The 53,398-nt window shown below is 65.8% G+C and carries 66 protein-coding genes and 1 tRNA gene; 29 read left to right on the forward strand and 38 right to left on the reverse strand.

Annotated elements, in window-relative coordinates; genetic code table 11:
- Positions 1-148: 148 nt before the first annotated feature.
- From CQ040_RS16320 to CQ040_RS16335, 4 genes are all read left to right on the forward strand, one after another.
- Positions 149-841, forward strand: a complete 693-nt coding sequence (locus tag CQ040_RS16320; protein WP_146114741.1) for a hypothetical protein — start codon at positions 149-151, stop codon at positions 839-841.
- Positions 838-1,065, forward strand: coding sequence for a hypothetical protein (locus CQ040_RS16325; RefSeq protein ID WP_105527909.1), 228 nt, complete (start codon positions 838-840; stop codon positions 1,063-1,065). The genes CQ040_RS16320 and CQ040_RS16325 overlap by 4 nt, the downstream gene beginning before the upstream one ends.
- A 126-nt stretch (positions 1,066-1,191) precedes the next feature.
- Complete coding sequence (locus tag CQ040_RS16330) at positions 1,192-1,596, forward strand: hypothetical protein (protein WP_146113932.1); 405 nt, start codon at positions 1,192-1,194, stop codon at positions 1,594-1,596.
- A gap of 17 nt (positions 1,597-1,613) precedes the next feature.
- A complete protein-coding gene (locus CQ040_RS16335; RefSeq protein WP_258132760.1) occupies positions 1,614-2,264 on the forward strand; it encodes an N-6 DNA methylase in 651 nt (216 codons plus the stop codon).
- A gap of 40 nt (positions 2,265-2,304) precedes the next feature.
- Here the strand turns inward: CQ040_RS16335 and CQ040_RS16340 are convergent, their stop codons facing one another.
- Together CQ040_RS16340 and CQ040_RS16345 are read right to left on the reverse strand one after the other, a co-directional pair.
- Positions 2,305-2,658: a hypothetical protein gene (locus CQ040_RS16340; protein ID WP_105527912.1), complete on the reverse strand. Its 354-nt coding sequence runs from the start codon at positions 2,656-2,658 to the stop codon at positions 2,305-2,307.
- Positions 2,655-3,206 (reverse strand): hypothetical protein, encoded by a 552-nt coding sequence (locus CQ040_RS16345; protein WP_105527913.1) that lies wholly within the window; start codon positions 3,204-3,206, stop codon positions 2,655-2,657. The genes CQ040_RS16340 and CQ040_RS16345 overlap by 4 nt, the downstream gene beginning before the upstream one ends.
- Before the next feature lie 216 nt (positions 3,207-3,422).
- On the opposite strand from CQ040_RS16345, the gene dprA reads away from it, so the two are divergent.
- Complete coding sequence (gene dprA / locus CQ040_RS16350) at positions 3,423-4,340, forward strand: DNA-processing protein DprA (RefSeq protein WP_105527914.1); 918 nt, start codon at positions 3,423-3,425, stop codon at positions 4,338-4,340.
- Positions 4,341-4,442: 102 nt separating this feature from the next.
- Complete coding sequence (locus CQ040_RS16355; RefSeq protein ID WP_146113933.1) at positions 4,443-5,228, forward strand: DUF4145 domain-containing protein; 786 nt, start codon at positions 4,443-4,445, stop codon at positions 5,226-5,228.
- Between the two features lie 40 nt (positions 5,229-5,268).
- Here CQ040_RS16355 and CQ040_RS16360 read toward each other — a convergent pair whose 3' ends face one another.
- A complete protein-coding gene (locus tag CQ040_RS16360; RefSeq protein WP_105527916.1) occupies positions 5,269-5,874 on the reverse strand; it encodes a hypothetical protein in 606 nt (201 codons plus the stop codon).
- Between the two features lie 193 nt (positions 5,875-6,067).
- Here CQ040_RS16360 and CQ040_RS16365 point away from each other — a divergent pair.
- The 3 genes from CQ040_RS16365 to CQ040_RS16375 all read left to right on the forward strand — a co-directional run bounded on the left by CQ040_RS16365 (position 6,068) and on the right by CQ040_RS16375 (position 7,783).
- A tRNA-Val gene (locus CQ040_RS16365) sits at positions 6,068-6,143 on the forward strand.
- A 63-nt stretch (positions 6,144-6,206) separates the two neighbouring features.
- A complete protein-coding gene (locus CQ040_RS16370) occupies positions 6,207-6,926 on the forward strand; it encodes a hypothetical protein (RefSeq protein ID WP_105527917.1) in 720 nt (239 codons plus the stop codon).
- Between the two features lie 209 nt (positions 6,927-7,135).
- Positions 7,136-7,783, forward strand: a complete 648-nt coding sequence (locus CQ040_RS16375; protein WP_146113934.1) for a hypothetical protein — start codon at positions 7,136-7,138, stop codon at positions 7,781-7,783.
- Positions 7,784-7,796: 13 nt separating this feature from the next.
- Here the strand turns inward: CQ040_RS16375 and CQ040_RS16380 are convergent, their stop codons facing one another.
- Complete coding sequence (locus tag CQ040_RS16380; RefSeq protein WP_105527919.1) at positions 7,797-8,615, reverse strand: hypothetical protein; 819 nt, start codon at positions 8,613-8,615, stop codon at positions 7,797-7,799.
- Complete coding sequence (locus CQ040_RS20515) at positions 8,615-8,869, reverse strand: hypothetical protein (protein WP_146113935.1); 255 nt, start codon at positions 8,867-8,869, stop codon at positions 8,615-8,617. Before CQ040_RS20515 ends, CQ040_RS16380 begins: the two co-directional genes overlap by 1 nt.
- Before the next feature lie 103 nt (positions 8,870-8,972).
- On the opposite strand from CQ040_RS20515, the gene CQ040_RS16385 reads away from it, so the two are divergent.
- From CQ040_RS16385 to CQ040_RS16395, 3 genes are all read left to right on the forward strand, one after another.
- Entirely contained in the window at positions 8,973-9,485 is a 513-nt protein-coding gene (locus CQ040_RS16385; RefSeq protein WP_105527920.1) for a hypothetical protein, read from the forward strand.
- Positions 9,486-9,548: 63 nt separating this feature from the next.
- A complete protein-coding gene (locus CQ040_RS16390; RefSeq protein ID WP_105527921.1) occupies positions 9,549-10,022 on the forward strand; it encodes a hypothetical protein in 474 nt (157 codons plus the stop codon).
- Entirely contained in the window at positions 10,019-10,270 is a 252-nt protein-coding gene (locus CQ040_RS16395; RefSeq protein ID WP_105527922.1) for a hypothetical protein, read from the forward strand. Before CQ040_RS16390 ends, CQ040_RS16395 begins: the two co-directional genes overlap by 4 nt.
- 92 nt (positions 10,271-10,362) lie before the next feature.
- Here CQ040_RS16395 and CQ040_RS20785 read toward each other — a convergent pair whose 3' ends face one another.
- The 4 genes from CQ040_RS20785 to CQ040_RS16415 form a co-directional block, all read right to left on the reverse strand.
- On the reverse strand, positions 10,363-10,503 hold the full coding sequence (locus CQ040_RS20785) for a hypothetical protein (protein ID WP_181156987.1): 141 nt from the start codon (positions 10,501-10,503) through the stop codon (positions 10,363-10,365).
- Positions 10,504-10,672: 169 nt separating this feature from the next.
- Positions 10,673-10,963, reverse strand: a complete 291-nt coding sequence (locus CQ040_RS16405; RefSeq protein ID WP_105527924.1) for a hypothetical protein — start codon at positions 10,961-10,963, stop codon at positions 10,673-10,675.
- Positions 10,964-11,010: 47 nt separating this feature from the next.
- Positions 11,011-11,292, reverse strand: coding sequence for a hypothetical protein (locus CQ040_RS16410; RefSeq protein ID WP_105527925.1), 282 nt, complete (start codon positions 11,290-11,292; stop codon positions 11,011-11,013).
- A gap of 28 nt (positions 11,293-11,320) precedes the next feature.
- A complete protein-coding gene (locus CQ040_RS16415; RefSeq protein WP_105527926.1) occupies positions 11,321-11,641 on the reverse strand; it encodes an Lsr2 family protein in 321 nt (106 codons plus the stop codon).
- Positions 11,642-11,693: 52 nt separating this feature from the next.
- Here CQ040_RS16415 and CQ040_RS16420 point away from each other — a divergent pair, with 52 nt between their 5' ends.
- Positions 11,694-12,119 (forward strand): DUF2087 domain-containing protein, encoded by a 426-nt coding sequence (locus CQ040_RS16420; protein WP_181157664.1) that lies wholly within the window; start codon positions 11,694-11,696, stop codon positions 12,117-12,119.
- 69 nt (positions 12,120-12,188) lie between these two features.
- Here CQ040_RS16420 and CQ040_RS16425 read toward each other — a convergent pair whose 3' ends face one another.
- The gene (locus CQ040_RS16425; RefSeq protein ID WP_105527928.1) at positions 12,189-12,674 is read right to left on the reverse strand and encodes a DNA-binding protein; all 486 of its coding nucleotides are present in this window, start codon (positions 12,672-12,674) and stop codon (positions 12,189-12,191) included.
- Between the two features lie 117 nt (positions 12,675-12,791).
- On the opposite strand from CQ040_RS16425, the gene CQ040_RS16430 reads away from it, so the two are divergent.
- The 4 genes from CQ040_RS16430 (at position 12,792) to CQ040_RS16445 (ending at position 15,950) form a co-directional block, all read left to right on the forward strand.
- Positions 12,792-13,019, forward strand: coding sequence for a hypothetical protein (locus CQ040_RS16430; RefSeq protein ID WP_105527929.1), 228 nt, complete (start codon positions 12,792-12,794; stop codon positions 13,017-13,019).
- A 100-nt stretch (positions 13,020-13,119) separates the two neighbouring features.
- On the forward strand, positions 13,120-14,748 hold the full coding sequence (locus CQ040_RS16435; RefSeq protein ID WP_181156991.1) for a hypothetical protein: 1,629 nt from the start codon (positions 13,120-13,122) through the stop codon (positions 14,746-14,748).
- A complete protein-coding gene (locus CQ040_RS16440; protein WP_181156992.1) occupies positions 14,748-15,575 on the forward strand; it encodes a hypothetical protein in 828 nt (275 codons plus the stop codon). Before CQ040_RS16435 ends, CQ040_RS16440 begins: the two co-directional genes overlap by 1 nt.
- A gap of 27 nt (positions 15,576-15,602) precedes the next feature.
- Positions 15,603-15,950 (forward strand): hypothetical protein, encoded by a 348-nt coding sequence (locus CQ040_RS16445; RefSeq protein WP_105527930.1) that lies wholly within the window; start codon positions 15,603-15,605, stop codon positions 15,948-15,950.
- A 448-nt stretch (positions 15,951-16,398) separates the two neighbouring features.
- Here CQ040_RS16445 and CQ040_RS16450 read toward each other — a convergent pair whose 3' ends face one another.
- From CQ040_RS16450 to CQ040_RS16520, 15 genes are all read right to left on the reverse strand, one after another.
- On the reverse strand, positions 16,399-17,247 hold the full coding sequence (locus CQ040_RS16450) for a hypothetical protein (protein WP_105527931.1): 849 nt from the start codon (positions 17,245-17,247) through the stop codon (positions 16,399-16,401).
- 291 nt (positions 17,248-17,538) lie between these two features.
- Positions 17,539-19,422: a DNA cytosine methyltransferase gene (locus CQ040_RS16460; RefSeq protein WP_105527933.1), complete on the reverse strand. Its 1,884-nt coding sequence runs from the start codon at positions 19,420-19,422 to the stop codon at positions 17,539-17,541.
- Positions 19,422-19,559 (reverse strand): hypothetical protein, encoded by a 138-nt coding sequence (locus CQ040_RS20790; RefSeq protein ID WP_181156993.1) that lies wholly within the window; start codon positions 19,557-19,559, stop codon positions 19,422-19,424. Before CQ040_RS20790 ends, CQ040_RS16460 begins: the two co-directional genes overlap by 1 nt.
- Positions 19,532-20,101: a hypothetical protein gene (locus CQ040_RS16465; protein WP_105712419.1), complete on the reverse strand. Its 570-nt coding sequence runs from the start codon at positions 20,099-20,101 to the stop codon at positions 19,532-19,534. The genes CQ040_RS20790 and CQ040_RS16465 overlap by 28 nt, the downstream gene beginning before the upstream one ends.
- A gap of 74 nt (positions 20,102-20,175) precedes the next feature.
- Positions 20,176-20,709: a hypothetical protein gene (locus CQ040_RS16470; RefSeq protein WP_105527935.1), complete on the reverse strand. Its 534-nt coding sequence runs from the start codon at positions 20,707-20,709 to the stop codon at positions 20,176-20,178.
- A gap of 62 nt (positions 20,710-20,771) precedes the next feature.
- Positions 20,772-21,239 (reverse strand): hypothetical protein, encoded by a 468-nt coding sequence (locus tag CQ040_RS16475; RefSeq protein ID WP_105527936.1) that lies wholly within the window; start codon positions 21,237-21,239, stop codon positions 20,772-20,774.
- Positions 21,236-21,637, reverse strand: a complete 402-nt coding sequence (locus tag CQ040_RS16480; RefSeq protein WP_105527937.1) for a hypothetical protein — start codon at positions 21,635-21,637, stop codon at positions 21,236-21,238. The genes CQ040_RS16475 and CQ040_RS16480 overlap by 4 nt, the downstream gene beginning before the upstream one ends.
- A 36-nt stretch (positions 21,638-21,673) precedes the next feature.
- Positions 21,674-22,216: a hypothetical protein gene (locus CQ040_RS16485; protein WP_105527938.1), complete on the reverse strand. Its 543-nt coding sequence runs from the start codon at positions 22,214-22,216 to the stop codon at positions 21,674-21,676.
- A gap of 23 nt (positions 22,217-22,239) precedes the next feature.
- Positions 22,240-22,986 carry an HNH endonuclease family protein gene (locus CQ040_RS16490; RefSeq protein ID WP_181156995.1) on the reverse strand — a complete coding sequence of 249 codons (747 nt, stop codon included), beginning with the start codon at positions 22,984-22,986 and terminating at the stop codon, positions 22,240-22,242.
- Complete coding sequence (locus CQ040_RS16495; protein WP_105527940.1) at positions 22,976-23,263, reverse strand: hypothetical protein; 288 nt, start codon at positions 23,261-23,263, stop codon at positions 22,976-22,978. Before CQ040_RS16495 ends, CQ040_RS16490 begins: the two co-directional genes overlap by 11 nt.
- Positions 23,263-23,574 carry a hypothetical protein gene (locus CQ040_RS16500; protein ID WP_105527941.1) on the reverse strand — a complete coding sequence of 104 codons (312 nt, stop codon included), beginning with the start codon at positions 23,572-23,574 and terminating at the stop codon, positions 23,263-23,265. The genes CQ040_RS16495 and CQ040_RS16500 overlap by 1 nt, the downstream gene beginning before the upstream one ends.
- Positions 23,574-23,798, reverse strand: coding sequence for a hypothetical protein (locus CQ040_RS16505; protein WP_047520624.1), 225 nt, complete (start codon positions 23,796-23,798; stop codon positions 23,574-23,576). The genes CQ040_RS16500 and CQ040_RS16505 overlap by 1 nt, the downstream gene beginning before the upstream one ends.
- A complete protein-coding gene (locus CQ040_RS16510; RefSeq protein ID WP_105527942.1) occupies positions 23,795-24,676 on the reverse strand; it encodes a hypothetical protein in 882 nt (293 codons plus the stop codon). The genes CQ040_RS16505 and CQ040_RS16510 overlap by 4 nt, the downstream gene beginning before the upstream one ends.
- Before the next feature lie 205 nt (positions 24,677-24,881).
- Positions 24,882-26,051, reverse strand: coding sequence for a hypothetical protein (locus tag CQ040_RS16515; protein ID WP_105527943.1), 1,170 nt, complete (start codon positions 26,049-26,051; stop codon positions 24,882-24,884).
- Positions 26,052-26,110: 59 nt separating this feature from the next.
- Positions 26,111-28,591, reverse strand: a complete 2,481-nt coding sequence (locus CQ040_RS16520) for a hypothetical protein (RefSeq protein WP_105527944.1) — start codon at positions 28,589-28,591, stop codon at positions 26,111-26,113.
- A gap of 290 nt (positions 28,592-28,881) precedes the next feature.
- On the opposite strand from CQ040_RS16520, the gene CQ040_RS16525 reads away from it, so the two are divergent.
- Positions 28,882-29,199 (forward strand): hypothetical protein, encoded by a 318-nt coding sequence (locus CQ040_RS16525; RefSeq protein ID WP_105527945.1) that lies wholly within the window; start codon positions 28,882-28,884, stop codon positions 29,197-29,199.
- 177 nt (positions 29,200-29,376) lie between these two features.
- Here CQ040_RS16525 and CQ040_RS16530 read toward each other — a convergent pair whose 3' ends face one another.
- The 12 genes from CQ040_RS16530 to CQ040_RS16585 form a co-directional block, all read right to left on the reverse strand.
- On the reverse strand, positions 29,377-29,949 hold the full coding sequence (locus CQ040_RS16530; protein ID WP_105527946.1) for a prepilin peptidase: 573 nt from the start codon (positions 29,947-29,949) through the stop codon (positions 29,377-29,379).
- A gap of 1 nt (position 29,950) precedes the next feature.
- A complete protein-coding gene (locus CQ040_RS16535; RefSeq protein WP_105527947.1) occupies positions 29,951-32,866 on the reverse strand; it encodes a LysM peptidoglycan-binding domain-containing protein in 2,916 nt (971 codons plus the stop codon).
- A 19-nt stretch (positions 32,867-32,885) separates the two neighbouring features.
- The gene (locus CQ040_RS16540; protein WP_105527948.1) at positions 32,886-33,410 is read right to left on the reverse strand and encodes a hypothetical protein; all 525 of its coding nucleotides are present in this window, start codon (positions 33,408-33,410) and stop codon (positions 32,886-32,888) included.
- Positions 33,411-33,895: 485 nt separating this feature from the next.
- A complete protein-coding gene (locus CQ040_RS20900) occupies positions 33,896-34,537 on the reverse strand; it encodes a hypothetical protein (protein ID WP_219844743.1) in 642 nt (213 codons plus the stop codon).
- A 5-nt stretch (positions 34,538-34,542) separates the two neighbouring features.
- Positions 34,543-34,920, reverse strand: a complete 378-nt coding sequence (locus CQ040_RS16550) for a pilus assembly protein TadG-related protein (RefSeq protein ID WP_052193314.1) — start codon at positions 34,918-34,920, stop codon at positions 34,543-34,545.
- A gap of 3 nt (positions 34,921-34,923) precedes the next feature.
- Complete coding sequence (locus CQ040_RS16555; RefSeq protein WP_047520675.1) at positions 34,924-35,370, reverse strand: hypothetical protein; 447 nt, start codon at positions 35,368-35,370, stop codon at positions 34,924-34,926.
- A complete protein-coding gene (locus tag CQ040_RS16560) occupies positions 35,367-35,795 on the reverse strand; it encodes a hypothetical protein (RefSeq protein ID WP_105527949.1) in 429 nt (142 codons plus the stop codon). The genes CQ040_RS16555 and CQ040_RS16560 overlap by 4 nt, the downstream gene beginning before the upstream one ends.
- Before the next feature lie 144 nt (positions 35,796-35,939).
- On the reverse strand, positions 35,940-36,827 hold the full coding sequence (locus CQ040_RS16565; protein WP_105527950.1) for a hypothetical protein: 888 nt from the start codon (positions 36,825-36,827) through the stop codon (positions 35,940-35,942).
- The gene (locus CQ040_RS16570) at positions 36,824-37,687 is read right to left on the reverse strand and encodes a type II secretion system F family protein (RefSeq protein WP_047520608.1); all 864 of its coding nucleotides are present in this window, start codon (positions 37,685-37,687) and stop codon (positions 36,824-36,826) included. The genes CQ040_RS16565 and CQ040_RS16570 overlap by 4 nt, the downstream gene beginning before the upstream one ends.
- Positions 37,684-39,270: an ATPase, T2SS/T4P/T4SS family gene (locus CQ040_RS16575; RefSeq protein WP_105527951.1), complete on the reverse strand. Its 1,587-nt coding sequence runs from the start codon at positions 39,268-39,270 to the stop codon at positions 37,684-37,686. The genes CQ040_RS16570 and CQ040_RS16575 overlap by 4 nt, the downstream gene beginning before the upstream one ends.
- Positions 39,270-40,103 (reverse strand): hypothetical protein, encoded by an 834-nt coding sequence (locus CQ040_RS16580; RefSeq protein WP_105527952.1) that lies wholly within the window; start codon positions 40,101-40,103, stop codon positions 39,270-39,272. The genes CQ040_RS16575 and CQ040_RS16580 overlap by 1 nt, the downstream gene beginning before the upstream one ends.
- A complete protein-coding gene (locus tag CQ040_RS16585; RefSeq protein ID WP_047520602.1) occupies positions 40,103-40,798 on the reverse strand; it encodes an SAF domain-containing protein in 696 nt (231 codons plus the stop codon). The genes CQ040_RS16580 and CQ040_RS16585 overlap by 1 nt, the downstream gene beginning before the upstream one ends.
- Positions 40,799-41,057: 259 nt before the next feature.
- On the opposite strand from CQ040_RS16585, the gene CQ040_RS16590 reads away from it, so the two are divergent.
- Positions 41,058-41,375, forward strand: coding sequence for a winged helix-turn-helix domain-containing protein (locus tag CQ040_RS16590; RefSeq protein ID WP_047520600.1), 318 nt, complete (start codon positions 41,058-41,060; stop codon positions 41,373-41,375).
- 7 nt (positions 41,376-41,382) lie between these two features.
- Here CQ040_RS16590 and CQ040_RS16595 read toward each other — a convergent pair whose 3' ends face one another.
- Positions 41,383-42,153, reverse strand: a complete 771-nt coding sequence (locus CQ040_RS16595) for a hypothetical protein (protein WP_105527953.1) — start codon at positions 42,151-42,153, stop codon at positions 41,383-41,385.
- A gap of 262 nt (positions 42,154-42,415) precedes the next feature.
- Here CQ040_RS16595 and CQ040_RS16600 point away from each other — a divergent pair, with 262 nt between their 5' ends.
- From CQ040_RS16600 to CQ040_RS16645, 10 genes are all read left to right on the forward strand, one after another.
- Positions 42,416-42,685 (forward strand): hypothetical protein, encoded by a 270-nt coding sequence (locus tag CQ040_RS16600; RefSeq protein WP_047520597.1) that lies wholly within the window; start codon positions 42,416-42,418, stop codon positions 42,683-42,685.
- Positions 42,682-43,686 (forward strand): conjugal transfer protein, encoded by a 1,005-nt coding sequence (locus tag CQ040_RS16605; RefSeq protein ID WP_105527954.1) that lies wholly within the window; start codon positions 42,682-42,684, stop codon positions 43,684-43,686. Before CQ040_RS16600 ends, CQ040_RS16605 begins: the two co-directional genes overlap by 4 nt.
- A complete protein-coding gene (locus CQ040_RS16610; RefSeq protein ID WP_105527955.1) occupies positions 43,683-43,976 on the forward strand; it encodes a hypothetical protein in 294 nt (97 codons plus the stop codon). Before CQ040_RS16605 ends, CQ040_RS16610 begins: the two co-directional genes overlap by 4 nt.
- A 9-nt stretch (positions 43,977-43,985) precedes the next feature.
- A complete protein-coding gene (locus CQ040_RS16615; RefSeq protein ID WP_146113937.1) occupies positions 43,986-44,579 on the forward strand; it encodes a hypothetical protein in 594 nt (197 codons plus the stop codon).
- A 1-nt stretch (position 44,580) separates the two neighbouring features.
- Positions 44,581-47,142 carry an ATP-binding protein gene (locus tag CQ040_RS21090; protein WP_258131535.1) on the forward strand — a complete coding sequence of 854 codons (2,562 nt, stop codon included), beginning with the start codon at positions 44,581-44,583 and terminating at the stop codon, positions 47,140-47,142.
- The gene (locus CQ040_RS16625; RefSeq protein ID WP_105527957.1) at positions 47,139-49,262 is read left to right on the forward strand and encodes a sulfite exporter TauE/SafE family protein; all 2,124 of its coding nucleotides are present in this window, start codon (positions 47,139-47,141) and stop codon (positions 49,260-49,262) included. The genes CQ040_RS21090 and CQ040_RS16625 overlap by 4 nt, the downstream gene beginning before the upstream one ends.
- Entirely contained in the window at positions 49,259-50,377 is a 1,119-nt protein-coding gene (locus CQ040_RS16630; RefSeq protein ID WP_105527958.1) for a M15 family metallopeptidase, read from the forward strand. Before CQ040_RS16625 ends, CQ040_RS16630 begins: the two co-directional genes overlap by 4 nt.
- Positions 50,374-50,889 (forward strand): hypothetical protein, encoded by a 516-nt coding sequence (locus CQ040_RS16635; RefSeq protein WP_105527959.1) that lies wholly within the window; start codon positions 50,374-50,376, stop codon positions 50,887-50,889. The genes CQ040_RS16630 and CQ040_RS16635 overlap by 4 nt, the downstream gene beginning before the upstream one ends.
- A gap of 67 nt (positions 50,890-50,956) precedes the next feature.
- Positions 50,957-51,229, forward strand: a complete 273-nt coding sequence (locus CQ040_RS16640) for a hypothetical protein (RefSeq protein WP_105527960.1) — start codon at positions 50,957-50,959, stop codon at positions 51,227-51,229.
- Positions 51,226-53,382, forward strand: a complete 2,157-nt coding sequence (locus tag CQ040_RS16645; RefSeq protein ID WP_105527961.1) for a cell division protein FtsK — start codon at positions 51,226-51,228, stop codon at positions 53,380-53,382. The genes CQ040_RS16640 and CQ040_RS16645 overlap by 4 nt, the downstream gene beginning before the upstream one ends.
- The last annotated feature ends 16 nt before the right edge of the window (positions 53,383-53,398 follow it).

The raw sequence follows: 53,398 nt of genomic DNA on the forward strand, positions 1-53,398 counted from the left end.
CCCGACACCACCACGCCGCCACCACGATCCCGAAAAATGCTTGCAAAATTCAAGCAAAATTCGCGCCCGTAGTCCCCCACCCCCACCAATGTCCGACCCCCTCCCTAGTTTGTAAACGTCAGGTTCACAACACATTGGAGGTTTCAGAATGGCTATGAACACGGAACAGCTTCGCGAGGCAGTGGCCCACTCTCGCCCCTTCTCGAGCACGCTCGCGCACGGAGAATCGATCGCTGTGCTCGGCACGGTGCGCCCCGATGCGCATGGCCCACTCGCGGAGTTGGTGCGGGCGGCGCAGCGCGACTACACGGAGCAGTACCTCACCGGTGGCAGCCGCAAGCGCTACCGCCGTCAGGTCGCCTACTACGTGACCACCGCAGACGGGTACGTGCTCGGATACACCGCCGCAGACGGAACGGCAGTCTCGTGCACCGCGGCGACCACCTCGGTGCCGGTGCTCACCGCGGTGCGTGAAGGGCTCGCGGACACCAAAGCGCGAGGGATCTATCACGAGGCCCGCGAGTTCGGCATGCACCCTCCCGGGTACATCGACGGCGAAGAGGCGATCTTCACGCTGTGGGAGCGTGACCCCTCCACGCCGGTCCAGGAGGCCACCGTCACGCGCCAGATCGCTGGGGGCACCCTGGAGGCCCGCAGGGAGGCATACGAGGCGATGCGTGCCGCAGATCGGCTGGGGCAACACATCCCAGCCTCCGAGCGCAATCACGCATGGGTGACCCGCGAACCCGTAGGGACCGAACCGCCCGCGACATGGGGCGAACACCAGCGGCGCGAGGCGGCAGCGCTGTCCGCCGCACGCGAAGCGGAGGCCTCAGCATGAGCACTCTCACTCCGGAGCAGATCGCAGACCATGCGGTCCTCAGCATCCTCGGCCCGACCGCCGACGCGGATCTATACGCGATGGCGGTGAGCGACGTGAACGGCGGGGTGCCGACCTCTGACGACCTGCTCAACGCCGCCGCCTGGTATCGCGACCTCGACGGGCGAGGCGTCCACAAGCTGATGGCTGCTGCCGTCGCTATCGACCGGGCACAGCGGGCCTGACTCGGGGGCCGCCGATTCCAATGTCGGTGGCCCCTCATAGTCTGTAAATGTCAGGTTCACAACAACGGATTGAAAGGACACACCATGGGTGCAGATATGTTGATGGCAATCGCGAAGGAAGCCCGGATGAGCGCGGCCGCGAAGGCCTGGTGCGACTCCCTCGAGCTGGCCCCTGAGGTACTCGTGAAGATCGAACAGCACATACTGCTCGGCAGGGTGCAGCGGTTGGAGATCTCCGAGACCGATCTTGGAGATCTGGAGCATCTGCTCGAGGAGGACGACGACGGGGAGGAAGCCGCGCTGCGGAATCTCCTCGAGCTCGCCGTGGTGACACTCGCTGCGGGTCGGAGGGACGTGACGACCCTCTTCCTCCACAACACCTGGTGGATGGTCAGCGGTGGCATGTCGTGGGGAGACGCCCCGACAGATGCCTATGACTTACTCACCGCCGTCGACGCGATGGGCGTCACGGATCGGGCAATGTCGGTGCGCGAGGTGAAGGCGGCTCACGCCGGGATGGTGAGCGCCTGATGTCGTCGAAAGAGATCGTGAAGCTGCTGCGCGCGAACACGGGTGAGCGAGATCTCCATACCGTCTTCGGCGACTTCTGTTCGATGAGCGCATCGGCCCTGCGCAACCGCTTCGACCCCAACGGCCACGACGAGCGGGAGGAGCAGTACGAGCGGACGCGTGAGCGGTACTCGGAGGCCCAGTGGATGAGGTTCGCCGAGGCGCTGGGCGCCGTGACGATCGAGCTGGCCTCGGAGCCGCGCGACGTGCTCGGCGAGGTCTACATGCAGTTGGAGATCGCAAGCCGCGACCAGGGACAGTTCTTCACCCCGTACAGCGTCTGTCGACTGATGGCCGCCCTGCAGGTGCCGGATGCCGCCGAGCGGCTGCAAACGCGCCCTTTCCTGACCGTGTACGAGCCCGCCTGCGGCGCGGGTGCCATGGTGATCGCCGTCGCCCAGGAACTCGCCTCCCAAGGCTTCGACTGCTCTACACAGCTGCACGTCACAGCCGATGACATTAGCCTCAACGCGGTGCACATGTCCTACATCCAGCTCTCGTTGCTGCAGATCCCGGCAATCGTGAATCACCGGAACTCTCTGACGCTGGAGCATTTCGATACCTGGCCGACCGTGACGCACGCTCTCGGAGGATGGGACCGGACGCTCTCAACGCCCCTAGCCGGCTGACGCATGGACAGGGCTCCCGCCGGATATGACGGGAGCCCTGCTAGGCGGGTAAGAGCGCGGGAGACGACCCTCGGCTGAGCATCTCGAAGACTGCCGAGGCCAAGGGAGGAACGCCGAGTACTCCAACCGTTGCGAAGACCATGAGAACGCTCGCGGAGAGCTTCTCTGAGGTGCTGCGTGGCATGGAGTACCAGCCCACAATCGCGACGAGATAGACGGTCTGAACCACGATGCCGACGAGGTCTGAGCCCGATTGCACCCAGCCTCTTTCCGCCCACTGAACGACGGCAAGAACCGCCGTCGCTGCCGCCATGACGTAGATCGCCACCATCAACCACCGAGCTGCACGGCTGGGCTTTGCCTCTCGCTCTGAGTACACGGCTTCGATGCTCACCGCGTCGACCGATCAGTCTCGGTACCCCGGCGCACTTCCACGGCTGGCAGCTTCGCCGCGTCGGCCTCGTGGAGCCGCTTAGCGCGACGCGCCTCCGCGACGCGTTCGTCTTCGGCGGCCACCGCGAGCTGCATGTCGGTGAACTTGTTGACGAGCTGGATTCGCTTCTCCAGATCCTCGGGCGGGAGCAGCTTCGGCCCATGGGTGGCGAGGAGATAGAACGCCCCTGCCGAGACGCCGCCGACGACCAGGGCCAGCATCACGCCTCCCGGGTAGCACAGCACACCGACGCACCAGCCGACGAGCACAGTCAGCAGCAGACGGACGAGAACGAAACTGCGTGCGTCATGCCTCCGCATCGGCCAAGGAAGCCCCGCGACGGCGTAGGGAAGCATGTGCTCCGTGTCGAAGAACTGCGCTTCGACACGACCGATCTGGTGATCGATGAGGTAGTACAGCTCCTCGTGCTCAACAGCCTTGGCGCGCTTCGACTGATGAAAGTTCTCGTATCGCTCGATGCGTCTCGTCAGTGTCAGTTCATCGGCCACAGCGGCCTCCTCTCGGCTCGGATGGCCCGGTGTGGACCCCCTCACCTACAAGGGGCGGGCAGAAGGGGCCGAGGTCGACAAACTGCACGCCACGGCCGACCGGGAGAGGCGCGACTCATCGGCGGGCGGGCGAGTGCGCTGAGTGGCGATCCGAATGTCGGTGGCCCCTCGTAGAGGGTAAATGTCAGGTTCACAACTACGAAGTAAGGATCTCCGATGAGCACGAGCACACTCCCCCAGACAGACGCCCTCCACGCCCGCGCGGCCATCAGCACGATCATCGAACCAGGCGACGCCGTCGCAGGAACACTGATCGACGCCCTCGGCCCGGTCGCCGCATACGACGCGATCACCGGGAACGGCCTCCGCGCCGCCCTGCAGGACGCAGGAGTCGACGAGCGCACCGCCACCGCCTCCGCCGCCCAATGGGCACCCCGCATCAGCTCGTCAGCGATCGCCGAGAACCTCGCCTCCCTCGAGCGAGCGGGCACGACCCTGATCGATCCCGACACGATCCCCGCGCTGGCCGACCTCGGCACCCAGCGCCCCGTCGCCCTGTACGTCCGAGGCGACGCCTCCCTCCTCACCACGCCGCGACCGATCACCGTCGTGGGAGCCAGAGCCAGCACCGGATATGGCGAAGCCATCACGGCCGAGATCGTCTCAGACCTGGCCGCACACAAGGTCACCATCCTCAGCGGCGCCGCCTACGGGATCGACGGAACCGCGCACCGCGCCGCGCTCGCCGCGGGGATCCCCACCGTGGCCGTGGTGGCATGCGGGGTCGAACGGCGCTACCCGGCTGGCCACTCCGAGCTGATCAACCGGATCTCCGAGCACGGCGCAGTGATCTCCGAAGTGCCCATGGGAACCGCACCCACACGGTGGAGGTTCCTGGCTCGGAACAGGGTGTTGGCGGCTCTGTCTCGGGTGACCGTGGTCACCGAGGCCGGGTATCGGTCGGGGTCGATCAGCACGGCTGATCACGCGGTGTTGTTGGGGCGTCGTCTCGGTGCGGTACCTGGTCCTCTGACATCGGTGGCATCGAGTGGGTGCCACCGCCTCATCCGTGACCACAAGGCCACGTTGATCACCAGCGCGCAGGACATCATGGCTCTCGTCGACGGCGAGTAGCCGCAGGGGGAGCCGGGCCTTCCCGGCTCCCCCTGCGCGGGAAGTGGCCCTCACCTGTACGCTCCCGCACCGGGTCCGGGCGCGTACCCCTACGCTCGAAGCGTGTCGAACCGTCTTGTGAAACTCGATAGCTGGGTCAGCTACCTGTCCTGGCCACCTCTGGCCTGCCCGGAATGCGGTGAAGGAACCGTCAGTCTGGACAAGAACTCTCTGATGACCATCCGGGATCCGGCCTCCGATGAGCTCGTGATGCTTATCGACGCGGGCTTGGAAGGCCTTGGCGAGCTGACAGGCACCTGCTCCGGGAAGCTCACTTGCAACAATCCTCAGTGCGGCCGCACCCTTCTCGTGAGCGGGGATTGGTCCCACGATGTAAACGTCGACGATCACAACGGTCGAGAGACGTGGATCGACTACATCCGCGTGCGGTACATCTCCCCACCTCTTCCAATCTTCACCCCGCATGCGAGTACCCCGGCGAAGGTCACCTCAGCTATTCACGCTGCTGCCGAGTTGCTCTGGATCAATCCCAGCGCTGCCGCCAACCAGCTCCGCCAAGCGATCGAAGAACTCCTCACCGTCAAGGGCATTAAGCGCACGTATATCAACGGTTCGCACAAGCGGAAGACGTACCCAGCCCACGCACGCATTGAGATGTTTGGCAGCGCGAACCCTGCAAACGCCGAGGTCGCCGAGACCCTCATGGCCGTCAAGTGGATTGGAAACAGCGGCTCTCATGGCAGCGACCTCACCGTCGCCGAAGTGCTCGAGGGAGCTGAACTACTCCAACACGCCCTCACCGAGCTCTACGACCCCACCAACAGCCTGCGGCGAGCGCGCATCAAGGAGATCAACCGGAAGAAGAGGATCCCCCGGTCCAAGAACTAGTACCCGTTCGGGTCAAGGCGTCCCGGTTCTGATCGCTTGCCTATTCCGCGATGTTCGTGGATACAACCTCGGACGATGATGTCGAGTCGTTGACCTCGGCGGCGGTCCCGATGGTGAGTCCTGCGAACTGGATTGCGGTGTCGGCGAGGGCCTGTGGGTTGATGCAGCACCACACGTCGTCCAGCTGTAGTCGCCCTTGGATGGTGGAGAGCGCGTACCGTCCCGGGTAGCCGTTGCCTGTCAGCGGGGCGATCGTCTCGATGAATGCCTGACACCACTCCCGCCACTCGGGGGTCAGCTTGTCATAGACGCCGCCGTCGAGAGCGCCGGTCATCTTGAGGGTGAGGGAGTGTCTTTTCTTCCCCGTGGTGGGCACGTCGACGCCGTGGAAGTGGTTCGCGACATCGAGTGCGTTCTCGCACAGCTGGTGCGTTGCGAAGAGGATCGGGCGGGTGAGGCTCCACCCGTCTCCGGATTTCTCTGCCGCATCGACGAGCACGCGCAGCGCGGTGGCGTACTGGCCGATGATCGCGATCCGGTCCTGCTGCCGTGTGTCCCCACCGAGCCAGGCGCAGTGCCCTCCGCCGGGGTGGTCGCCGTCGTCATCGACGCGGTAGGCCAGGTTGTCCAGGGAGGGAAGTGTCATCGTGTGCCTCGAATCGTCAGGTGGTTCCTCATGATCCCGCGATTCCGGGCACGCAGGCGGGGAATGAGCCGTGAAGCGGAGCATGCCTCTCGGGCTGTCGCGCAGCTGCCGACGCCGCGGTGCGCTCGGCGCTTGACACCGCTGACGGATTTCTCGTAGGCGACCCGCTCTGCACTAGCATCGCCGATGACCACGACTCCCAGTAGCTCAGCGGATAGAGCACCGTTTTGACGAAGCGGAGGGCGAGGGTTCGAATCCCTCCTGGTCTTGGGGCCCCGACGCCACGCGCTCGGGGCCTCCCCGTCCAACGACCGCTCAGAACCGAGAACACGATGCCGAAGAAGCCCGACGAGATCTCGATCGACCCTGTCTCCCCGGAGTACGTGGTCACGGTTGCTCGCGCAGTCCTCGCCGTCGACCATCAGCACATCCGCACCTCCCCCGTGGGACACACCGTGATCGGGTGGGTGCTTGCCGCGCACGACCAGATCCTCGCCGTCGGTGAGATGACCCGAGACGGCCGGAAAAGCGCCACCGCCCCGAACACGCGTGCAGTGCTGGAAGTCGCCTTACGTCTCATCTGGCTGCACAGCCTCGACGACCGGGCAGCCGGCCTCCGTGCTCAGTTCGACGGGGAAGCCAGCCACGCGAACAAGCACCCCGAGAACCTCCAGAAAATGGGCCTCCCGATCACCGTCATCGAGACCCCGCCCAAGATCGACCTCGACCAATTCGGTACCCTCGACCCGACCCTCAAGAGCGCCGCACGCTCCATCCTCAACCTCTCCGAACAGACCGACGATGCCGGTGGCTTCTACGACATGTGGTGGACGTCAACACAGTTCTCCCACGCCACCAAGGCACTCGCTGACGCCTACGCCCCGAGAGACGCATTCGGGACCATCACCGCGCCGAAAGACCCACGGGACTGGTCCCCTCACCTCAACGCGATCTCCATGGTCATCTGCGCCGTCGCCGGACAGATCCTCATGGAAGAAGGACTCACCCCCGACGACGCCCGAATCTTCTTCACAGCATCCGCGACCGCCTGACCAACCACCGGGCACACTCTCACCAGCGGATGCCCGGCTGGCTGCTCGCGCTCGCCGCATTGCGAGCTGTGGCGGGGGCTCTCGGCGTGGGGGTGGATACGCTGGCGAGGTGAGCGGAGGGGTGTGTGTCTAGGGCGTCGGGGAGGGCGCGGTGTCGTGATCTTCCGGGGCTGGTGTGGACGCATGCTACGGCGTATGGCGGTGCGAGCGTGGACCACTTTCGGGGCGTCAGCGAGGAGATCCGCACCGACGTCGTGACGTGGGGCGTTCGGGTTTCGCGGTGGCTGGCGGCGATCGCAATGATCCCGATGTCGTTCATGATCCTGATGCCGGCTCTTGTCAGAGGGGGCCTATACGGGTCGCGGGATCGGCGGGCGCTTGTTGTCGCGCTGCGTCATTCTCCTGCTCGCGGATTGGGTGCGCTGCTCGGCATCCTGATGGTAGTGGTGGCGGTGGTGTGTGCGGCGTATCTGCTGGTCGTCATGTGGGCGGTCGAGTCGCGATCCGGGGTGCTGCTCTCCGTCGTGACCTCGCTGGGTGTGGCGCTGCCCTGGGTGCTCTTGTTGTGGGGCGTCGCCGGCGGGGTGCTGCTGGTGCTACCAATTCTGCGGAGCGAGTCGGCGTCGAAATCGATCGGCGAGGAGACTCCGGAAGGGGATCGCTGGGTGATCGAGTCGCTCGCAGCGCGCACAGCTGCAGACGGCGCAGCGGCGTTCATGTTGGCTGCCCGGACGCTGAGGGCGTTTCCGCCAGGCCGTGTGCTTGCCGCGGGAGCTCGGACGAAGAATCTCCGGGAGGGGTACGAGCGGCTCGGGTTCGAGGTTGGCGAGGAGAATCGGGTCTATCGGGTGACATGACCCCGGTGCGGGACTATCCGCCGGCTTGGAATTGGAACCAGGCGATCACCGTGGCGGCGATCGTGCAGGCTCCGACCAGGGCGGCACCGATGCGCCGCCCTGTCGTCCAGAACCGTCCTTCGGTCTCGCCTTCTGCCGTGGAGGCCACGCCGCCGCTGGCTGCGTGGGCGACGCTCACGCGGTTGTTCTTGCCGTGGATGACGATGCTGACTGCCTTGCTGGCGTCGACGGGATTCGGTAGTGCGGCGCCGGCGGGTGTGACGGCTCTGAGTTCTCCGAGCATCTGTGCCATGCGTGTGCGCACCTGGTCGAGGAGGCCCGTGATCGCGGAGGTACTCACCGCCCAGTAGATCGCGGTGATCTTCTGGTCGCGGCGGCCGCTGCTGTAGTCGATCAGGTTGGCGATGGCCGTCGCTCCCGGGAGCATGATCTGGACGGTCTTCGATTCGTCGTATGTGATGACCATCGCTTCGAGCTCGCCGACCCCCTGGCGGAATGTCGCGTTGTGTGAGATCTCCTCACGGATCTCTTCGGGGAGCTCGTGCACACCGATGGTCTGGTGCTTGATGAATCCTTGGGGCACTGCGGCGTCGACCTGGATGATGGCGGGCACGATCCTGTACCTCGGCAGCTGATCTTCCGGCACCCCGATGTAGCCCTGCAGTTCGCGTGCCGCCCAGTCCCGCAGCTCACTCGTTCCCGCGTAACCGCCGAGGATGATGAGCTTCCTCAGCACGGTCGACACGGGGACGTCGTCGAGAAGATCCCGCTCGATCTCACTCAACAGAGATGGCGGCGAAGCGTCAGTCTTCGGCGTCTCCGGGCTGTCCATCAGGCGGGATCCTCCGGACTGGACTTGGTGGCGCGGTCATGCTTCTCGCGGTGCTCTTGAATGACGATCTGCACCCCACGCCGGATGACCTCGGACTGGCTCCGGCCGCTTTCGGCCATGACCTTCTGCAACTCGTCGAACTCGGCTGGCGTCACGCGCCCTTTGACGACAGGGGACTCTCCCCGTGAAGCACCGACGCGCGGGCGCCCCCGTCGTAGTTCAGCTGGCCCCTGCGCACCGTGGTCATTGGTCATGACCTCACTGTACCTAATCCGGCCCGATTATTGGGTCTTGTTTTCCCCGACGCCTCAACGTACTCTGTAAACGTCAGGTTCACAACAAAGATGGGATTTCATCATGACAACCACCCCGCAGGCCGACAAGCTCATCGCCACCCGCGTCCGCCAGGGAGCGAACCCCACCGAATGCACCCAACTCCTCAACGACCTCGCCACCGCCCACACCGGCGACAACCTCGCCAGCGCACTGGAACACCACAGCTTCGCCACCGCGGCGAGCGCAGAGCACGCCGCGCACGCCCTGGAGATCGAGCGGATCGACAACCACGTGACCGCGGTCGCCGCCCTCCTCCCCTTCCCCGTCGAAGTGGAAGCCGAGATGGGCGGCATGTTCACCCTCCAGATCCTCCTAGGCACCCGCACCCCTGACACCGCGCCCGACCGCGCCGGCATCAACCCCCACGTTCTCCGCGCCACCTGGTGGATCGAGACCGCCGACGGCGAGGCTTCCGAAGACTCCGGCATCCCCGCCACCGCGGACCCCGCCCTCGTCGCTTACTGGCTCACCCAGCGCGCGATCGCCCTGGGCTCCCCCGCCGCAGCACACTCCCGCGAGCCCCTCTCCGCGTAAGCCTCCCCGGGGCCTGGCGGATCACCCCAGGCCCCCGGGCACCAACCCGTGAAAGGACCAGCCATGAGCATCCGCGCCTCCCGCGTCGTCTACATCGGCCGACGACTCCTCACCGGACAGAAGATTGCCTACTGGTACCGCGAGCTCGACGACACCAACACCCTCGGCGCCGCCAAAGGTGCGTTCCTGCCCTACCAAGCCGGCATCCCGATCGGCGCCATCCTCGAAATCCGACAACCCGGCGACGACCCCACCAAGATCCTCCTGAACGGCCCCAACGCCCCTCGCGTCGTCGACTCCTGGCCCCACCCCACCGACATCGAGACCTGGCGGCTCGACGACCGCGCCGACACGCAAGCCGCCCACACCGCCCAACGCGCCCAGAACGCCCTGCAGGACATCCCCGATACCTTCGAACAGGCCCTCGACACCCTCGCCGCCCATTTCGCCTGCCTCACCGCACCCCAGCGCGCAGCCATGCTCCCCTTCGTCCAAGCCCGCATCCTCAGCCACACCACACGAGAAGAACCAGCGTGACCACACCCGCAGACCCTCGCATCGCCGAACTCCTCGACGCGATCGCCACCACCGCCCCCGGTCACACCACCACCTGGACGCACAACGGCATCGAAGTCACCATCTACGGCCAACGCCGCTACGAACTCCACACCCCCACACCATGGGCCGTCATCACCATCGCCGGACGCATCCGCCCCATCCACACCTGGCAGCAACTCCTCGATAACGTCGACGCGCTCGCCGCATCTGTTGACGACAGTCTGTGAGGGGTTTTGTAGCGGGCGGGTGCCATGGGGCGTGGAACTCGCGTTCGGCGCTTTAGGCGGGCACTGAGGGCGTTGCGCGGCAGGTGTGGGGGTTACTCGGTGCCCTCGAGGGGCGAGCCTTCGAAGAGGGCGGCGGGGATGACTGAGATGTCACCGTCTTCGAGGACGGCAGCCCATTGGTTCAGCTCGAGCTTGATGTCACGGCCGACCCCGGAGAACGTCAGTGTGTTCATCACAGGATTGAAGGCGTAGCTCACGCGCGGGCGGTACTTTCTCACCAGCTCTGCGACTGCCTCAACGCTCTCTGGCCCGGTGAACTGCGCCGATTCTCTGGGGCGCACAGCGAAACGTGGCTTATGGGGAATGGGGGAACGGTCCATCAGGCTCCTCGAGCAGTCATGATTACAGGCCGAGTTTGCGTGCACCGGAGCGTGCATTGTCTGCACGATCTTCTGATGAGTGGGGCATTTTCGACCAGACCACGCCGCTCGCTCGCGATCCGCTCGGTGTCAACCAGCCGAGAGAACGAGCAATGTGGCCGAGGTCCGAAAGGCTGTCCGCGACGATGACGCCGTCCTCGTCGAACACGGCGCCGGCGTCGTTCTGTTGCCAGCCGCTGTGCCCCGCGATCGCCTGGGCGAGCACAGAATCTTGCACATTCAACGTGACCTGGGGCATCTCGATCGGTTGCATATGAACAGCTTCCCGTACGGCCCCTGCGTTCACCAAGGTGCGAAAGTTCAGCGCTGCTCGCGGTCGTCGGACTCGTCAACGGGGCGAGTGACAGCTGCGTCGAATTCGGCTTGCGAGACCACAACCACATCCCCGCCGAACGCGACCACCCAGGAGCCCATCTCGATCGTGATTTCGGGACCTGAGTTGATAAAACGGAGGGTGCCGGCCTTGGGATCACCGAAGGTGGATGCTCCCGGTCGGTACCGTTTCACGAGCTCAGCCACGGCGTCGATGCTTTCCCGCCCAGTGAACTGTTGTGCTTCCGCGTTGATCTCGAAGAACGGCATCGATTACCTCCTGGGTTGTCGAGTCGGCTCAGCGGTTCTGGAATGCCGTTTCGACTTCGACCGGGATCCGGCCGCGGTCGGAGACGGTGAATCCGTTGGCTCTCGCCCAGGTACGGATCTCTTCGACGTTGCGGCGGCCGGTCTTTCGTCGCGCTGTCGGGGTACTTGTTCGCCGTGCTGCAGCGATGTATGGAGCCAACGCCTCGCGCAGCTGCGCCGCATGTTCCGGCTTGAGGTCGATCTCGTACCCTTTGCCGTCGACGGAGAAACTCGTGGTTTCACCCTCTCCCGATTCGAGGACGGTCCCGTCGATGTCGTCGACGAGCTGGTGAATGATCTGTCGTGCCATGACGGTCACGATAGTCGCTGCAATGCGCCTCAACCCGCAAGATATTGCTGGCATGACGTTGCAGACAGCCACGGATCCCGATTCTCGTGACAGCGATACCGCTCATCACCGTCGACCTGAGCGCGAATTGCTCTCGGGAGAGAATGGCCACATGACGGATCCACACCACGCAGATCTCTCGAAATGGATCGACGACAAGGGACGGATCCGCCAGTACCCACGCCGAGCTGCCGATCGCGCGACGCTGCTCAAGTTCATTGCAGACAAGGTCATCGCCACCGGCGAAGTACTCACCGAAGAGCAATTGAACAAGCGGCTCGCGCCTTTCACCGATGACGTCGCAGCGCTACGCCGCTACCTGGTCGTCGCCGAGCACCTCGACCGCACAAGAGACGGATCTGCGTACACCGAGGGATCGCCGCCCCCACGAGGATCGGTCGAACACCCGGCCCAAAATGTCGACTCCGCGTCACCGTGACCACCCCTTATAGGTGTGAGACCAATACAACAGCAATGCAGCGGTCGACCTGCCGCGCACCACTGTCGACTAGCCGCGAGCGCGCGCCTTCGTGACGGCGTCGTTGGCATCGGAGGTGTCGATCCGCAGCAGCTCGGAGATGACGGCGAGCTCGCTGTCCTTCCAGCGGTTGCGTCCGCGCATCCGGTTTCCGAAGGTGACGCTGTTCAGTCCGAGCTTCTCGATGAGCGCGCGTTGGGTGTCGATTTCGGGCTTGCCCTCGCCCGCCATGATGCTCGCTCGGAGGCGCTGCGCGAACGTGTCGGCGTTCTCTCCGTCGACGAGCGCGCGGGGGCGGCGGCCACGCGCCGAGGGGGCACGGTTCGATCGGGCCTTCATGTACTCGAGGATGGCGGTCTCGGAGTACAGCGGCGAGCGCTCTTCGTAGGCGATGGGGGTGGGGAAGGCGGTGTCGGTGGAGCGGAGCTTGTAGATGTAGCTGACGCCGACGTCCATGAGGTCGGCGATCTGCGCACTGGTGAGTGCGGTGTCGTCGTGGGGGGTGCCGGCGCTCATCGGTCTCCTCGCGGGTTGGTCTTTACGAATATAACCAGCGGGGGTGACGAGGGTGATGAGTTCCGACACGCCGAGCGACTACGCCGTGTCGGAACTGAGTTCCGTAACCTCGTTCCTATGGTTGCCAAGAATCCTGATGAGATCCGTGAGGAACTGCGTCACATCGCTGAGGAATTCGCGCGGTTGGAGGAGTTGCGGGAGCACCGCGACAAGGTGATCGCACAGGCGCGTGAGGCCAACCTGACACAGCGTGAAGTGGCGTTGCTGTTGCAGATGACCGAGCGCGGGGTGTCGAAGGCTCTGACGAGCTATCGGCTGCGTACCGGCACGGCGTTGGCTTCATAGCTCGGCGCCGGATGATCTTCTCTTCTGTGAAATTTGCTTGCATTTTTCATGCAACCTTCCCTAATATAACTTTTGTGACGAGCTGGAAGGAGACCACGGAATGATCGACATGAACATCGACTATCGCCCGAAGCCGTGGACCCCAAAGGCAATCCCGACGATCTGGGTCGACCAGACGTCCGGCCAAGGCGTCACGCAGGATGGCGGGCCTGTCAGGCCGGTGATCGGTGATCGTCGGAAGAGTCCGAATCTCACCGATCTCCTCGACACCGCGGCCGGATATGGCGCCAACCGCATCATGCTGACGGGCAAGCGGCCGGAGCCTGCTCCTGGCATCCGTCACTGGCTGTATGTGCAGACGCCCCGATGGAAGCCCGGATCGCACTGGATCAACAACGGCCCTCCGACCGGACGCTTCGAGCACGAGACCACTGGCTTCAAGATCGAAGTTCGTACTGCTGAGGAGTGGTTCGGAGACAGCTCCCTGACGCCCTCTCAGGCGCGACAGGCGTGGGATGCCACCGCGGCGATCCTTCGAGCCGCAGATGAGCGCGCACGGCTGTTCAACAGCCCTGCAGCCACGGGAGCAAACCTGTGGGCGCTCTCGCTCCCCCGCAATATCAACCCGGTGCCCGTCGATCCCGATATCGCCGACGAGATCCACGCCACCAGTGGACAGCACCACTATGACCACCTGGTCGCCGGCACCGACTTCACCGACTACGAGGACTGCGTCCCACTGATCGACCCGACGCAGACGAAGAAGCTCACTGAGTTCACCTACGTCGACGGCCGTTTCATGTACGCCGGCGTCGGCCGCGAGCTCGGGATCGGTCCCGCCCGCCGGCTAAATCGTGAGGCGGCCTACGAGCTGCTCGAGCAAGACCCCTACGCTCGCGCCCGCTTCCACGTGCGCTTCACCGTCCCGAAGGACTGGAACCACGTCGGACTGCTCGGCGTGAAGCACCAGGACCTCGACAAGGGCTGGGTGTACCCGAACCGCCCCGGCGCGACGGCAGACACCTGGGCGGATGGGTCAGAGATCCACGTCGCTCTCGCTCACGGGTGGCAGATCATCCCCCACGAGGCCGTGCTCTTCACCAAGGCACGTCCGCTGGACACGTTCACGGAGCGGATGACCCGCGCTCGTGAGCGTGTGCAGCAGCATCCGGACCTGCACCCGGCGCTACGCAAGGCGATCATGTCGGCGCTGCGCGCGATCGTCCTCCACTCGATTGGTGCGTTCGCCTCCGGCGGCCGCGATGAGACGCGCGTCGCGACAAGCGCCTTCGAAGTGCCGGCGGAGTACCAACGCGGCATGGTTCGCCAGGGGAAGCTGTTCGTCTACCGAGTACCCAGCTCCCGCAACTCCCGCACGGAGAGCTTCTACCACCCGGAGCTCGCCGCTCAGGTCTGGGGGCGGGCTCGCGCTCGTGTTCTCTACGGCCCGAGCGCGCTCGGCAACGGCACCTCCGGGGCTCTCAACGTTCCTCCGTCGACGCTGATCGGCATCCAGGGCGACGCGTTGTTCACGACGTCGCTGCCGTCCTGGTCGCTGCCGGTTGCGAACGGCGGCGGCGATGACGGAAAGACCGGGCGTCTGCGCCTGCAGGGCTACCTCAACGGCTCATACACGACCCCCGAGACCCGTCGTCAGCGTGCCGCCCTGCAGAGTCGCGCGGAACGCGCCGGCACCGCTGCAGCGATCACCTCTGAGGGAGTTGCGTGATGGCGGATCAGCAGAGTGCCCAAGATCTCGTCCGCTTCCTGCGCGGGCGTGGCGTGACGACGTCGGAGATCGCGACCGAGCTTCGCCGATCCCCTCGAATGGTGCGCAAGATCCTCAACGGGGAGACCAGCGGCGCGCTGTATCGCGACACCCTCGAGGAGCTCGCATCGACCGGTCGTGTGACGAAGGTTCCTCCGCGGCGCCGCCTCAAGGACGGCTCCCTGATGCCCGTGCGCACCAAGGCCGGCGCCGAGTCGAAGACGGTGATCCCCGAGGATCCGGGCGGCCGCTACACCGAGGACCGTCAGGGTGGCCGCATGCAGATCTCGACGACGTACATGGCGGAGGGTGGGCGTCAGATCGACGCGAAGATCCCGAAGGGCCGCACTGCGAAGGGCCGCGCGCAGGCGAACGTCGACCTGGTGCAGATGATCCGCAACGCCGCGAAGGGCCAGGCGAAGGACAAGCAGAAGCAGATCACCGCACGCGTGACGTTCGCGAACGGCCGACAGATGGAGGTCAACACCTACAACGCCTCCACGATGCTCAAGCGTGTCAACGAGGCCGGTGGCGACACCCTCGGTTGGCTGGCCCGGGAGTCCGAGCTGCGCTACGTCAATCTCGACGTGTCGGAGGTGCCGATCACCGGCGTCACTCTGAACGTCACTCAGATGCCCAAGACCGAGGCATACGACCGCAACCAGTCGCGGGGCCGCTCCCGCCTGCCCCGCACGCTCACGCCTGCAGAGCGCACGCTCAAGGCGGAGCGCGACGCCGCCGCCGCGAAGCGAGCCTCGCGGCGCGGCGGCAGGGGAGCGAACTCATGACGACGACCGTGAAAGGAGGGCAGGCACATGGCGACTAAGAACAGCGGATCCGCGAAGGATGCGAAGTCGGAGCGGCCAAAGACCCTCAAGCGTGCGCCCCGCCCCGCGGCCGACCAGGACGTCGATCCCGTCGACACTCCTACGACGGCTGCGGCTGCTGCACCAGCCAGTCCTCGCACAGGCAAGAAGCGTGGCCCCTACAACGTGCAGCGCGTCAACAAGGTGCCCGCGTCCTACCGGCTTCCTCCGGATGTCATCGAGTTGATCGACAATGCCCGGAACGAGGCCGCGGAACGCGGCGACCGACTCACCAAAGACGAGGCCATCACCATGGCAGTGCGCTCCTTCTGGGGAAAGCGACGCCAACGGCGATAGGCATACTCGCCGCACGTACCGTCCGTGGCGCAGGCGCCTGATCCGATTGCGATGACCGCGGCGCGGGCTCGGCGAGATGTCAGGCTCCCTCTTCCGAGGAATCCCCGGAAGAGGGAGCCGAGGATTCGGCTCTGCGTTCGGTGATCCCTCTCCACAAGAAGACGACAGCGGCAACCGCTGCGAGGACCGTCGTGACGATCGACCACCAGACGGGCTCAAACTGGAAGATCAGATAGGCCGTAATGGCGGCAAAGATCAGCCCGCCAATGACATCGCCGTGGTGGAACCCGCCTACCCTCCGTAGAGGGAGGGGCCATCGAACTCCGGGGGCATCACGACATCGTCGTGAGGGTGCGTGAGACCGCACTCCGGGCAGACTGAGCCCGCGGGATCATCGCGCATGACGACACCGCATTCAGGGCACCGCGGTTGTGCCCCCGCGTCGGCGTCATCCCACATCAGATGCCCCCGCATTCCTCGGTCGCCGCAGGATCGGGTTGAAGGCGAGGGCCCCACCCTCAACCCGAAGGTGCGCCCTCCCTGAGGTGTCTGAGACCACGTACTTGCCGTAGGCGATGGCGTGCCGGCCGACGAGATCCGTCGATTCGTCGATACCGCGGCGCTTCATGTTCGTCTTATCGACGAGAATCGCGACATCGTCTGCAGCATGGCGAAGCTTGAGGAAGAGGCTGCCGTATGGGCTGAGCACCATCTGCTTCACCTCACCCCAGAGGATGATCGATCGATCCTCGTAGGTCTCTTCATGGGCGTCGGCGGCGGCCACGATGAGATCCGAGGCTGCTTGGGGCGCGAGCGTGCCGATGACGAGCTCCAGGTTCGCGGGAATCGTCCCGGCCAGGATGTCGATCAGGAGAGTGGAGAACTTGCGATCGTCAGCGGTGTCCTCGAAGCCTCGCGCAGCGTCAGCGCGGCGCCGGCGAGTCGTATGGCCGGGCACCATGTCGTCAGGACGGTGGCGACCGTCCGGGCCGTGAGATTCGCCGTCGTCGACGAGGCGCATCTTCCACCGCACAGGCCGGAGGCCCTGGTCGACGTGGGTGCCAGCGTCTCCGGGCTGGTCCTCGGACCGCCCAGAGGCGCCGTCGCACCCTGGTTCGTGACGAGCAGCGAAGTGGGCTGACCGCAGCGTGCTGTGGAGGGCTTTGACCTGGACCTTCGCACCGCACTCTTCCCCGGTGGGTAGTTCGCCAGGACACCACAGGGGCGGCAGTGTCGCCTTCCCGCGGATCATCTCGATGGTGAACAGATCTCCCGCATCGTCACGTGCAAGTTCCATCTCGCCCCCCCTCTGGCGTTCCGACCATGATCCATGACACCTCAGACGCCCGCGCCAGGGGCACGCCGAAGGACTCAGCCGGCGCTGCGACACCGACGAGCTACTGGACCGTGGGTGTGTGCTCCGGGCAGTAGTCGGTCACTCCGATGGGAGATGTCTGCGACACCCACCCACTGACCGCGGCATCTTCTCGGGCGGCGTCCATCGTGGAGCGAGTGGTCACGAGCCTCCCGGGACAGAGCTCGCCACCGGGGCGGCGGTCGCACGTGAGCACAACGACGCGGTGCGCGGTCACGCGGCTTGCTCCAGCCACTCGTATCCGGCTTCGGTGACGGTGAGGTCACCGAGGGCGATGCGGCACATGTAGCCGAGGTAGCAGGCGACATTCACGGCGACGGCGTTGCCTGCGTGCAGCGTGTTGACCGACCCGTTGCCCTTAAAGATGTAGTCGCGGGGGAAGCGCTGCGCGTTCGCGTGCTCGCGCCATTGCAGCATCCGGAAGCGGTAGTCCTCGACGTCGACGGCGTCGATCTGCTCGGGGGTTGCCTCGATGCGCGGTCGCTTCGTTGGGGTTACGAGCGAGACGTTCGGCGAGGTGACGACGGTCGGCATGGGTTCGGTGAGCGGCTTGTTCATGTGGCCGATCGCCTTGTAGTTCAGGCCGCCGTGATGCTTCGAAAAGAAAGCACCGTCAAGCGTGGCGATGCCGTGGTGGTTCCCTCCTGCGGTCATCGTCGGAGCCGGAGCCTCGCTCGAGTCGTACGGGTGCGAGTGCTTCCGCAGCGTGATGCCGACAGGTGGTGTGACGAGGTTGTGGTGTCCCCCTCCCGCCGTGATCGTGCCGAGCGGGATGAGGGCGGGGTCGGTGTTCCGGTGCTCGGAGCCCTTCACCGCACCGTACTGGTGCGAAATGAAGGTGCCCGGAGTCACGAGCGAGTGATTCCGCCCGGTTGTCATCGGCGCGAGCGCATCCGTCTGCGCCGATCGAGGCAGGTTGTGAGCGCGAGCGACATCGATGTACGGGGTGACGACCGCCTCGCCGAGTTTCGTCGATCGTGTCGGCATCGCGGAGGCTGCAGGGTCGAACGCGCGGTGGTCGTCGCCTCCGTGGTTCACCGTGGTGAGGTACGGATGCACGATCGCATCGCCGGGCCCGGAGGTCCTCGCCATGAGCGGATCGGCAGCGGGCCAGACGCGGTGGTAGGCGTTCGGGTCGCCGCTGCGGGGGTGTCGCGGTGAGGTGGCGTCGTAGGTGTGGCCGCTGTGCGAGACGACCTCGGGTTGGCCGCCGAACATGAGCGCGCCGACGCGGATCCGCCGCATGGTTGCAGCCGCGAGAGGTCGCGTGCGATCGCCGATGCGGGTGCCGAGATCACTGAGGTCGAGAGCGTCGAGTGCGGGGAGCACGTAGGGCTCGATCGCCGGATGCCCGGGCACCGGGCACGCGTAGATGTACTGCGCGCGGTACTTCCCGATCTTCCGGCCAGGCTTCTTCCACGACTGGACCAGACGCACGTCGGCGGCGCATTCAGAGCAGTAGCCGTATGGCCGCGGGGAGATGTCTGGGAACGGGATGCCGCGGAGATAGAACACGAAGTAGATGCGGTCGCGCCACTGGGGCGCGGGCGCGTTCTTCTCCGACCAGATGTGAGCGGCTGACACGGAGAGGATCTGGTGCTCGTAGCCGAGGGACGCGAAACCGGCGAGCCACACCTCGAACATCTCCCACTGGGCGACCTCGACGACGTTCTCGACGATGACGATCGGGTAGCGCTTCGCTTCGGCCATGCCGAGCACGGTCATCATCGTTGCGCGTGACCGCTCTCCCGCGGCGTTGGGCACGTAGTCGTCGAACATGTCCAGCATCTCGCAGTGCCTGTGCTTCTTCCGCCCTCCAGCGGGTGAGTGCCACGTGCACTCCGGCGACGCCTGATAGATGTGCGCGCGCGGGCGACGTCGCGGATCCTGGACCAGCAGATCAGTGAGGAGGTGATCCGTGCCGCGATGGTTCGCGGAGTGCGTTTCGATAGCCTTCTCGTCGTGGTTCGCCGCCTGGACGACGGTGATGCCAGCTTCGACGAATCCCTGAGATTCGCCGCCGCCGCCGCAGTAATCGACGACCGCCGTGAGCTCGGAAGCGTCAGCGAGGCGCCCCATCATCGGGAGAGCGAGCATCAGGCGTTCACCTCGACAGCGCCGCGATCATCCAGGATGTTGACGATCGTCCGGCGAAGTTCCTGCTCTCTTTTCTGCAGTTGGGTGAGTTCGATCTCACGGTCATGAGTCAGGTCGCGGTAGCCGCGCAGGCGCACGGCCTCATGGTCGGCCGTGAGGCCTGTTGCTCGAGCTCGGTGGCTTCCCAGATGGCCGTCGAGCTGCGGGTCGTGATGAGGTACCCGGCCAGCACCGTACGGTCACGGAATAGCCCGGAAGAGGCCAACACCCGCTGGGCGGTAGCCGCCTTCTCAGGGAGAGTGATCGACCCCGTCAGGAGCAACCACCCCGTGATCACCCCCAGCATCACGCCGACAACGCTGATCAGGTAGTTGTCAGCCAGCCAACCGGCCAAGACCCCAAGGCCTCCGAGGCCGAAGACACTTGCGGCGAGAGCCACCCGGTAGATGCGCCGGTCTCGTCGGACCGCCTCGTAGTAGTCGAGGAGCAGCTTCGCGGCCTTGTCCTCGTACGCCGGATCGACCACAGTGCCGCTGCTGGGGTCGGCTGCCTCGTAGCGTTCCCACGCACTTCCCGCTCCGGGGTGCGGGGCGAGGTAGCTCGTACGTCGGGCGCGAACCATCCCGACCGGGCAAGTGGGCGAGTAGTGCTCGTCGTACTGGCTGATGGCGTGGGACATGGGACTCTCCGTGTGATCGAATCGGTGCCTTGGGTTGGCGGCGTATCTGGCCGCTCTCGTCGATAGGGCGAACATCAGGACGCCGCCCCCATCTGGGCGCTCCTGGCCATCTCGACCTCAGTTCTCTGCACCGCCCGGGCGACGGAGATCGTGGTGGCAAGAGTTAGCGGGAGGGGATCGTGCCGACGGGGCTTGGTGATGGCCCGGAGGCTCGTGCCGTGCGGGATGAGGAGCCCCCACCCATCGGGGAGGTCGCCGCGCACGATGGATCGATCGCTGACGATCAACCAGAAGTAGTGGCAGTGCTGCGCCCATGCCTCGGCCTTGGTGGGGTCGGAGAGCTCGCTCAGCCAATCGGAGCGCGACACCTTGACCTCAAAACCATGGATCGAGTAACGTTCAAGCCAGTTCCGACGCTCGCGTTCCGTCTCAGTGAGCTCGGCATGGGGGCAGCCCCATGTGTCGAGTACCAGCGCATCGGCGATCCGAGCCGAGCTATGGGAGCCGCCCGGACTGGTCGCGACCTTCTCCGCGATCACGAACTGCCGGCCGACGTAAGGGCCATTCGTGTATGTCCTGCCGTAGCGCACACGGAGACGGTCAAGCATCGTGCGCTCGGTTTCCTTCGGACTCGGCGGAACCGGCGGCGCTTCGAGGCCTGCGAGCGTAGTCATCGGTTCGGTCCCTCTACCTGTTCGGTGACGGCGGCGAGGCACGCGGAGCAATCTGCATACCGCACACCGTCGGTGACGTGTGAGGGGTTCCTCACACCGCATAGCACCCCGCTCTCACCTTTGATGTGCAGGAGGACAGGTCGTGGCGAGGACCGCTCCGTTTCGGACGGTTCGGTCTCTTCCTCGAGCTGGCGAGCGCATGCTGCGGCGAGTGCCGCGGCGGCGTCGAAAATCTCGGCTTCGTTGGGTTTGTCGTCGAGGACCTCGATACGACCGTCGTCGTGGCGCACTACCCACTGGCCGACCTCGACGGTGATCTCGCCGCGTGGGTGGCCGAAGATCATCGACCAGCCGGGTCCGTATCCGTACCCGAATGTCATTCCGTCCTCTGCGAGCAGGAGCTGCACCTCGCCGGGGATGACGTTGAGGGGGTTGCCGTCCGCGCCCCAGTGCACAGCCTTCATCGCTTGCTCTCGGTGGGGGTGAGCGGGGCTTCGTCGCTTGGTGTGCACCGGTTGCCGTTCGCTTCATTTCGGGATGGTCGCGTGCGGTCCGTCGGGCGGGGCCGAGATTCGAGGTCGAATGCCTCGGCGTCGACGTCGGGGGTGATCTGGTTGGGGCTGAGCCGATAGATCCGCTGTACGACGACGCTGATCCGGTCGTGGCGGTGGATGGTGAGGTGGGCGAGTTCTGCGAGGCTGCCGTCGACGTGGACGTTGACGCCGGGGGCTTCCGGGGTCTCGAGGTGGAACGAGACGTGGGGGGTTCGTTCGGGCAGCGACCTGGTGAGGACGGGTGCGGTGCTGACAACGCCGGTGACGGTGACGTCAGTGGAGAGGGAGGTGTGTTCCATCGTGGACATCGGACTGCTCCTTTCGGTTGCCTCGACCGTTGTTGGTCAAGGCCAGATGAACTCGGCGGGCGTCGGCAGCGGCACGTCGGGGTATCGGTTTTCGTACTGAGAGTCCTCGAGCATGCTCGTGTAGTCGTTCGCGAACTGATCGGGGTCTGCCACACCGGCGCTGACCGCGTGAGCATGGGCGTCTTCCCATGCGTCGCGCGGCTCACGCGTGGTGTGGGCCGCTTCTTGCTGTGTGCACGTCGGGCAGTGGTCCTCGTGGCTGAACGGTGGGCGGGTCCAGCCGAGGGCGCCGAGCATGACTCGGAACTGCTCCAGGCCCTCGTCGCCAGAGCTCTCGAACTCCGCGAAGGCCCGGACGAGCTGGCCGCAGCCATCGCACTTGAGCGCCCATGTGTCGATCGGCGTGAATCCGGTATCGGGGATCGTGAACATCTCAGGCCCGGCCGCGGTGTGACAGCTGTGGCTGCACGGTTTTCCGAACAGGTCCGATGCGGGGCAGTCGACGCACGCCGCAGCCGAGCACGCCGGCGAGATCTCTGCGGCCGAGAGCGTCTCGGTGCGAACGTCGTCGGTGGTCATGATCGTCTCCGAATCTCTGGCGGTCAGGCGCTGCAGCTGGTGAGGGTGGACCGCAGCGCTGCAGCATCAGCGGCGGTGATGGTGAGGTCGTAGGTGTCGAGAACGGTCACGTATCGCGCCGAGTACTCGCATGCAGCAGTCACACTGGCTGGCATCCATCGGCTCGGCGTGAACTCGTTCTTCTGCTGATTCGCGGTCGTCGTCTGCAGGTTCAGAGGATCGTTCGCGAACATCTCTCGCTCTTCGGGAGTCCAGGCCTCAGCACCTGAGGACCACACCACGGCAAGGGACACCACGTGATCGACCTGCACGGGCTGATAGCCCTGACTGATACGGACGAACTGGACGGTTTCCTCGGTGTATCGGTCGTAGAGCACGCCGCTCAACACGACGCAGTCGCGGGTGCCCGGCTTGAACGTGAGGTCGGTGAGATCTCGCGCGAGAATGTCGTTGCGGGTGTCGCAGCCGTTACGGTCGACGTCCGCCCATCGCTGCCCGAAGTAGTCGCGCACGTACTTCGTCGTCGAGGACGGCTCGGCGATCGTCAGCTGCTCCAGCTGTGCGAGAGCTTGGCCCGCCTCCGTGCTGATCGGCGCTGCGGGCGCGGGCGACTCCGAGGCAGCCGCGCCAGGTGCTTCGGCAGTAGCTGCGGGAGCCAACGTGGGGCGCTCCACCACGGTGGCATCCTGGGCCAGGTTCGCGCACGCGACGATCGCGACCGCGACCAGCCCCGCCGCGGCAGTGATCGCCGAGCCCGTCCTACGCCTCATCAGCCGCACCCCGCTCCGCAGCATCGAGCCGGAGAGCCGCAGTAGCGACCTGCACCCGGCCCGCGTCGAGAAGATCGAACGCCGCAGGGACGGGATCAGCCTCCTTCACCACGGTGGCCATCACCCGCAGCTCATCAGCGAGGACGAACAGCGCCGAGCTCGCCCGAGTGTCGTCGAGCTGTGCGGCACGCGCCGCCTGGCGGTCAGCGTTGGATGCGAGGTCAATCAGAGTTTCGTACACGAACGTCAGCGAGCTTTCTACGGCGATGGAAGTCATCACAGCCCCAAGGGGAGGCTGCGGTCGGATTCGTCACGCAGAAGGCGCTGGAAGGCCTCCTGCATGCGATCGGTCAACGGGGCGCCGTCCTCGCGGACTGCGGTGATCTGGAACTGCAAGATGCTCCACCCGATCGTGATCACGGTGCCGCACATGGCAGACAATCGCCCCGCCATATCCCTGAACTGATCGACCGACGAAAGATCGACCGCAGCTGTCGGCGCATCGTTCAGCCGGTCGGCAACGATCTGATCGAAATCAACCTTCTTGCCCCTGACCGCCACGGGCGGGACCACACAACTCTGGACCATCAGCTTCTCCTCTTCGCCTGCCGCAGCATCGCGCGGGTGATCGGCACCTCAGGGCCCTGCTCACGCAGCAGGTAGTAGTGCGCGTACGCACGGTGGGCGAGGAAGCACGTCAGCACTTCGCGATCGCGATAGTTCGGGCATCCCCCACGGCTCTTGCAGCCGTCGACGAATCCCGCCGGCGTGCCGTGCGCGGCCGCCTCGAGCACATCCAACGTCTTGCTCACGCCGCGGCCTCCTTCGGCTGACGCAAGCGCTGCACCGTACGACTGCAGCGGTGAACTCGCTCCGCGAGCTCCTCAGCCGACATACCCAGCTCGGTGCCCTTCTCGATCACAACCTGCCGCTCAGCCTCAGACAGGGGCACACGGTGGCCGCGCAGCGCGAGCTCAACGGCAACCTCGTCGATCAGATCCGGATCCGCCTCAACGGCGTCAGGCGCCTCATCCGCGTCGATGTCATCCCACGCCATCGGCGGCGCCCACCCCATCTGCCGCGCTCGCCGGATGGTGCGGTCGCGGACGGCGCATTCGGCGAGGGTGGTTGCGGGCGGTTCGGCGTTCCAGATCTCCTCGTAGAGCGCAGAGAGTGTCTGATGGACCCAGGCCCGTACCCGCTCGACCTTGTAGATGTTCTCGCGTCGCCTATCCGACCACTCCAGTCGGCGGGCGATCTCCTCGAAGCTCCACCCCCGTGCTGCGAGAGCGCGGATGCGGCGCTGGACGCCGCGGGCGGTGACGAAGAGGTGGCCGGGGACGAAGTCGAGATCGGCGTCGACGGCGAGGATCTTGTTTGCCGTGGCCGGGTAGATCTTGTGGGTGGGAGACGCGGATTCGATGTCGAAGAGGGTCTCGGTGGTGACGCGGGCCATCGCAGCGATCGTCGCGCGAGGGATGCCGGCGACCAGCAGGTCGGTGATGTGCTCCTGCACAGGGCGGACGGGCACCTTGCTGGAGGTGGGAAGACCCTGCTCCAGGAGGGCTTGGCGTGCGCGGCCGCGCTCCGTGTTGGCCTCGCAGCACGGGACGCAGGAGCACTTGTGGGCGCGATAGCACGTGGGGGTCTCGCCGTGCTTGTGGTCATCGGGGCAGATCTCGTTTCGCATCTCGCACCGTCCTTCCTTACCGTCTTCCCTAATATAACTAAGTTATATTCCCGAATGTAACTTCTGGGCGAGGGTTTCGCAACTCCCCCTCACTTACAAGGGGTGGGTGGACGGCGGGAAAGTCGACAAATTGATGGTCGAGACGCGGAAGAGCCCCGCCGACTCCGGAGAATCGGCGGGGCTCTTGTGCACCTGGAGGGGCGGCTTACCAGTACGAGCAGGTCCAGGTCGCGCCCCACCCGTAGCCGGCGATCTCGTAGGTGCTGTACGTGTCGAGGTTGGTGCCGGGGATGTTCAGCGTGGATCCGTAGGTCACCTTCGAGCCGGAGCCGGAGCAGGTGCTGCCGGTGACGTTCACCTTGAGGGGCTGCCAGTTTGATCCGGGGCCTGTGCCGCCTCCCGGATTGGTGCCCCCGCCGGGGTTCGTGCCTCCCCCGGGGTTCTTCCCGCCGCCGGGGTTCCAGTTGCCGTTGTTGCGCGAGCCGGTGTTGTTGCTGCGCGTCCCGTTCTGCTGCTGCTGTTCTGCTGCCTGGTGGGCGGCTCCGGCGGCGTTGACGGCCGTGATGTAGGCCTGGACCAGGGCGGCGCGTTCCTCGAGCGGCAGCTCGGCAACACCATCGGCGGTGAGGGCGGCCGCGGCGACGGCTGCAGTCTCGGTGGGGGCCTTCTCCCAGACGAGGGTGGCGCCCTTCTCAGCTGCGGAGGTGAGCGCGGTGGCGGTGCTGTCTGCGGCTGCAGCCGCAGCGGTCTCGATGTTCTCCTCGAGGGTGGTGACGAACCGCGTGTAGGACTCGATCGACTTCTGATCAGACTGGAGCTCCGCGGTCTGAGCCTGCAGCTGCGCCGTGTCGCTGGCGGGCTTGAGTCCCTTCACGGGGAGGTCAGCATCGGGGACGATCGCCTTGAAAGTGTAGGGCTGCTCTTCGAGGATCACACCGGCGTCGTCGACGGAGAGCTGGGCGGCGTCGACGAGATCTCCGGCCGTGGCGAGAAGGTCGGCTCGGGTGGCGGGATCAGCGACGGTGCTGTCCGTGAGGGTGTTCGCGATCGCGAGCAGCTGCGGGTACTCCGCGGCCGCGGCATCCTGCGCGGCGTGTAGCTGCTCGATGGCTTTGTCCTGCGCGTTGTAGGCGTCGGCGCGGGCCGCGACGGTGGTGTTGAATGCGTCGACGGCTTGGGAGTGCTGGACCGTCTGAACGGTCAGGTAGGTGCCGACGGATGCCACGGCAATGACGAGGATTGCGAGCGCGATCCAATTGGCGTAGCGCGGGGGCCGCGGCTGTGCGGCGTCGGCAGGCGTTTCCGGGACTGTGGGCTGCTCGGTCGTGGGGTCGTCGGGGTTCTCGACGACGGGGCCGGCGGGGGTGTTCTCCATGTTGTCTCCAGGTTATGGGGGTGGTCCGGGCCTGGAGAACCCAGACCACCCCCGGCTTGTTACTCGGCCGCGGTCTCGGTGACAGCGGCGGTGGCACGACGACGGATCAGCCGCGTGAGGGTGAGTGCGAGGCCTCCGAGGAGGAGGCCACCGGCACCGGCGAGGAGCGGCATGTTCAGGCCGTCACCGCCGGTCTGGGCGAGGGGCGGCGCTGCAGGGGTGGTGAGCGTCTCTGACGGCTCTCCGCACTCGCCGGCGCTGAGCTGGCCGCCGTCCTCGGTGTTCGTGGTCTCCACGAACGTCGTGGTCATGCCGACCGGCTTCTGGGCGGGGGTGAACTTCTGGCTGATTGTCTCCTGAGGGGCACCCGGCAGGTACAGGCCTGCCTCGAGGGCGACGGGCTCAGAGGTCCAGACGAGCGTCTTTTCGGTGCACACGAGCTCGCTGCCTGTGGGCACCTGGTAGGCGCGGAATGTCGTCGTGGCCCCCTCGGGCACGGAGCCAAGGATCTCTGCGGTGTCCCACAGCTGGTCACCGCGCTTGGAGGTGCCGGCGCCGGAGTCACTGGATGCCTGCGTCTTCACGTCGATGACGTGCGTGGTTTCGGTCGGCTCGCCGCATTCGCCACGGTCGACGACTTCCTGCTCACGCTCGTCGGTGGGGACGGTGGCGAGCTGCTCGACCCACAGCTCGGTGCCGTACTCGTCAGCTGCGAACTCGGGCGACTTGTACTCCCCCGCCTCGGTGATGTGCTGCGGGTCGTCGAGGTTGTCGGCGATCAGGTTGTCGGCACTACAGACCCAGGAGAGGTCGCCGGGTTCGGTGCCTTCGGGGGCGTTGGGAACCCACTTGCCGGAGTCGTCCTGGACCATCGGGACGAGGTACTTCTCGAACGTGAGCTCGAGGCCCTCGTTGGGGAGCACCCCGGTGACGATCGCGGTGTCGTAGCTGGTGGATTCCTTCTTCGTGCCGACCTGGGCCTTGGTGGTGACGTCGACGCCGAACGTGGTCTCCTCGTACAGCCCGAACAGGTCGGCCCAGAGGTAGCCCTCGGGGAACAGCGGAGTGCGGGTGCCCTGGGCGGAGGCGTCGAACTCCCACACGTAGACGACGGGGCTGCCGTCGGCGGGCATGACGGCGTCGCCGAAGGTCGCGGTGCGCTTTGCGCCCGGGCCTTCGGTGCCGGTGGAGACGGTGGTCTCGGCGATGAGCTCAGCGTCGGCCGGGAGCTCGTCGGTGGGCTTCTCAGGTGCCTTGGCGACCTTGTAGGCCTTCACGGTCCAGTCGGTGGGTGCATACTCGCCCTTGGAGTTGCGGAACCACTCGTTGATGCGGCCGTTCTCGTCTGCGGCGATCTGGAAGGTCGCGGTGTCAGAGAGGGCGTCGCCGGGCTTGGCGAACCGGGGAGCGAGCGAGGTCGCTTGCGGCTGGAAGTCCGGGGCGCGCAGCAGCGGGTCTTCACCGTTGGCTGTCCAGGATGCGGAGCGGCCGGGGCCTGCGGTCTTCTGCTTGTCGCCGGTGTTCCAGACGTGGAGGCTGCCGCCCCATCCGGAGTTGATGGATGCGTTACCGCTGATCTTCCAGTCGGAGCCGTCGTCGGATGCGACGCCGCGCACCTTGTAGGCGGTGCCAACCTTCGCGCCAGCGAGGGAGGGTGTGCCGGTGGCTTCGAAGATGCCGTTGGTGAGGGTGATGGTGACGGCGGCGCCGGCGGGTGCACCGGCCGAGGAGACGGTGACGGTGCCGTTGTAGTTGTTCACCGGGTCGACGTTGAAGTCGACGCTGCCGGCGCCGAGGATCGGGCCTGCGGTGGTGCCGGCGGTTGCGTCCAGGATGGCCTGTGCACGATCAGCGATCGCGCGGGCTTCTGCGCTGCCGACCTGGCTGTAGAGCACCCAGTTCACGTAGCCGGGGAGGGTGTGCGCTCCGGTGTAGCTGTGGGAGGCGTACATGGCGTCCGCGTAGGCGACGGCCTTCACAGCGAAGGAGACGGCGCTGGCTTCCCGGTTGTCCCAGGTCTGCCCGAACTCGGAGACGATCCGGCCGATGCGGGCCTGGTCGTTGGCGGTGAGGGTGCGGTTGCCGATCGGGGTGCGCACGACCACGCCGTCCTGCCAGCCGCCGTCCGTGCTGGTGCCGGAGGGGTTCGGGGTGCCGGGCTCGATGCAGTAGACGATCGAGCCGTCGGGGGCGAGGAAACCGCCCTGCCAACCGACTCGGTCGTCCCAGGTGCCGTATCCGGGGCCCTGGGCGGCGAAGAACAGCGAGATCCCGCCCAGGGCCTTGGCCACGACTTCGGGTGCCGCGGTCGGGAGCGTGGCGGAGTCGGGGGTCTCCGTCACGGGTGCCACGCCAGAGTTTGATTCTGGCGTGGACGTCTCAGGGGTGCCCGCGTCCGACTGCGGGGGCGCTTCGGTGGTGGCGTTCGCTGCCGAGGGGAGGACGGCAGCGCCGAGGGTGAGGGCTGCGACGGTTGCGATGCACGCCACCGCTCGGCCGAGGCCGAACGCGGATCCAGGACGTGATTCGTGGTTGTTCAAGGGTTTCTCCTTCTGCACTCGACTGGGGGTCGTGTGCGGCGTGGGTGCAACTCGGCTCGCCTGGTTGATGCACCAGGGGCAATAGATCTCAAACCGAGTCACACGCGTACTAGGTACGTTAGGGACGAGGTTTAACGAGTTCTATTACGCGAGTTCCTCCAACTTTTCGGAAGATCAGTCAGGAGCCCGGTCAAGCAGCTTGGTACTTTATATACCGAATGACTGACGAGGAGGCCCCTGTGGGCGAGGAAACCGACGCGAAAGCATGGGGCGAACGGCACAATGGAGGGATGCCCAAGCTCAAGCCCGCTGCACCGGAGATGCCGCAGGGCGCTGATCGCGCGCATCGGGCGATAGCCACCACGACGCGCATCGAAGCGATCAAGTACCTTCTCGGCGCACCCGACTCGGCGATGGCGGCGATCGTTGCCGGCACCGGTCTGACCCGTGAGTCGGTCCGCTCCGCGATCGACGAGCTCGAACGCCTCGAGTACCTGCACGCGTCGGACGCCCCTGGCGCAAGACGCGGTCGGATCGTCACCTACCGTGTTGATCGCACCCGTCTCGCACAGGATCTCGGCGCGCTCAACGCGTACCTTCTCGGCTGATAGCCCCAGATCGAATTGCATTCCGTCCCCCAAAGACAGCGGAGGAACATCCCCCTCTACCTACAAGGGGTGGGAAGAACGACGCGAAGTGGACAAACTGGTCCGAACCTAGCTCTGGCACGTCGCCGGGCGCCCAGAAAGTCAACCCGCTAAAAAGCAGAGGGACGGACGCGGGACTCAGCCGAAGAGGGCCAACCCGAGCGCCATGATGATGAGCGACGCGGCCGCGATCGCAGGCCCCTGCGGAATGCGCGCTACTGGCTCTCGACTGATCGCCTTCGCTACGAGCATGTGGATGCTCCCGAAGACGATCGCCATCGGAATTAGGTAGATCGCGAGCAGCCCGACGTACAAGCCGACAAAGAGCGCCAGGGCGCCGGCGAACTTCGCATCACCGAACCCGCACCATCCGGCAGCTGCCATCAGCACGTACACGACGAACACCACGGCCGCAGCGGCCAGCACTGGCCCCACAGCCTCCACACCGACGTAGAGGCTGCTCCCGGCCACCTGGACCGCCCCAGCGGCTCCCAGCGGCCCGGTGAGCGCGTTGGGGAGCTGCCGTGTGCGAGCGTCGACCACAGCGCCGTACACGGCCGCAGCGGCCACGGGGAGCGGCAGCACCCACAGATACCCCTGCCACCCAACCAGCTGCGGCCCAGCGAGGGCGAGCACGGCGCTCGCGGCCGCCGCGAGGGCGACGTTGAGGGCCGTGCTCGTCGTGCGTGTGGCGCGCGCTGTGGTGGTCATGTCAGCTGAGGCCGGGCATCTGGGCGTGGGCGTCGTCGATGAGCCGCTGCGTGGCCTCGTCGAGTTCAACGTCTTCGCCAACGCGGTCGATCATCTCGTCGACGACGCGGTTGAACGCGTCGACGTCGCCTGCCTTCATGGCGGCTTCGATCTCCAGCCGCCAGCCTGCCTCGTTCAGCGGATCGGTGGCCTGGGCGATGCGAGCAGCGAATCGTGCCTGTGTGTGGTCTCCGACCTGCAGTGCGCGGTGTGCGAGTTCGTCAGCGGCGTCCATGATCGCAGCGAGCATGGTTTCTTCGATCGGTCCTCGCCAGCCCCACCAGCCGCGGCGGCGGGAGGTGCCGGCGAAGGGCTCGCCGCGGACGAGCTTGATCGCCTGGACCAGGTTCTCGTTGCTCGTGGTCTTGAGGTCGGGTCCGATGAGGTCGCAGAAGTCGTGCCAGTCGGTGCGGATCATCGGGTGGGCAGTGAAGCCGGCGTTGCTGCGGCCCTCGGGGAGCAGCGGGTTGCCGTCAGGGTCGTGGCCGAGGGCCTGACGGATCTGCTTGGCGAGCTGGCGGGCGTTGTTGTTCTTCGGGTCGAGCTTGTCGGGCCAGAGGTTCTTCTGCACCAGCGCGCCCGGGGCTCCACCGTTCTGCAGCAGAAGGAAGGCGAGGAACTCGACTCCTCGGCCTGGCATGGCGTCGGCGTCAGCGATGTTGAGCGCGTCGACGGGACCGAGAAGCCGAATGTACGGCGCCGGCCAGTCAGGAACGTTCATCGATGCCGAAGCAGCCTTTTCGAGGGGCTGCGCTTTCTCGGGCGTCTCCTGCTGTGCGGTCGCCTGCTCCGCCGCGGCGTCGGTGGACACGACGGTCGGGATCTCGTCGGCCCCATCGGCGTCGGCGAGATCCGCCGCGACGGGTTCGGGCACGGCCGGGGCCGGGTGTTCTTCCTCGAGGACGGCCGGGTGAGACGCCATGGTGGTCGTGGCGAACAGAGACTGGACCAGCTCGAGTTCTTCACCAGCGAGAACCTGCGGGCGGAAGGGAAGCGGGGGCATCGCGCCGCCGCTGCGGTATTCGGCCTGGTCGCGTGAGGTGACCTCGACGGTTGCTCCCGCGACCAGCGCATCCCCGTTCGAAATGGTCGCGATACCAAGTCGCGGCATCCGTGCGACCAGCTCCGCGAGCTCGTCCCGCAGATGCCCCTCAGGGGTCTTCGCGAGGATGACGATGTGGGGTGCCCAGGATTCCATCTCCGTGGCCTGGGTGCGCGCCTCCAGCACTCCCCCGACCCCATAGGAGTCCAGGGCGGAGCGGCGATCCTCAAGGTCTGCTCGCAGGTTTCGGACGAGCGCGGGCACATCCTCGACCTGGTGGATCCGGATCCTGTCGAGATCACGGGCGAAGCTGTCCTCCATGCCGACCAGGGTGACGTGGATCTGTTCGGACCAGGGATTCGTCGCGAACTCGCAGGCGAGAGCGTTGAGCACTCCTCGTGCCGTCTCCTGGTCGCCAACGACGTTCAGGGATCCGATCTGCTCGAGGTCGAGCAGAAGGAATCCGCCGTTGACGTCCGTCCCGATGGTCGCCAGAGCGGGGTACGGAGACACCGTGGGGCGCTCTGGAGCGGTAGCCATGCCGGGACGCACGACCCATGCCATCCCGTCATCGGACTGAGATTCGAAAGGCGCAGGCAGCTGCGCGGGAGCGGCCAGGTACAGGGCCACTTCGTCGTTGGCGACGCGGACAGCGAGCAGCTCGGGCAGCTGCTCACCGTTGTCCTCGGCCCACGCCTGCAGCGTGCGGAGCGCGTTGTCGACGTCTTCGACGGCGATGGGGTTCTCCACGACGTTCATCTCGAGTTCGAGATCTGCGGCGGCGGGCTCGGGAAGCGCAATGCGCTCGCCCACTGCGCGGCGACGGCGCTGGCGAAGTCGGCGGGTTCCGAGTGCGACGAGAACGCCCGTGGCTAGAAGTCCCGCGATACCGCCCACCGTCATCAGCGGAATGGACGCATCGATCTCCGTGGAGGCCTCAGTGTCGGGGGCGACCTCGACTGCAGGGCGGTCGACGCTCTGCCCAAGCTCTCGCGTTTCGACAGTGCCGGCACCGCCGCCCCCTGCGCCTCCCGCACCGCCGCCGGCGTCGACGTCGTCGACAACAGGGGCCTGGTCGACAGAGTCGGCAGACTCGTCGGGTGAGGGGGCGGGAGCGGGGGCAACAGGAGCCTCAACGGCCGGTGCCGTCGAGTAGACGCCGGGGATGGTCATCTTCCATCCGGGGAGAATCAGATCCGGGTCAGTCAACGACGAGCCGTCCGCTTGAGGCGAGAGGTTCGCGTTGAAGATCTCCACGAATCGATCGCCCTGGCCGTAGTACGTCTCGGCGAGATCCCAAAGGGTGTCGCCCTCGACCACGTCGTGGACGACAACCTGCTGCACCGGTGCCTCAGCTGGCGCAGTCATCGTCTGACCGATGTGAGAAGCCACGGTCACGCCCAGCTGGTTGGCGTCCATCGAGACTGCGCTCGAGGACGCTGCCGGAGCATCCGACGTGCTGGCCTGCGCAGGAGCTGTAGCCATCACCGTCGAACCCGCGAACATGAGACCGACGGCAGCGATCATCGTCGCGGCCAGCTTCTGCTGGCCTCTGAACGCTGCCGCCTTCTTGCGGGTCGGGCGACCACTGATCGCGGCGCCGAGCTCCACGAGGAACGGACCAGCGAACGCCGCCCAGACCACCCAGCACAGCAGCGGAAGGATCTTGGTGAAGAGGATGACGTTGCCGTAGTCGGGCCTCATCGAGATGATCGCGTTGATCTGCTCCGCTGTCGGGAACGGGTTCCCTGCGAGCATGACCAAAGCGACGGGGATCCCGATGAGGATGCCGCCCATGACGACCAAGGCGCCGAGTCCTGCGAAGAGCTTCTTCATCGTCAAAACCTTTCCGGAGTTACCCGGTGAATGTATCGCCGTCCTGCGACACGTTCACCGACTGCAGCTCGCCCACGCGCACTGTCGTCGACGCCGTTGTGGTCGGCATCGCGATGTTCCCGGACTGCCCACCACCGGTCCAGGCGACGGACCAGTTTGTCGTGGCGAAGAGCGTGAACGTACCCGACCCGGAGGTCTTCTGATACCGGAATCCACAGGTCGGCGAGTCCACCGCAGCCTGGTTGGCCATCGCTGCGGCGTTGAACGGCGTACCCGCTCCACAACCGATCACCTGACCGTCGCCAGAGCTCCACCCGAGCGACTGCACGCTCGCAGTACCCGTGACGGTCACACCGCCGTACGTGGCGGTACGAGTGACCGGACCCCACGTGCTCTCTGTCGGCTGGTCGACCCACAACCAGACCGGGATACCGACCCAGGTGCGGCGGTAGGGCGCCGTCCCTGCAGGGTCATCGCTGTGAACCTTCAACTCGGGAGCCATCCCGATGTCGATGGGCTTGAGCACGAACGTGCGCGCCAGCATCCCAGCGGCCTGCGCCGGCGTGTACCGATTCACGCCGGGCGGGGGCGTCTCACGCCACACACTGGTGCCGTAGCAAAGCCTCCCACCGCAGTCCGGCGGATCGATCGTGAGGCAGGAGTACCACGCGCCCACACTGGCGTCTCGCCCCGGAGGAGCGGGCCGCTGCGGGTCGTCGAGCGTCCAGTAGCACTGCAGGTCATTCGCCCACCAGCCACCATTCGACGAGCAGGGAACCTCCCGAGGCTCACCGTCCTTCGGCGTGTACGTGCATGTCGTCGGCCCCGGCGTAAAGTCCGCCGGGCCAGTTCCAGGGGTTCCCCCTCCAGGGTTCCCCGGAACCTCCACCTCAACATCACACACAACCTGGCCCTGCGAGTTGGTGTGGCAGTTGTTCCCCGCTGCAGCGGGGACCGCGAACGAAACGGAAACCGCGATCACAGCGGCGAAGCTCACCAGTACTGCTGCGCTACGGCGCAGCCATGTCTTCAACACAGCGGAGCCCCTTCCATCCCCGTCATCTCAGTCGAGTTCGAGACGAACCATCCCTGGTACTCAGGGCTGTAGAGCAGCTCAACCTGGTAGGGAAAGCTTCCCTTCGGAATATCCGTGTTCTCGACACCATCCACCAGGAAGGTTGTGCCGGTGTTGTCGCTGCAACCGAAGAGGTTCACCGCTCCCAGCGGGTCGACCTCTCCATTGCTCTGGTTAGTGAGCGGAGCAACGTACGACAGCGCCTGGTTGGGCTGCCACGTCGAAGGCTCACCCTCAACGGAGGTCTTCTTCTCGACCTTGTTGTTGTAGGTGTCCTGCATGATCGTCGCCATGCGGGTTCCTGGCCACACGAAGTTCTCGAGGTAGTCCGGACCCAGCTCCGGGTCAGCCATGAAGTCGAACTGAGCCTGTTGGAAGGCCACGTATGCGGTGTTCGCTGCCGCGACGGCCTCAGACTCATCCTTCGGCGCGGCGACAGGAGCCTGCGTCGGAGCTCCAGTCGGCTCAGGCGTGGGCGTTGCGCTCGCCGTGGGCGTCTTGGTCGGCGTCGGCTCTGCGGTGGGCGTGCATGCCGTGAGCATCATCGCGGTGACGGCGAGGACTCCGGCAATGGCGGTTGCTGTGCGGCGGTTCATGATTCTCAATTTCCGATCAGTCGGGCGGAGCCGGTTGCTTCAACGGGGATAGGTGGAAGCCCGTAGCTTCCGAGGATACGAGGCGTGTACGCCATCTCGACGGTGACCGTGACGGTATCCCCCGCCACGACGACCCTGCCGCCGACGTCCGCAGCGGCGAGGTAGTTCTGTGCCGCTGTCGCTGCCATCTGGGAGGAGAGATCGAATGCGTCGCCGTTGACGCTGCTGCCGGTGGCGGCGTTGGTGCCCGCTCGGGCGGCCGATTGGGCAATGGTCATGGCCTGCTGGAGCGTCTGGACTTGGCCCCCGCCGTCGACGACGAGACCAGTGCAGAGCCCGAGAAGAATCAGGAGGCCTACGGCATACATGGGCAGGAATTTCATAGCTCACCTCTCCCGGTAGGGATCGACGGGACTGAATGCGGTCTTGGTGACGGTGAAGGTCGTCTGGATCCCGTTCCACCCGGGGAAGACGAGCTCACTCGCGGTGATCGTGCACACGACGGTCGCGGAGACCGTCCCGGCCTCGCCCAGCCCCGTGGTGAGGCCGTTGCCGGAGATGGTCACGTTCAGGCTGGCGCAGTTGACGTTGTCGCGGAGCGCGAGTTGGGCGGCGGAGATGGCGTGAGGAACCGCGTCTCCAGCGCGTGAGAGCGAGGCGTCGCGCGCGGCGGCGTATGCAGCTGCTTGGACGGTGTTGTCAGCCATGGTGAAGCGACCGAAGAGGGCGATGATGCCGATGCAGCCGATGGCGATGAGGGTGAGGAGCGTGTAGCCCGGGAGGTCTTCGGCGCCACCGTCTTCGTTGCGGATGATCCTGCGGATGAATTTCATGGTGCCGGCACCCACCTCTCCACGGGTCCGGTGAGCGTGTAGCTCACCTGGGGTAGCACGCCCTCGAGGCCGGGCAGGATGACAGCGATGGTCCCGGTGACGGTGATGCTCACCTGGTCGGGGGTGCGGTTCACTGTCACGGTGGGGTTGGTTACGGCGCCATCGAGACGTTCGAGGAACTGCATCGCGGATGCCTTGCCGGCCTCCGCGGTCGACTCGTACGAGCGCGCAACGGTGTACCCGGCCTGCGCGGCTCCCTGGCTGACGGTGTAGCCGTTGAACCAGAACGCGACCTGGAACCCGGTGAACAGCATGAAGAGGACGCCGAGGTACATGAGCACGGTTCCGGCCCATCCCTCGTCACCTCGCAGCCGTGAACGCACGCGTTCAAGGCCACGCTGCCACCGGGCTCCCATGGTCTTCATCAGGGAAGGATGCTCTGGACGTACGGGATCAGCCAGGCGTTGATGGCCGCGCCGAGAGCGATCGCAGCTGCGACTCCGACGACGATCCAGACGGCCCATGCGGGGATGTCATTCATGGTGTTTCCTTTCGGTTAAACGGACGGATCAGAGATTGAAGAGAGCGAACGCCGAGGGCAGCGTCGCAAGCAAGACGATGGGGAACAGCGTGAGGAACACCGGAACGGTGGCGGCCCGCGTGACCTTCTCCGCTGCTTTCGTGTCCGCGGCCGAGACATCCGTCCGCAGCTTGTTGGCGGACGCGATGAGCTGGTCCCGGAGCGATACTCGGGCTTCGGAGAGGCGCATCGTGCGGCCGAGCTCCACCAGCGACGGGATCTCTAGCTGCGTACCCAACCGTTCGATCGCATCCCACTTCGACGTGCGTGTCAGGTCAGCCGCGGCGTACTCCCGACGGATGCGACGGAACACCCAGGTATCGGAGAGCGACGCGGCACTGGAGAGCGCGGAGTCCGCTGTGGTGTTACCCAGGAGCGCGACCGCCACCATCTGCAGGTAGACACCGACGAACCGTGTGAACTCGCGGCGCGCTGCCGTCGCGCGTGCAGCGATCTGCGAGTCCACCGAGATCCACATCACGAAGGCGAGGACGGGGCTGAGAATCAGCGGGGCGAGGGACGGTTGCCCGGTGATCAGCCCCAACAGCGCCGAGAGGATCGCGGGGATCGCGAAACCGAAGAGTGCGCCCTGGAGCTTCCGTGCATAGAACCGCGAGACGGGGATATCGAGAAGATCAAGATCCCGCAGAGGCGGCCCGATGAACTTCACGTTGGGGAGATGCTGCGCGAGCCAGCTACCTGCCCTGTCCCAGGAGGACAGGGGTGCTGCCGTGACAGGAACGGTGATCGCCGCTTCTCCGAGACGGTTGAGCGCATCGCCCGCACGAACAGACCGGGGCGCATAGACCAGGACCAGGCCTGCGAGCACTCCCCCGACGAGCAGGCCCGGGAGGACGGCGTTGAGCGTCAGGTTCATGCTTCCGCTCCTTCTCGTGGTGCGAGGATGCGGGGCTCCTCGACGTGGCGATTCATGGCCTTGGCCCAAGCGAGCAATCCGATGAAGATCGCGACGACGACGCCCAGCACGATCGTGCCGATGGGTGTCCGGTAGAACGAGAGCATGTCGGTGCCCGAGGCGAGGACGAGCAGCACAAGCACGATGGCAACGATGCCGGTCATGATTTTCAGCGTGTCACGGGGCTTTTCGCGCTCCACCTCGGTGTCGATTCTGTTCTTGGCTGTGACGCTGAGACTGTCGGCGATGCCATTTAGTGCCGTGGAGAGACCACCGGCATTGAACTCCGCGGCCTGAATCAGGGAGAGCACGACCTCGTCGGCGTATGAGTTGCCGAGTTCGTCTCCGAAGGCGTACAGAGCGTCCGTGGTCGACCAGGTGGTGCTCATCCGCGCGTAGAGACGATCGACGGGCTTCTGCAGCACCTCCGGCACGCTCCCACGAGTGATGCCGATGACCTCTTTCAAGGTGAAGACGCCGGTGTCAGAAGTGCCGGCCAGCGAACGTGCCCACATCTCCAACCCGGTGAGGAGCTCACGCTCCTTCGTCGAAGGCTTGCCGAGGAGGGCAGGGAGACCGACGACAGCGATCGGGATGATGAGCACCATGGCGGGGAAGCTGGTCACGAAAGCGACGACGAGGCCGATAACCAGGCCGATCACGAATCGGCGCTTTGTGGAGGCGTCGATTCGTTGCCACCGTCGTGTCAGAGCGCCACGGTTCGGACGTACTGTCTTCTCCGGACCGGGCCGGAAGTACATGATCAGCATCAGGATTCCGAGGGCCACTCCGCCACCGGCGACCCCAGCGAGGAGACTCATGAGTTCGCCCAGTGATCGGTGTAGTCGTAACCCACACGCCGGAGACGCGCGTCGAGCTGCTCGCTGGGTTTCTCAGGCTGTGTGTACCTGCGAAGGTCAGGGTCGAAGTAGAACAGACGGGCCGCCATCGGCTCATGCCGGTCATTGCCGCGCACCTCGGTGATCTCGGTCACGATGCGATCTCGCGTCCCATCTGCCTTCTCGACGAAGTCGATGTAGATGATGAGGTGGATCGATCGCATGATCTGACGAAGCGGCACGGTGTCATCGGAGAGCCCGAGCTGACTCATCAGGACATCGGCGAAGCGATGGATCGCGTCATCGGCACTCACCGCGTGAATGGTCGACGTGGACCCCTTACCGGCCTTCATCGCCTTCATAGCCACGGTGGCTTCATCGTTGAGGATCTCGGCGAACACGATGCGTTCAGACTTCGCTCGCAGGGCCATGTCGAGGCATTCCTGCAGGCTGGTCCCCGCCTCACTGTCAGCGCCAGCGGACTGCGGAGGAACGTACTGCAGATCCTGGGTCTGCCAGTGGCGGTGCGGCAGCTTGTTGAGGTAGAGCTCACGCTCGGTCTCGATGGTGCTGATCTTCTCGTGAGGAGGGATGTTCGCCAGCATTGCCCGAACGAAGGTGGTCTTGCCTGCTCCGGGGAATCCGGCCACGAGGACGCACAGGTTCGCGTTTGACGCGGCGGTGAGGAATTCGGCCATCTCGAGGTTGATCGTGCCGCGCTTGACCATATCCGCCAGCTCGACATCGACGAGCCCGTGCTTACGGACTGTCATGTTGGTGACCGATGTGATGCCGCGGCCCGTCGCTGAGACACGCCCGCCACCGATGTCGAGGCTGAGCTTCCCGCCGGGGCGAGCGAAACTGCGGCCGCGGTATGACGCGATGTCAGCGATGAGCTGCTGCAGCTCATCGTCGTTCGTCGCGATCGGGGGGCGGCGTTCGCAGAGGCCGTTGGTCTTCCAGACCACGACGTTGTCGTGTCCCACGATGGAGATGTCTTCGACGTCGGGCTCACGAAGATACTGCTGCAGACGCCCGTACCGGTGCGCCTGGTCGAAGATCGCCTGCGCGTAGTGCGCCTTCTCCAGGGGAGACCACTCGAAGTCGGTCCCCCTCTGCTGAGCGATGCTGACAACGTGCCGTTCGATCACCCGATCGATCTCTTCCATCGTTCGCTCTTCGGCGTCCGTCTCCGGATCTGCCGATGCGTCGACGACGTCGAAGTCCGCTCGGGTTCGTTCCTGCGACTCGGTGTCCACCTCGAGCTGCTTGGTGAGCATCTGAACGATGTCCCAGTCGACGTTGAGGTAGCCGGCCGGGGTGATGCGGTCTGGACGCCGGCGACGGTTCCTGAGCGATTCCGTCGGATCGGCGACAACGGGGGCAGCCGCAGAGGACTCGTTCTCCCCGACGAGGTGCAGGGAGGGCTGTCCGGTGGCGGCACTGAACAGGTGGCTGTTTCCGCGGACGCGGTCATTAGCCGCGGGCGGGGCGGCAGCTGTGGCACCGAGCATGTCGTCGAAGAACGGCTGCGTCGTGATCTGGACGTCGGGGATATCGGGCATCAGCTGACGTTCCTGTTCTCGGTCGGTTCGATCATCACGCGTAGGTCTTGTGCCGCCCTACGCACGGCACCGCGGTAGCGGTTCCGTGTGGGCTTGTTGTCGGGTCGGCCGTGCGAGAAGACGGCGGCGCCTTCGGGATCGTGCGGGAGCGTCGCGACCACCGGAAGGATGTGGTCTGTGAATGCGCTGGCGGGCAGTTCTGTCGCAACAGGTGCGGTCAGCAGCGACCAGTACCGCTCCCCCGACATCGTTCGCACTCGCTGAGAGAGATCCGGCAGCGCGAGACGGCGGTATGCACGGTTGAGGTCGATCGACGAGGCGGACGCGCAGATCAGCACCTTGTCTGCGGCGTCGAGAAGCGGGAGGCGAGGATCGTCGATCTGGAGGCGCCCGAGATCGAGGATGACATCGATTCCCCCCTCGCCCAGCGCGGCGAAGAGCCGCGGCAGTTTCGTCCACAGGCTGCGGACGCCGTCCACGACTCCGAGGTTGACGAAGCCGGGCACGACCCACATCTGATGCTGCGCCGGGATCGATGGGATCGGCATCGACGGAATCGGGGGGAGGGAGTGCACTGCGATCGCGAGGGCAAGCTCCGGGTTGAGGATGTCCTCGGGCTCGAGCACCTCGCGCGTGAGAGCGTAGGCGAGCTTCTCGATGCCGCCTTCTGAGGTGCGCAGGTTGGCACGGAAGAACCCGGCCATCATCGTTGAGGCTGCGCTGGTGTCTGCCTCGATGAGCACGACGGGTCGACGCCAGTGCACTGCCAGCGCGGCGGCGGCGGTGGTGACGCCTGGCGAGCCCGCGAGACTGGCAAGAGCGATGACGGCCATCACTTACCTCCAGGGACCAGGTAGATGGCGAGGGTCGCTGCAGCTGCCTGAGCGGTCACGGTCGGGGCTACCTGGGCGGGGACATAGACGTCCACGATGACGTCGTTGGTGTTCGGAACCACGGTCACCTGAGAGATAGTCGCCGCGATGGCCTTGTCCTGGGCAACTTCGATCGGGCCGATAGAACCCTGTGCAGGGACCGGGACGAGGAAGACCTCGTCCCCCGCGACGAGCTGCTGGGACGGGAGACGACCGGGCTGCAGCACCATTCCGACCAACGCCTTGCCGTCAGGGACAGCCAGTGCGCTCGTCGTGGAGTCCTTCGTGACCAGCCCGCCGGCAGGAATGTCGACCGAGGCGATGGTCCCGAGAAGTTCGTCGACCTGGGAGACGGGAACAGCGGCAGTAGTCTGCCCCGCGGCGATCGAGAGAGTGGTGAGGTCGCTCTGTTCGATGACAGAGCCTCGCTTGATGTCCCCGGACGCGACGAACACCTGTGTGGCGTTGCTGGCGTTCGTGTAGATCACCACGCTGACGATCACGCTGAGGATCAGAAGGGCCGCGGCCGCGAACCCCCAGATCGGAGGGCGCCGCGTACGAACGGGAGCAACGCCAGCTTCATCCTTCTTGGGCTTGCTCTTCGATCCGCGCGCAGCTTTCGCGGTGTCCGGGACTTGCGCTTCCGTGATCGTCACGTGTCTTCCTTCCGTGGGCCTCTACCTACAAGGGGTGGGTTCCGACGGGAGAAGTCGACAACTTCAACCTGGCTGTGGAGCCACCCCCCGGTGGTTGTCTCAAGAATACAGGCTTTCGGACTTTTCGAAAGCCTAATGGTGAATAAGTCACCTTCCTGATGCCGTAATCAGGGTAACCGCCCCTAGTCACAGAGACGTCCGTGGCCGCAGATCTTGACGTGTTTGCCGCGGGTCGTTACGTGGATGTCACAATTGGGGCATGTCTGAGAGGAACGGGTTGGCGATCGCTGACGTTCAGCGCGCACTTGGCCTGTCCTCTGTACGGGTGGGGATCATCCGCGCGGCCGCGCGCGGTCCGGTCACTGCACAGGATCTGATGACCGAGCTCAAGGTCAGTCGGGCCACGTTGGCCCCGCACACCGAGGCGCTCATCGCTGCCGGGATCCTCGTACAACAGAAAGACCCCACCCGGGCCGGAGCCCGAGCGGGGTTCAACCGCCTGGTGTGGAGTGTGAATCCCTCCGTTCTCGCGGATCACCTGACGGTTTTGTCGCAGTCGTTCTCCGACGGCGAGTAGAGGCCCCTCAGAACTGCTCGCGTGCAGCTGCACTGAGGCGTGCGCGGATCCGGTCGACGCGCTTGCGGAGGCATGCGCGGGTGAGGCCGAGCGAGTCAGCGATCTCCGCTGCGGTCTCGTCTCCGAGAGCGGAACGGGAGAGCAGGGCCACTTCGTCGCGCTGCAGAACACCGGTGTCTATCGCCCAGGTGAAGAGCTGAGCGAGCTGGACCTCGACCGGCGCCTCGGGCTGCTGCCACTCGCCCGCTTCTTCCTCGAGCACGGCGTCGGAGACCGGGGCGGTGCAGTCGTGGATCAGCTTCTCGTTCTGGGTCTTCTCCGGAGCGAGGATGCTGAGCATGCCCATGGTCAGGTTGGCGTGGATGCGGCGACGCAGGTGGAGCTTGAAGCTGCGGATCGATTCCCATGCGGCGCCGATGGCGTAGCCGACACGATCGGCGCGGTCGAAGTCACCGAGTCGCGTGACGCGGTGCGCCATGCGCTGCGCGGCGGGGATGAGGAGCTGGACGAGAACACGTTCGGCCTGACGATCTCCACCCCGCGCGAGGGTGATGAGCTCGTAGAGAGTGGCGTCCTCCTGGACTGCTGCCTTCTCTCGCTCATCTGAGGAAACCCGCCTGTTGGAAGCGAGCCGGTGCAGCTGGCGGATCTCGTCGAGGAGGTCACCGCAGCCGCGGATGCCGAGAGCGCCGAAGAGGTACTCGCGAGGGGCCTGCGTGTGCTCCCAGTCGTGGTTGAGACGGGTCATGAGCGAGGCGGTGTGAACGGCGGAGGACATCGAAACTCCCAAGGGATGCGTGAAGCTGATCGGCTCCGACGTTCCTCAGGGCGTGTGTATCCCCGCGTGTATCCGCCGCCTTGGCGAGAGTGATTCGGTCGCGGTCTGGAGTGCGTGCTCCCGCGAAATTACGCGGTTTCTGGCGTGTATCCGGTTCGAGTTGAAAAAGATCGATCGAGTTTGTCGACTTCGCCCTTTATTGCCCACCCCTTATAGGTGAGCGGGTCCACGCCGGGATCCAGGACAGGGGAGAAGCGACGACATGGGAACACAGAGCGACCGCCACGAAGACGGGCTAGGGCCGGAGCTCCTCGCGCAGCTGCGTGACGGAGCCGAAGTGCTTGGGGTCTTCGACGAGGGCCAGGACATCGCCCTCGATCTCCACGAGCGACTGTTCGACCCGTCGACGAAACAACGCACCCTCGAGTTCCTGCAGTCGCCGCAGTACGAGCAGGCCGTCAACACGTACCAGCGGCTGACGACTGGACCCGTCGACCTCCAGAACCCCCACACCTCGGACGGTGCAGCATGAAGCTCTTCGCGAAGAAGCCCTCGGCCGCGGCTGACGACGCACCCGTTGACGACGGGACCGTGGAGTCCGCCGGCTTCACAAACGGCCCGCTCCTCGGTCGGCGAGCCACCGGCGTGGTCGTCATCATTGCAATCCTCTGCGGGCCGGTCGCTCTCGGCATGTTGATTGCGCGCAGTCAGAGCTCCGCTCCTGTCGCGGCTGCAGCAGAGTCGAACGAGCTCACCCCGCTGCAGCAGGCCACCGGGTCGTTCGCCATCGGGTTCGTGGGGAGCTGGCTGTCCGCGACCAAGACGGACAGCACCGCGCTGGAGACTTACGTCACCACCGCTCCCCCGGGACTCGGCGACATCCCCTTCGAGTACCGCAACCTCGCCGTCGTGGAGACCACCCCCACGGACGACGCCACCACCGTGACGGTCATGGTGGGCGGCGACGTCATGGAACAGGCCGGCGAGGAAGAGCCGGCATGGGTTCGCCGCTACTACGAGGTCGTCGTCGACACGGCATCCGGCCGTCTCACCGCCGTCGGCTACCCGGCGCCCGTCGTCGGCCCCCAGGCAACCGCGGGAGCGACCGGGCTCGGTCTGAACACGCAGCTCGCGTCCGACTCCCCCGCCGTCGAGACGATCCAGCTCATGCTGGCCGCGTACCTCATCGGCCAGGGCAGCACGAGCTCCTACCTCACCCCGGGGGTCTCCATCCCCGCAATCACCCCGGCACCGTTCGCGCTTCTGAACTCCGTGTCGTTCTTCGCCGAGGAACAGCCTTCCGCGACTCCCGCCGACGGAGACACGACGCTCGTGCAGGCTCTCGTGACTCTCCAGACCGCCGAAGGCCGCACGGTCACCGCGATGTATTTCGTCGACCTGACCGCCCGTGCTGGCCGGTGGGAAGTCACCAGCCTCAGCACCTCACAGTCCTCTTCGACCGCCCGGGTCGATGAGTCCCCCGCACCCACCCCGTCATCGACCGATGACACCACCGAAGGAGAAGACCAGTGAACACCCTCATCCAGCCACTCGCCGCCGGTTTCAACCACATCAGCACGCAGCTGATCGTCCACGCCGACGGCATCATCACGACCGCCAACGGATTCAACAACGAGCTGTACGCCCTCGTCGTCAACGGAGGCCTCACGGTCATCGTCGTCCTGTTCCTGGTGGCCGCATTCAAGAAGGGATTCAGCCTCGGAGCAGTCCTCGGCGGCCTGTTCGTCGCCGCCCTGGCGTACTTCGCACTGAACGGCGGCCTCCAGCTCGTCGGCAATCTGTTCCGCGGCGAATTCTCCTAGGCCCAGCCCATGAGTACTCCCGATGTCGAGCGGCCTCGCGTAAGCCGCTTCTACACGAGCGTCCGCCGCATCCCCATCATGATCGGGAAGGCGGGTAACACCCGTCTTCCCGGCGGGCCCTATTCGGTCACGCAGTTCATCGCTGGTGGTGTCGTGCTCGTCATCGGGTGGAACACGATGAGCCTCTGGGGGCCGCTGTTCGGGACGTTCCCCCTCGTCCGGATCGTCGCGCTGCTGGGCATGGCCGTCACCGCCCTGTGGTTGGCGGGTCAGCTTCCCTCGACGCGACGGAAGATTCATCACCTCGCCGCCGACACGGTGGGGGCGATCGCGAACCCCTCCGCCGGCACGCTGAACGGTCAGCCGATGAAGCTGCGGCCACCCCATCGCCTCACCGGGACCGTACTGATCGCGGGCGCCCCCGCCGTCGACGAGGCCCCCGTCCCTACCGCGGTCCCGGCGCCGGCTCCGGAACCCGTCGTGCAGACGGTCGCGGTGGAGGAACTTCCCCTCACCCCCGTTGCCGCAACCCCCACAGCCCCGATCCGATTCGCGTCGGGGCTTGACCGTCTGCTCGAGCAGGCACGCACCAAGGAGATCTGACATGCGCATCCCTGACACCGCGATGATGGGCCACCTCAAGTGGACGCGCACGGGCACCGTGTGGGCCACCTGGCGACTCGACGGCCTCCCCAAGGGGTTGGGCGGCAGCGAGCTCAACGACATCCGCCGCAAGATCCACCGCGCGTTGGCGCAGGGCCTGATCGGCGAGTACATGCTGATGGGCTTCGGCGGCATCATCTCCCCGGAGGAGATCGCCAACAAGATGCTCGCCGGCGTCGACGTCAGCGAGAACCCCGTGTGGGCTGAGGAAGTACTCCTCAGCATGGATGAGTTCGACATGCGCCCCAACGGGCGCCGCGAGTACTGGATCTCCGTGCCACTGCGGGTCCGGAGCATCAAGGACAAGGCCCGGATGGTCTACGGCTGGATGGAGCATTCCGTCCGAGAGACCGTGGCGCTTCCGCTGCGCGCCCCCTCAACCGAGGAGATCGCGTCGGCGATGCGAGCAGCTGCTCGCATCGAGGAAGCTATCCCCGGCTCGTTCGTCCCTCGGCGTGCAACCCCAGCCGAACAGATCTGGATCGACACCCACGCGATGACCCGCGGGCTGTACGAGAGCCCGGCGCCGGCACCTCGCTCGGACGACCTTCCCCGTGGCGCCACCAAGGTGCTGATCGATGAGCACCTGCAGCATGCCACCACGCCGAAGTCCTACCCGCTGCCCCACCTCGACGAGGGCGGCCAGACCGACGCCAAGGGCAAGCTCACCAAGGTCAACCCGCTCGCCAACCGCTTCCTCAAGGTCACCGACACCCGCACGGGTGACGCCAGCTACCAGGTCTTGATGACGCTGGCCGGAAGCCCGCGGGGCGGATGGGATGAAGATCTCGACTGGGTCGGCGCACTCGACGAGCTCGGCGTCAACGCCGACTGGGTCTTCCGGGTGCAGAGCCTGCGAGCCCGGGACGCGAAGCGCCGCAACGCCCGCGCAGAGATCAACCTCACCGACCAGATGGATCAGCAAGAGGGCACCGCAGCGATCACCGGCTCCGGCGGTGATCTCGACATCACCGCCCGCGACCTCAGCGAGTGGCACCAGGCGCTTGGAGCCTCCGATCGCGAGGTCGAGATCCAGGCGACCTTCATCGTCGCCGTCGCCGGCGCCACGGCCGACGAGGCCACCGAGCGTGCCCAGTTCACCAAGAAGTTCTTCTCCGACAACCTCGAGTTCCAGTTCGACATCCCCATCGGCGGCCAGGAGAAGCTCTGGTGGGCGATGTGGCCCGGACACCCGTCAGAGCGCATCGTGAAGGAGTTCGCGGAGCTGACGACAGGCACCCAGTTCGCGTCCCTCGCGCCGCTGACGTCCACGGATCTCGGCGACGGATCCGGACTGCTCTTCGCCGACAACCTCACAACGGGAGTCCCGCTCCCCTGCCTTCTGGATCTCTGGGGCCAGATCACCGGTGACGTCTCCGGTTCCATCGGCATCGCCGGTGAGCCCGGTGGCGGCAAGTCCGTCGCGATGAAAATCATCCTCGGCGCGGTGCACGATCGCGGTGGACGGTTCATCGTCATCGACCGCACCGACGCCAAGGAGTACGGGATCTTCGCCGAGTCGATCGACCCGTCCCAGGCGACCATCGTTGACCTCGTCGACCCGAAGTGGTCCCTCGACCCGCTGCGCATCTTCGGTGCCAAGGCAGGCGCCAGCCAGATGCTCACGCTCTGCTCGGCCCTGCTCGGGGTGAAGGCCCGCTCCGCAGCTGGTGTGATGCTCGCCGACGTCCTCAACGAACGCAAGGCAGAGAACGCAGGGCTCACCAACGCCCACGCACTCCTCGCCCGCCTCACCGAACTCGGCCAGAAAGACGAGACAGCTCGCGAGCTCGCTGGCCTCATGAACCTGTACGCCGACACCGAGTACGGCGCCGTCCTCTTCGACAACGACCTCCCTCCACTGAACCTCGCCAGCCGCGGAATCGTCTTCCTCACCCACGGCGTCGCTCTCCCCACCAAGGAGGAGATCGACAACGCAGCGATGTTCGACCAGCTGGGTCTGGACAAGCTGTTCGGACACGCGATGTACGCGCTGCTGACCCGCATCGCTCGGGAGATCTGCTTCCGCGACCCCAACGAACTCGCAGTGTTCGCCGCGGACGAGCTCGCCCACGTCACGGCCAGCCCCCAGGGGCTCGCAGAGATCAACCGGTTCCTCCGCGACGGCCGCAAGCACGGCGCCCCGGTCCTTGTGGCGTCGCAGGATGCCCGCGACTTCGGCGACGAGGTCACGCGCTCACTCATCAAGAACCGTATCCTGACCCGGCAGACCGACCCGCTGGCGGCGGAGTCGAACCTGGAGTGGTTCCAGAAGGGGTTCAGCAAGATCCCGGCGAACGTGCAGACCGTCACCGAGGGCCTTTCCCCGCTCGGTGCCGACAACAAGGTGCCGGTCGAGCGCCGCGGTGAAGCTCTCTTCCGCGACGCACGCGGCCGCATGGGGAAGATCCGCACCCGTGTTTCCCGGCGCCCAGACCGCGCCGCAGCCACGCTCTCCACCCCGAAGACCGTCAAGCCCTCCGCAGAGCAGGTGACCTCATGACCGCAATCGCACCCATCGCTCGCACCGCTGAGGGGGCACGCCGCCGCATCCGCCGTGTGTGGAAGTGGATCCGCCGCCACCCGCTGCGCACTGTGGCGATCCTCGTCGGCATCTGGACTCTCGCCTCGATCCTCGGCGGCAACGTGATCCTCGCGTACGCGGCCGACGGCGACGCCGGCGCTACCCTGCCGTTCCTCGCACCGATCGATGCGAAAGACAGCGCGGGGATCTCGCTCTCCCAGTACGTGTCGCTGCCGATGGATCGTGGCGGAGTCTTCGACCCGATCAAGGCGTTCCTGGCACAGACCGTCGACGCGATCTGGGTTGCGAACCTCACCGGCCTCAGCTGGGGCCTGTGGTTCATGCAGTTCATCGTCACCCTCGAATGGAACGACTGGATCGCCCCGCCGATCGAAGCGATCTTCCAGATGCTCTCCGGCCTGCTCGCGCAGATCGGATGGATCCCCGTCGGCCTCGCCCTCGCCGCGATCATCGGCTTCGTCGCCATCATGCGCGGCCGCGTCGCAGCCGGTATGACGGACATGGCCATCTCTGTCGCCGCGAGCGTCCTCGCCGTCACCCTCCTCGCAAACCCGATCGGCCTGATCACCGGTCCCGACGGCGGCCTTCGCACCGCACAGGCATGGGGCGGATCCATCGCCGCATCGATCTCCAGCGGCGACGCATCCTTCCTCGACAAGATGCCCTCCCCCGACACCGCACGCGAGGTCGTCTCCGAAGCACTCATCGGTCAGGTCATGGACGCCTGGGTGCGCTACCCGGCCCAGGAGATCGTGTTCGGCCAGCTGCTCGAAGGCTCCTGCGCCACCGCGTTCAACGACGCGATGATCGCCTCGAAGCCGTTCGAAGACGGCGCCGCCGTCCGCGACGCAATCCGTCCCTGCGCCCCCGAGGCCGCGGAGTACGCCTCCAACACCAACATCGGGTTCGTCATCACCGCCGGCATCGCTGCAGGAGGATCCAGCGCACTGAACTTCCTGTCTATCGTCCTCGGCCTGGTGCTGGTCATCGCCTCCGGCTACACGCTGTGGAGCTCCGGCAAGTGGCTGTTCTCCACCTACGCCGCAATCGCCCCCGGATTCGCCCGCCGCGCATGGTGGAGCTCAGCCCTGGGGATCCTCGCAGGCCTGTTCGGCATCGGCGCCAGCATCGTCCTGGTCTCCGGCTTCCTGTCCATCGCCACCAGCACGATGATGGCGCTCGCAGAATCCACACCGCTGTCTACGCTCGCGCAGATGATCGTCATCAACACGATCGTGTTCGTGATGGCGATCGCGCTCATCTGGAATTTCTTCAAGGCCAAGAAGGCTGGAGAGAAGCTCTCCGAACGGCTCGCTCGTCTCGGGCTCGGCAAGTCCGCCGACCGCGCCCACCCCATCCGGGAGCGGGCGCAGCGCATGGCCGAGAACTACGTCTCCAACCGCCTCTCCTGGAACGCCCACCAGAAGGCCTCCACCGCCGCGGCTGCAGCTGCCGGCGCAGCTGCAGCGACGGGCGGATCCCCGTCGACCGCCGCGAACGCGGCCGCCGGCGCGACCCCGGCGCCTTCCCCTTCGTCGCAGCCGGCACTCACGAGCGTCCCGACTGGGGCCGCACCCGCGAAGCCGATGGTCGAACTCACGCAGACCGATGTGAAGAAGGCGGGCGGGGTGAAAGCAGCAGCATCGAAGCTGCTCACCACCGGGGCGTCTGTCGCCCTTGCCGCGGCGACCGGCGGCACCAGCGCCGCAGTGCTCACCCTGACCAAAGAGGGCGGCAAGTACGTCCTGCAGCGTGGTGTCGAGCAGGTCACCGCTCGCGGCGACAAAGACGCCGGCGACCAGGACGACAAGTCGACACGGTCTTCCTTCGCCGCGTACGGGCGGCAGATCGTGGTCGACGCTGCAGGATCCAGCCGGATCGCTCCTCGAGAAGCACCCTCGCGCACCAGCACGTATCAGCCGAAGGTCTCCACCACGGCAACCACCGGCGCCGCGACAACCACCAAGGCAGCCACCACCACCGCAGCCACCACGGCAGCCGCGTCGTCTTCCTCGAGCGCTCTCCGCGCCCGACTCGCCGCGGCGGCCGCATCCGCATCCACGGGAGGCGTCAAATGAAGAAGTCCGCAGGTGTGATCGCGGGGATTGCTGCCATCGCAGTGATCCCCGCCGCGGCGCTCGTGCTCTGGCTCATCATGGGCATGACGGTGATCTTCGGCGCCAACGCCGCCGGCTGCTTCCCGAGCGAGGAGAACACCGCCCAGACCGCTGCGGTCGACGTCGACGGTGTTCCTGCAGGGCCGATCGCCGGATACAAGCACGAGCAGCTCGTCAACGCCGCCCACATCGTTATCGCCGCCCAGCAGCTCGGCATCGACGGCCGCGGCCAGGTGATCGGCGTGATGACCGCGATGGGCGAGTCCAGCCTCGTCAACATCGGCTACGGCGACTGGGAGACCAGCGGAGTGACGAACCCTGACGGGTCAGCGACGTCGTCGATCGGCCTGTTCCAGCAGCAGAAGTGGTGGGGCACGACCGCAGAGCGGATGAACCCTCAGACGTCAGCCTCGAAGTTCTTCGCGTCTCTGCTCAAGGTCAACGGGTGGGAGTCGCTGCAGCCGACGATCGCCGCGCATCGCGTGCAGGGCAACGCGAACCCGTACCACTACGCGAAGTTCTTCGACGCGGCCAGCGAGATCGTCTCCACCCTCACCGGCCTCCCGCTGACCTCGGGCTCCGATGCCGGCACCTGCGCTGTCGGTTCGACGGGCGAGTACCCGCCTGCCAACGGGACGGCGCCGGGCGCATGGGGCGGGCATCAGAACGGTCGGATCCCGGGGAACCTGCTCACCCCGATCCCCTGGCAGCCCGAGTACAAGCTCCGCGCCGACGCCACCCAGGCTCTCATCCAGCTCAACAAGGCCTTCAAGGCCGAGTTCGGATACGACCTCACCCTCAACGACGGATACCGCGACTACCCCGGACAAGTCGAGGCGAAGCGGAAGTACGGCGACAACGCGGCCGAGCCCGGCACCAGCAACCACGGCTGGGCGATGGCGATCGACGTCGGCGATCGCGGGCACTGGGCCATCGGGTTCAACAACCGCATCTACGACTGGCTCAAGCGCAACGGCCCCAGCTACGGGTGGGTGCATCCGCCGTGGGCCGAGCCCGGCGGTCAAGGACCGGACGAGGCATGGCACTGGGAGTACTACGGAAAGGCAAGCGCATGAGAATCCACCTGATCACCGCGACAGCAGCCGTCGCCGGCGTCCTTCTCCTCGCCGGATGCAGCGCCCCCGACGTCGACGAGCCCGACCCCACACCCACCGCGGTGCAGGCACCGGAGCGGCCGGAAGGGTTTCCCATCTTGGGAGAACCTGCGGGAGACGACAAGGCGGACTTCCAGAGCCAGCAGGCGGCCGTGCAGGCCGCTGAGGCCGCCATGACCGCGTTCGTGACGCACGACCGCGACTACGAAGCCTGGTGGGCCGAGCTGTCCCCGCTGCTGACCGTGGAGGCGCAAGAGGCGTGGGCCTACACCGATCCCCGCATGATCACCGTCACCCAGCTGACCGGCCCCGCCACCATCGTCGACGCGCCCAGCTCCACGCTCGTCGTCGTCGACGTTCCCACCGACGTCGGGAACTGGCGACTGGAGCTCGTGCGCGCGGTCGAAGTCGGCGCCACCAGCAAGGGCGAGTGGAAGGCCTTCACCCTGATGCCCCCGGAGACCACCGAATAGCAATTTGTCGACTTCGGTCGACCGCACCCACCCCTTCTAAGTGAGAGCCCAATTCGAGGAGGACACCGTGAAAGAGAACGACACCGACACCCTGATCTACATCCTGGCCGGGATGATCTTCGTCCCCCCGCTGCTGGCGAAGTTCGTCCCCGGGGTGAGGGATGCGCTCGTGAACTGGCACATCCTCGTCACCGACAACGTGCTGATCCCCCTCCACGACGGTGTCGGCCTGGATCTGCCCCGAGTGCTCATCGTGCTCTGCGCTATCGGAGCGATCGTGTCTGTCATCGTGCTCCTCCTCCGCAGCCGCGCTGCCCGCAAGGAAAAGGCCCAGAAATGAGCCGCGTGGTCATCCCCGGTTCGACGCTTCCCCCGCGCTCGAAGCCGACTGTTGCCATCGCGATCGTGTTCTTCTCCACCGTCGCGATCAGCATGCTGAACTACGTCACCTCCAACATCGTGGGCGCCGTGCTCATCGGGATCCTCGGAGCCCTCGTGATCGTCGGCACCATCGTGCTCTACCTGCGCAACCGCGAACGCCACGATGACGCCGATCTGTTCCTTCACCGGGTTCACGGGATCCTCGGCTGGCCAGACCCCCACCGCGGCCAAGTCGTGCCCTCCAAGTACCGCGGCAGCTGGGTCGGGAAGCCCACCCAGCTCAAGGTCGTCTACAACCCCCTCGCCGACGAAGAAGTGCCCGAGATGCTCGCTGAGATCCGGCGCCTCGCCAAGCGACAGTTCGGCACCACGTTCAAGATCGTCAAGCACAAGAAGAGCACGGTGATCATGGTCGCCTCGGGCACCTCTGCCGTCGAGCGCGACCGCGACGAGAAGATCGAACGCTCCAAGCTCATCGTCTCCAAGACCTTCGGCAGTAGCGCCAAAACCACGGTCGACACCGAAGCTGTGACCCGTCAGGTCGACGGCAAAACGATCACGTCGACGAAGGTCACCCGCATCAGCGTCAAGTACGAGGTCGCTCCGAAGCTTTCCCGCAGCGGCGTCCGCGCCTCCGTCGAGTCGCAGATCTCCGGCGTGCTCGAGGGACGCTGGAGGGCGTTCTGGGATCTCCCCAACGACACGTTCTGGATGGAACCCCGCCCCGAGCTGCCGAACGTTATCCCCAACCCGTTCGTCGCCCCCGAGATCGTCGACCCTCTCGCCACCTACGACGATCTCGCTGTGCCCGTCGGCATGGATGAAGACGGCAACACGATCAGCTGGCGGCCCAAGCAAGACCCCCACTTCCTCACCACCGGCAAGACCGGAAAGGGTAAGACCGTCTGCGAGCTCGGCGTCATCGGATTCCTCGCCGGCCACGGCTGGGAGATCTGGGGCATCGACGGAAAACGCTTCGAGATGCTCGGCCTGCGCACCTGGCCCAACGTCAAGCTCATCGCCGGTCGGATCGACCACCAGGCGCGCGTCGCCCACGAGGTCTACGAAGAGATGCAGCGCCGCATGGCCGCCTACGAGGCCGGATCCATCCGCCTCGAGGAGTTCGTCCCGATCCTGTTCGTCATCGACGAGTTCAAGACGTTCCGCAACGCGCTGCTCCGCTGGTACCGCATGGTCAAGCCCAAGGGCGCGAGCACTCAACCGCCCGTCCTCGATGAGATCAGCGACATCGCCTCCCTCGGCCGCAAGATGCGCATCCACATCATGAACGGCCTCCAGCGCCCCGATGCCGACTTCCTCACCGGTGACCAGCGCGACAACTACACCTTCCGCGTCAGCTGGGGCCGCATCTCCGCCGACGCCGCGAAGATGATGTGGAACAGCTACACGACCGGCACCACGATCCCCACCACCGCCAAGGGACGCGGGATCGCGTACAACAAGCAGGGCCAGGCCGTCGAAGTCCAAGGTTTCTGGACGCCCGACCCGTACCAGACAGATGCTGAGCACCCCGAACGGTGGGTGTTCCCCGGTGACCTGACGATCGTCGAGAACATGCGCCCCAAGAAGCGCATCCACGACCTGGTGAAGATCGTCGATCTCGAAGACGACATCATCGGCGTCGACGAAAAGGGCAAGCCCATCTACGCCGACTACGGCCACCACATGGACACCGCCCTCATCAACGCTGGCGACCCCGAGCTCATCGAACGCGAACGCAAGATCCTCGGCGACGCGGAAGGTGACGCACGCCGCGAGAAGCTGGCCGCCAAGGTCGCCCTCCTCGAGCGCATCCAGATCGAGGAAGAAGAGCAGGAGATCTCCGACGAAACCGAGATGTTCAGCGGCTACTCCCCCGCCATCGACCAGTTCCCCGAAGAGCTGCTCATCGACGGCGACCTGCGCGCCGAAGGCATCCTGATCCTCGTCGACGAAGACTCCGACACCTGGGGCCTGGTCGAGTTCGCCGAAGAGGACGAAGAGGACATCACCTTCTCCTACCGCGACTTCGCCACAGGAGACCCCGGCTCCAAGACCATCCCCACCGGCAACACCCTCATCACGCGCTCCCCAGTCGCAGGCGAGGACTGAGACGTGGCCCGGCCCC

It is taken from the genome of Microbacterium sp. MYb54, assembly GCF_002979515.1.
Taxonomy (GTDB): domain Bacteria; phylum Actinomycetota; class Actinomycetes; order Actinomycetales; family Microbacteriaceae; genus Microbacterium.

Bases quoted from the DNA above. Each gene is read 5' to 3' on its own strand.
- CQ040_RS16320 (WP_146114741.1), top strand. From the start codon at position 149: ATGGCTATGAACACGGAACAGCTTCGCGAGGCAGTGGCCCACTCTCGC.
- CQ040_RS16325 (WP_105527909.1), top strand. From the start codon at position 838: ATGAGCACTCTCACTCCGGAGCAGATCGCAGACCATGCGGTCCTCAGC.
- CQ040_RS16330 (WP_146113932.1), top strand. From the start codon at position 1,192: ATGAGCGCGGCCGCGAAGGCCTGGTGCGACTCCCTCGAGCTGGCCCCT.
- dprA (WP_105527914.1), top strand. From the start codon at position 3,423: ATGAGCACGAGCACACTCCCCCAGACAGACGCCCTCCACGCCCGCGCG.
- CQ040_RS16360 (WP_105527916.1), bottom strand. From the start codon at position 5,874: ATGACACTTCCCTCCCTGGACAACCTGGCCTACCGCGTCGATGACGAC.
- CQ040_RS16370 (WP_105527917.1), top strand. From the start codon at position 6,207: ATGCCGAAGAAGCCCGACGAGATCTCGATCGACCCTGTCTCCCCGGAG.
- CQ040_RS16380 (WP_105527919.1), bottom strand. From the start codon at position 8,615: ATGGACAGCCCGGAGACGCCGAAGACTGACGCTTCGCCGCCATCTCTG.
- CQ040_RS20515 (WP_146113935.1), bottom strand. From the start codon at position 8,869: ATGACCAATGACCACGGTGCGCAGGGGCCAGCTGAACTACGACGGGGG.
- CQ040_RS16385 (WP_105527920.1), top strand. From the start codon at position 8,973: ATGACAACCACCCCGCAGGCCGACAAGCTCATCGCCACCCGCGTCCGC.
- CQ040_RS16390 (WP_105527921.1), top strand. From the start codon at position 9,549: ATGAGCATCCGCGCCTCCCGCGTCGTCTACATCGGCCGACGACTCCTC.
- CQ040_RS20785 (WP_181156987.1), bottom strand. From the start codon at position 10,503: ATGAACACACTGACGTTCTCCGGGGTCGGCCGTGACATCAAGCTCGAG.
- CQ040_RS16405 (WP_105527924.1), bottom strand. From the start codon at position 10,963: ATGCAACCGATCGAGATGCCCCAGGTCACGTTGAATGTGCAAGATTCT.
- CQ040_RS16410 (WP_105527925.1), bottom strand. From the start codon at position 11,292: ATGCCGTTCTTCGAGATCAACGCGGAAGCACAACAGTTCACTGGGCGG.
- CQ040_RS16415 (WP_105527926.1), bottom strand. From the start codon at position 11,641: ATGGCACGACAGATCATTCACCAGCTCGTCGACGACATCGACGGGACC.
- CQ040_RS16420 (WP_181157664.1), top strand. From the start codon at position 11,694: ATGACGTTGCAGACAGCCACGGATCCCGATTCTCGTGACAGCGATACC.
- CQ040_RS16425 (WP_105527928.1), bottom strand. From the start codon at position 12,674: ATGAGCGCCGGCACCCCCCACGACGACACCGCACTCACCAGTGCGCAG.
- CQ040_RS16430 (WP_105527929.1), top strand. From the start codon at position 12,792: ATGGTTGCCAAGAATCCTGATGAGATCCGTGAGGAACTGCGTCACATC.
- CQ040_RS16435 (WP_181156991.1), top strand. From the start codon at position 13,120: ATGATCGACATGAACATCGACTATCGCCCGAAGCCGTGGACCCCAAAG.
- CQ040_RS16440 (WP_181156992.1), top strand. From the start codon at position 14,748: ATGGCGGATCAGCAGAGTGCCCAAGATCTCGTCCGCTTCCTGCGCGGG.
- CQ040_RS16445 (WP_105527930.1), top strand. From the start codon at position 15,603: ATGGCGACTAAGAACAGCGGATCCGCGAAGGATGCGAAGTCGGAGCGG.
- CQ040_RS16450 (WP_105527931.1), bottom strand. From the start codon at position 17,247: ATGGAACTTGCACGTGACGATGCGGGAGATCTGTTCACCATCGAGATG.
- CQ040_RS16460 (WP_105527933.1), bottom strand. From the start codon at position 19,422: ATGCTCGCTCTCCCGATGATGGGGCGCCTCGCTGACGCTTCCGAGCTC.
- CQ040_RS16465 (WP_105712419.1), bottom strand. From the start codon at position 20,101: ATGTCCCACGCCATCAGCCAGTACGACGAGCACTACTCGCCCACTTGC.
- CQ040_RS16470 (WP_105527935.1), bottom strand. From the start codon at position 20,709: ATGCTTGACCGTCTCCGTGTGCGCTACGGCAGGACATACACGAATGGC.
- CQ040_RS16475 (WP_105527936.1), bottom strand. From the start codon at position 21,239: ATGAAGGCTGTGCACTGGGGCGCGGACGGCAACCCCCTCAACGTCATC.
- CQ040_RS16480 (WP_105527937.1), bottom strand. From the start codon at position 21,637: ATGTCCACGATGGAACACACCTCCCTCTCCACTGACGTCACCGTCACC.
- CQ040_RS16485 (WP_105527938.1), bottom strand. From the start codon at position 22,216: ATGACCACCGACGACGTTCGCACCGAGACGCTCTCGGCCGCAGAGATC.
- CQ040_RS16490 (WP_181156995.1), bottom strand. From the start codon at position 22,986: ATGAGGCGTAGGACGGGCTCGGCGATCACTGCCGCGGCGGGGCTGGTC.
- CQ040_RS16495 (WP_105527940.1), bottom strand. From the start codon at position 23,263: ATGACTTCCATCGCCGTAGAAAGCTCGCTGACGTTCGTGTACGAAACT.
- CQ040_RS16500 (WP_105527941.1), bottom strand. From the start codon at position 23,574: ATGGTCCAGAGTTGTGTGGTCCCGCCCGTGGCGGTCAGGGGCAAGAAG.
- CQ040_RS16510 (WP_105527942.1), bottom strand. From the start codon at position 24,676: ATGCGAAACGAGATCTGCCCCGATGACCACAAGCACGGCGAGACCCCC.
- CQ040_RS16515 (WP_105527943.1), bottom strand. From the start codon at position 26,051: ATGGAGAACACCCCCGCCGGCCCCGTCGTCGAGAACCCCGACGACCCC.
- CQ040_RS16525 (WP_105527945.1), top strand. From the start codon at position 28,882: ATGCCCAAGCTCAAGCCCGCTGCACCGGAGATGCCGCAGGGCGCTGAT.
- CQ040_RS16530 (WP_105527946.1), bottom strand. From the start codon at position 29,949: ATGACCACCACAGCGCGCGCCACACGCACGACGAGCACGGCCCTCAAC.
- CQ040_RS16535 (WP_105527947.1), bottom strand. From the start codon at position 32,866: ATGAAGAAGCTCTTCGCAGGACTCGGCGCCTTGGTCGTCATGGGCGGC.
- CQ040_RS16540 (WP_105527948.1), bottom strand. From the start codon at position 33,410: ATGCTGGCGCGCACGTTCGTGCTCAAGCCCATCGACATCGGGATGGCT.
- CQ040_RS20900 (WP_219844743.1), bottom strand. From the start codon at position 34,537: ATGAACCGCCGCACAGCAACCGCCATTGCCGGAGTCCTCGCCGTCACC.
- CQ040_RS16550 (WP_052193314.1), bottom strand. From the start codon at position 34,920: ATGAAATTCCTGCCCATGTATGCCGTAGGCCTCCTGATTCTTCTCGGG.
- CQ040_RS16555 (WP_047520675.1), bottom strand. From the start codon at position 35,370: ATGAAATTCATCCGCAGGATCATCCGCAACGAAGACGGTGGCGCCGAA.
- CQ040_RS16560 (WP_105527949.1), bottom strand. From the start codon at position 35,795: ATGAAGACCATGGGAGCCCGGTGGCAGCGTGGCCTTGAACGCGTGCGT.
- CQ040_RS16565 (WP_105527950.1), bottom strand. From the start codon at position 36,827: ATGAACCTGACGCTCAACGCCGTCCTCCCGGGCCTGCTCGTCGGGGGA.
- CQ040_RS16570 (WP_047520608.1), bottom strand. From the start codon at position 37,687: ATGAGTCTCCTCGCTGGGGTCGCCGGTGGCGGAGTGGCCCTCGGAATC.
- CQ040_RS16575 (WP_105527951.1), bottom strand. From the start codon at position 39,270: ATGCCCGATATCCCCGACGTCCAGATCACGACGCAGCCGTTCTTCGAC.
- CQ040_RS16580 (WP_105527952.1), bottom strand. From the start codon at position 40,103: ATGGCCGTCATCGCTCTTGCCAGTCTCGCGGGCTCGCCAGGCGTCACC.
- CQ040_RS16590 (WP_047520600.1), top strand. From the start codon at position 41,058: ATGTCTGAGAGGAACGGGTTGGCGATCGCTGACGTTCAGCGCGCACTT.
- CQ040_RS16595 (WP_105527953.1), bottom strand. From the start codon at position 42,153: ATGTCCTCCGCCGTTCACACCGCCTCGCTCATGACCCGTCTCAACCAC.
- CQ040_RS16600 (WP_047520597.1), top strand. From the start codon at position 42,416: ATGGGAACACAGAGCGACCGCCACGAAGACGGGCTAGGGCCGGAGCTC.
- CQ040_RS16605 (WP_105527954.1), top strand. From the start codon at position 42,682: ATGAAGCTCTTCGCGAAGAAGCCCTCGGCCGCGGCTGACGACGCACCC.
- CQ040_RS16615 (WP_146113937.1), top strand. From the start codon at position 43,986: ATGAGTACTCCCGATGTCGAGCGGCCTCGCGTAAGCCGCTTCTACACG.
- CQ040_RS21090 (WP_258131535.1), top strand. From the start codon at position 44,581: ATGCGCATCCCTGACACCGCGATGATGGGCCACCTCAAGTGGACGCGC.
- CQ040_RS16625 (WP_105527957.1), top strand. From the start codon at position 47,139: ATGACCGCAATCGCACCCATCGCTCGCACCGCTGAGGGGGCACGCCGC.
- CQ040_RS16630 (WP_105527958.1), top strand. From the start codon at position 49,259: ATGAAGAAGTCCGCAGGTGTGATCGCGGGGATTGCTGCCATCGCAGTG.
- CQ040_RS16635 (WP_105527959.1), top strand. From the start codon at position 50,374: ATGAGAATCCACCTGATCACCGCGACAGCAGCCGTCGCCGGCGTCCTT.
- CQ040_RS16645 (WP_105527961.1), top strand. From the start codon at position 51,226: ATGAGCCGCGTGGTCATCCCCGGTTCGACGCTTCCCCCGCGCTCGAAG.